At 68.8% G+C, this 57,671-nt stretch carries 49 protein-coding genes (1 of these 49 running past the window's edge); 40 read left to right on the top strand and 9 right to left on the bottom strand.

The genetic code is table 11. The annotated features are described in order from the left end of the window. Positions 1–178: 178 nt before the first annotated feature. Entirely contained in the window at positions 179–1,099 is a 921-nt protein-coding gene (locus KB201_RS17070; RefSeq protein ID WP_058250323.1) for a peptidylprolyl isomerase, read from the bottom strand. Between the two features lie 186 nt (positions 1,100–1,285). Here KB201_RS17070 and KB201_RS17075 point away from each other — a divergent pair, with 186 nt between their 5' ends. Together KB201_RS17075 and hisS are read left to right on the top strand one after the other, a co-directional pair. Then, a complete protein-coding gene (locus tag KB201_RS17075; RefSeq protein ID WP_058250324.1) occupies positions 1,286–2,026 on the top strand; it encodes an MBL fold metallo-hydrolase in 741 nt (246 codons plus the stop codon). Continuing rightward, entirely contained in the window at positions 2,023–3,288 is a 1,266-nt protein-coding gene (gene hisS, locus KB201_RS17080; protein ID WP_058250325.1) for a histidine--tRNA ligase, read from the top strand. Before KB201_RS17075 ends, hisS begins: the two co-directional genes overlap by 4 nt. Positions 3,289–3,399: 111 nt before the next feature. Here the strand turns inward: hisS and KB201_RS17085 are convergent, their stop codons facing one another. Next, entirely contained in the window at positions 3,400–5,079 is a 1,680-nt protein-coding gene (locus KB201_RS17085) for a DUF885 domain-containing protein (protein WP_058250326.1), read from the bottom strand. Continuing rightward, entirely contained in the window at positions 5,076–5,933 is an 858-nt protein-coding gene (locus tag KB201_RS17090) for a neutral zinc metallopeptidase (protein WP_058250327.1), read from the bottom strand. The genes KB201_RS17085 and KB201_RS17090 overlap by 4 nt, the downstream gene beginning before the upstream one ends. A 142-nt stretch (positions 5,934–6,075) precedes the next feature. Between KB201_RS17090 and aspS the strand changes: the two genes are divergently transcribed. The 14 genes from aspS to aroB all read left to right on the top strand — a co-directional run bounded on the left by aspS (position 6,076) and on the right by aroB (position 27,475). Continuing rightward, a complete protein-coding gene (gene aspS, locus KB201_RS17095; protein WP_058250328.1) occupies positions 6,076–7,908 on the top strand; it encodes an aspartate--tRNA ligase in 1,833 nt (610 codons plus the stop codon). A 169-nt stretch (positions 7,909–8,077) separates the two neighbouring features. Then, complete coding sequence (locus KB201_RS17100) at positions 8,078–11,578, top strand: DUF2126 domain-containing protein (RefSeq protein ID WP_211539944.1); 3,501 nt, start codon at positions 8,078–8,080, stop codon at positions 11,576–11,578. Then, positions 11,575–14,307, top strand: coding sequence for a circularly permuted type 2 ATP-grasp protein (locus KB201_RS17105; protein ID WP_058250330.1), 2,733 nt, complete (start codon positions 11,575–11,577; stop codon positions 14,305–14,307). Before KB201_RS17100 ends, KB201_RS17105 begins: the two co-directional genes overlap by 4 nt. After that, positions 14,304–15,209 carry a transglutaminase family protein gene (locus tag KB201_RS17110; protein ID WP_058250331.1) on the top strand — a complete coding sequence of 302 codons (906 nt, stop codon included), beginning with the start codon at positions 14,304–14,306 and terminating at the stop codon, positions 15,207–15,209. Before KB201_RS17105 ends, KB201_RS17110 begins: the two co-directional genes overlap by 4 nt. Positions 15,210–15,356: 147 nt before the next feature. Then, a complete protein-coding gene (locus tag KB201_RS17115; RefSeq protein WP_058250332.1) occupies positions 15,357–16,550 on the top strand; it encodes a hypothetical protein in 1,194 nt (397 codons plus the stop codon). 7 nt (positions 16,551–16,557) lie between these two features. Further along, positions 16,558–17,943, top strand: coding sequence for a replication-associated recombination protein A (locus KB201_RS17120; protein ID WP_058250333.1), 1,386 nt, complete (start codon positions 16,558–16,560; stop codon positions 17,941–17,943). Between the two features lie 138 nt (positions 17,944–18,081). Continuing rightward, the gene (alaS, locus tag KB201_RS17125; protein WP_058250334.1) at positions 18,082–20,757 is read left to right on the top strand and encodes an alanine--tRNA ligase; all 2,676 of its coding nucleotides are present in this window, start codon (positions 18,082–18,084) and stop codon (positions 20,755–20,757) included. Continuing rightward, entirely contained in the window at positions 20,757–21,218 is a 462-nt protein-coding gene (gene ruvX, locus KB201_RS17130) for a Holliday junction resolvase RuvX (protein ID WP_058250335.1), read from the top strand. Before alaS ends, ruvX begins: the two co-directional genes overlap by 1 nt. After that, positions 21,205–23,142 (top strand): endolytic transglycosylase MltG, encoded by a 1,938-nt coding sequence (gene mltG, locus KB201_RS17135; protein ID WP_058250336.1) that lies wholly within the window; start codon positions 21,205–21,207, stop codon positions 23,140–23,142. Before ruvX ends, mltG begins: the two co-directional genes overlap by 14 nt. 14 nt (positions 23,143–23,156) lie before the next feature. Further along, entirely contained in the window at positions 23,157–24,026 is an 870-nt protein-coding gene (locus tag KB201_RS17140; protein WP_211539946.1) for a shikimate dehydrogenase, read from the top strand. Positions 24,027–24,114: 88 nt separating this feature from the next. After that, complete coding sequence (locus KB201_RS17145) at positions 24,115–24,519, top strand: A24 family peptidase (RefSeq protein WP_211539948.1); 405 nt, start codon at positions 24,115–24,117, stop codon at positions 24,517–24,519. A 51-nt stretch (positions 24,520–24,570) separates the two neighbouring features. Further along, a complete protein-coding gene (gene aroC, locus KB201_RS17150) occupies positions 24,571–25,779 on the top strand; it encodes a chorismate synthase (protein WP_211539950.1) in 1,209 nt (402 codons plus the stop codon). Then, positions 25,776–26,333 carry a shikimate kinase gene (locus KB201_RS17155; protein ID WP_058250340.1) on the top strand — a complete coding sequence of 186 codons (558 nt, stop codon included), beginning with the start codon at positions 25,776–25,778 and terminating at the stop codon, positions 26,331–26,333. Before aroC ends, KB201_RS17155 begins: the two co-directional genes overlap by 4 nt. A 17-nt stretch (positions 26,334–26,350) precedes the next feature. Further along, positions 26,351–27,475 carry a 3-dehydroquinate synthase gene (gene aroB / locus KB201_RS17160; protein ID WP_058250560.1) on the top strand — a complete coding sequence of 375 codons (1,125 nt, stop codon included), beginning with the start codon at positions 26,351–26,353 and terminating at the stop codon, positions 27,473–27,475. Positions 27,476–27,583: 108 nt separating this feature from the next. Here the strand turns inward: aroB and KB201_RS17165 are convergent, their stop codons facing one another. Continuing rightward, complete coding sequence (locus KB201_RS17165) at positions 27,584–28,090, bottom strand: B-4DMT family transporter (RefSeq protein ID WP_058250561.1); 507 nt, start codon at positions 28,088–28,090, stop codon at positions 27,584–27,586. A 96-nt stretch (positions 28,091–28,186) separates the two neighbouring features. On the opposite strand from KB201_RS17165, the gene KB201_RS17170 reads away from it, so the two are divergent. The 10 genes from KB201_RS17170 (at position 28,187) to pyrF (ending at position 39,322) form a co-directional block, all read left to right on the top strand. Further along, positions 28,187–29,296 carry an aminopeptidase P family protein gene (locus tag KB201_RS17170; protein WP_211539952.1) on the top strand — a complete coding sequence of 370 codons (1,110 nt, stop codon included), beginning with the start codon at positions 28,187–28,189 and terminating at the stop codon, positions 29,294–29,296. Positions 29,297–29,317: 21 nt separating this feature from the next. Continuing rightward, entirely contained in the window at positions 29,318–29,881 is a 564-nt protein-coding gene (gene efp, locus KB201_RS17175; protein ID WP_058250342.1) for an elongation factor P, read from the top strand. A gap of 3 nt (positions 29,882–29,884) precedes the next feature. Then, a complete protein-coding gene (nusB, locus tag KB201_RS17180; RefSeq protein WP_058250343.1) occupies positions 29,885–30,370 on the top strand; it encodes a transcription antitermination factor NusB in 486 nt (161 codons plus the stop codon). Positions 30,371–30,488: 118 nt separating this feature from the next. Further along, positions 30,489–31,073 (top strand): bifunctional pyr operon transcriptional regulator/uracil phosphoribosyltransferase PyrR, encoded by a 585-nt coding sequence (gene pyrR / locus KB201_RS17185; RefSeq protein WP_068971602.1) that lies wholly within the window; start codon positions 30,489–30,491, stop codon positions 31,071–31,073. Then, the gene (locus KB201_RS17190) at positions 31,073–32,023 is read left to right on the top strand and encodes an aspartate carbamoyltransferase catalytic subunit (protein ID WP_058250562.1); all 951 of its coding nucleotides are present in this window, start codon (positions 31,073–31,075) and stop codon (positions 32,021–32,023) included. The genes pyrR and KB201_RS17190 overlap by 1 nt, the downstream gene beginning before the upstream one ends. A 31-nt stretch (positions 32,024–32,054) precedes the next feature. Next, positions 32,055–33,362, top strand: a complete 1,308-nt coding sequence (locus KB201_RS17195; protein ID WP_058250345.1) for a dihydroorotase — start codon at positions 32,055–32,057, stop codon at positions 33,360–33,362. After that, positions 33,359–33,994 (top strand): hypothetical protein, encoded by a 636-nt coding sequence (locus tag KB201_RS17200; protein ID WP_058250346.1) that lies wholly within the window; start codon positions 33,359–33,361, stop codon positions 33,992–33,994. The genes KB201_RS17195 and KB201_RS17200 overlap by 4 nt, the downstream gene beginning before the upstream one ends. Further along, the gene (gene carA, locus KB201_RS17205; protein WP_211539953.1) at positions 33,991–35,160 is read left to right on the top strand and encodes a glutamine-hydrolyzing carbamoyl-phosphate synthase small subunit; all 1,170 of its coding nucleotides are present in this window, start codon (positions 33,991–33,993) and stop codon (positions 35,158–35,160) included. The genes KB201_RS17200 and carA overlap by 4 nt, the downstream gene beginning before the upstream one ends. Further along, a complete protein-coding gene (carB, locus tag KB201_RS17210) occupies positions 35,160–38,495 on the top strand; it encodes a carbamoyl-phosphate synthase large subunit (protein ID WP_211539954.1) in 3,336 nt (1,111 codons plus the stop codon). The genes carA and carB overlap by 1 nt, the downstream gene beginning before the upstream one ends. After that, positions 38,492–39,322 carry an orotidine-5'-phosphate decarboxylase gene (gene pyrF, locus KB201_RS17215; RefSeq protein ID WP_211539955.1) on the top strand — a complete coding sequence of 277 codons (831 nt, stop codon included), beginning with the start codon at positions 38,492–38,494 and terminating at the stop codon, positions 39,320–39,322. Before carB ends, pyrF begins: the two co-directional genes overlap by 4 nt. An 81-nt stretch (positions 39,323–39,403) precedes the next feature. On the opposite strand, the gene KB201_RS17220 is transcribed toward pyrF, so the two are convergent. Genes KB201_RS17220 through KB201_RS17230 form a run of 3 tightly spaced genes read right to left on the bottom strand, consistent with a single transcriptional unit; the run spans position 39,404 to position 41,501 of the window. Next, on the bottom strand, positions 39,404–39,919 hold the full coding sequence (locus KB201_RS17220; RefSeq protein WP_211539956.1) for a hypothetical protein: 516 nt from the start codon (positions 39,917–39,919) through the stop codon (positions 39,404–39,406). Positions 39,920–39,971: 52 nt separating this feature from the next. Next, positions 39,972–41,189 (bottom strand): hypothetical protein, encoded by a 1,218-nt coding sequence (locus tag KB201_RS17225; protein ID WP_211539957.1) that lies wholly within the window; start codon positions 41,187–41,189, stop codon positions 39,972–39,974. Positions 41,190–41,192: 3 nt separating this feature from the next. Further along, positions 41,193–41,501 (bottom strand): type VII secretion target, encoded by a 309-nt coding sequence (locus KB201_RS17230; protein ID WP_078112361.1) that lies wholly within the window; start codon positions 41,499–41,501, stop codon positions 41,193–41,195. A gap of 552 nt (positions 41,502–42,053) precedes the next feature. Between KB201_RS17230 and mihF the strand changes: the two genes are divergently transcribed. From mihF to KB201_RS17270, 8 genes are all read left to right on the top strand, one after another. Then, positions 42,054–42,368: an integration host factor, actinobacterial type gene (gene mihF / locus KB201_RS17235; protein WP_004021989.1), complete on the top strand. Its 315-nt coding sequence runs from the start codon at positions 42,054–42,056 to the stop codon at positions 42,366–42,368. 40 nt (positions 42,369–42,408) lie between these two features. Then, positions 42,409–43,038, top strand: coding sequence for a guanylate kinase (gmk, locus tag KB201_RS17240; protein WP_211539959.1), 630 nt, complete (start codon positions 42,409–42,411; stop codon positions 43,036–43,038). A gap of 41 nt (positions 43,039–43,079) precedes the next feature. Then, positions 43,080–43,379 (top strand): DNA-directed RNA polymerase subunit omega, encoded by a 300-nt coding sequence (gene rpoZ / locus KB201_RS17245; protein ID WP_004021987.1) that lies wholly within the window; start codon positions 43,080–43,082, stop codon positions 43,377–43,379. A 12-nt stretch (positions 43,380–43,391) separates the two neighbouring features. Further along, positions 43,392–44,663 (top strand): bifunctional phosphopantothenoylcysteine decarboxylase/phosphopantothenate--cysteine ligase CoaBC, encoded by a 1,272-nt coding sequence (gene coaBC / locus KB201_RS17250; RefSeq protein ID WP_211539985.1) that lies wholly within the window; start codon positions 43,392–43,394, stop codon positions 44,661–44,663. An 86-nt stretch (positions 44,664–44,749) separates the two neighbouring features. Continuing rightward, the gene (gene metK, locus KB201_RS17255; RefSeq protein ID WP_065632139.1) at positions 44,750–45,958 is read left to right on the top strand and encodes a methionine adenosyltransferase; all 1,209 of its coding nucleotides are present in this window, start codon (positions 44,750–44,752) and stop codon (positions 45,956–45,958) included. 64 nt (positions 45,959–46,022) lie between these two features. Continuing rightward, entirely contained in the window at positions 46,023–47,987 is a 1,965-nt protein-coding gene (locus KB201_RS17260) for a primosomal protein N' (protein ID WP_078112363.1), read from the top strand. Further along, positions 47,988–48,947 carry a methionyl-tRNA formyltransferase gene (gene fmt, locus KB201_RS17265; RefSeq protein ID WP_211539960.1) on the top strand — a complete coding sequence of 320 codons (960 nt, stop codon included), beginning with the start codon at positions 47,988–47,990 and terminating at the stop codon, positions 48,945–48,947. Continuing rightward, positions 48,944–50,317, top strand: coding sequence for an RsmB/NOP family class I SAM-dependent RNA methyltransferase (locus KB201_RS17270; RefSeq protein ID WP_211539961.1), 1,374 nt, complete (start codon positions 48,944–48,946; stop codon positions 50,315–50,317). Before fmt ends, KB201_RS17270 begins: the two co-directional genes overlap by 4 nt. Positions 50,318–50,324: 7 nt before the next feature. Here the strand turns inward: KB201_RS17270 and KB201_RS17275 are convergent, their stop codons facing one another. Both KB201_RS17275 and KB201_RS17280 read right to left on the bottom strand, forming a co-directional pair. After that, a complete protein-coding gene (locus KB201_RS17275; RefSeq protein WP_211539962.1) occupies positions 50,325–50,801 on the bottom strand; it encodes an SRPBCC domain-containing protein in 477 nt (158 codons plus the stop codon). Next, positions 50,798–51,133, bottom strand: a complete 336-nt coding sequence (locus tag KB201_RS17280; RefSeq protein ID WP_211539963.1) for a helix-turn-helix transcriptional regulator — start codon at positions 51,131–51,133, stop codon at positions 50,798–50,800. Before KB201_RS17280 ends, KB201_RS17275 begins: the two co-directional genes overlap by 4 nt. 190 nt (positions 51,134–51,323) lie before the next feature. Here KB201_RS17280 and KB201_RS17285 point away from each other — a divergent pair, with 190 nt between their 5' ends. The 6 genes from KB201_RS17285 to ribD all read left to right on the top strand — a co-directional run. Next, on the top strand, positions 51,324–52,583 hold the full coding sequence (locus KB201_RS17285) for a DUF222 domain-containing protein (RefSeq protein ID WP_249145919.1): 1,260 nt from the start codon (positions 51,324–51,326) through the stop codon (positions 52,581–52,583). 95 nt (positions 52,584–52,678) lie between these two features. Beyond that, on the top strand, positions 52,679–52,987 hold the full coding sequence (locus KB201_RS17290; RefSeq protein WP_211539965.1) for a hypothetical protein: 309 nt from the start codon (positions 52,679–52,681) through the stop codon (positions 52,985–52,987). Beyond that, a complete protein-coding gene (locus KB201_RS17295; protein WP_211539967.1) occupies positions 52,987–55,488 on the top strand; it encodes a hypothetical protein in 2,502 nt (833 codons plus the stop codon). The genes KB201_RS17290 and KB201_RS17295 overlap by 1 nt, the downstream gene beginning before the upstream one ends. Positions 55,489–55,540: 52 nt before the next feature. After that, positions 55,541–56,275, top strand: coding sequence for a hypothetical protein (locus KB201_RS17300; protein ID WP_249145886.1), 735 nt, complete (start codon positions 55,541–55,543; stop codon positions 56,273–56,275). A gap of 53 nt (positions 56,276–56,328) precedes the next feature. After that, a complete protein-coding gene (gene rpe / locus KB201_RS17305; protein WP_058250359.1) occupies positions 56,329–57,033 on the top strand; it encodes a ribulose-phosphate 3-epimerase in 705 nt (234 codons plus the stop codon). A 4-nt stretch (positions 57,034–57,037) separates the two neighbouring features. Then, on the top strand, positions 57,038–57,671 hold the 5' portion of the coding sequence (gene ribD, locus KB201_RS17310; RefSeq protein WP_211539969.1) for a bifunctional diaminohydroxyphosphoribosylaminopyrimidine deaminase/5-amino-6-(5-phosphoribosylamino)uracil reductase RibD. Its footprint extends 392 nt past the window's final position; 634 of the gene's 1,026 nt are visible here — the first part of the coding sequence; it begins with the start codon at positions 57,038–57,040; its stop codon lies off the right edge, out of view.

The raw sequence follows: 57,671 nt of genomic DNA on the forward strand, positions 1-57,671 counted from the left end.
AAGAAAGAAATCATCCGATGCCTCAAACGCTACGTCGCCCGCGAACTCTACAAAGCCTTCACCACCGACCTCGGAGCACTTGACAATCTATAGGACCATCTCGTCGCTCGCGCTCCTCGCACCTCAGGGATCACGGGTTTCGAGGTTCTTTTGGATTAGGGATCAGAGTTCCCGGCGCCTAGTTGATCGTGGCCGTCTCGATGGTCACCGGGAGCTTCGGCTCACCGTCCCCGGGCTGGCTGCCGATCGGGCCGGGGTTGATGCCGCCGGCGTAGACCTTGTCGAGCACCGCGAGTCCGGGTTCGTCGACCTTGCCGACGATCGAGTAGTCCGGGCCCAACTGGCTGTCGTTGATCACGATGAAGAGCTGGCTGGACCCGGTGTTCGGGTTCTGTCCGCCCTGGCTGCTGTTGGCGATCGCGATGGTGCCGCGCGGGTAGATGACGGGCTGCGAACCGGTCGTCGGATCCGGCTGCCCGACCGTCTGCAGGTCGGTCGGCGGCTCGTCGGGGCTGGTCCAACCGGGCCCGCTCATGCCGGTGCCGGTGGGGTCGCCGCACTGCAGGATCTTCAGCGTCTCGCTGGTGGTCATGCGGTGGCAGGTGGAGTCGTCGTAGAACTTGTTCTCGATCAACGAGGTCACCGCAGCCGTGTTGCACGGCGCGCCATCGCGTTCGAGCGTGATCGGCAGGGTGCCCTGGGAGGTGACGAACGTGGCCTTCTCGGTGCCCGACTTGAGGACGCGCTCGTCGGGCTTGGGCGAGGTGCGCTCGTTCTCCGCGGCCGCCTTCAGCTCGTCGAGTTCGGCTTGGTACTGCGCTCGCTGATCGGCCGGGACGTTGTCGGGCACCTGATCGGGCAGCTGGTCGAAGCGGCTCGGGGAGTCCTCGTAGGCGCAGGTCGTCCAGCGTGCGGCCTCGCGGTCGTCCATGATCTTCTTCACCACGACGGCGGTCACGCCCGCGACCACGGCGACCACGACGGCGGTCGAGACGGAGGCGATGACGATCTTCCGCTTGCGCCGGGCGAGGCGCTCGGTCTCGAGGCGTTCTTCGAGCTTCCGCTTCGCCGCCTCGCGGCGCTCCTCATTGGTGGACACGCGGGTGGATCCTCCTGAAACCTCGGCATGGCTGTGCCGACATCGTCGTGGATGTCACTTACTCGGGGGCAAGTGTGCCAGTTGTACCTGAGAACGGGGTGCGGCGGGTCGCGAGCCATGCCGCCTACGCAACAATGGACACCGACGTGTGTGCGTCGTCCTGTCCGCGCCGACCCGAGGAGCAGCATGCTCATCACCGGATTCCCCGCCGGGATGTTCCAGACGAACTGCTACATCGTCGCCGCCGAGGCGGGATCGGAGGCGGTGATCATCGATCCGGGCCAGGATGCGGCGCCGCGGGTCCGGGAACTGCTCGCCGAACACGACCTCACCCCGGTGGCGGTGCTGCTCACGCACGGTCATCTCGACCACACCTGGAACGCGACGGAACTCTGCGACGAGTACTCGATCCCGGCCTACATCCATCCCGCGGATCGTCCGATGCTCGCCGATCCCGGTCTCGGCATCGGACGGGCGTTGGGCGCGATGATCGGCGACCAGGAGTTCACCGAGCCGGAGAAGGTGGTCGAGTTCGCCGACGGCGAGTCGGTGGAACTCGCCGGGGTCTCCTTCTCGGTCGATCTCGCGCCCGGACACACACAGGGCTCCGTGCTGCTCGGGGTCGACGTCGACGTGCCGGACGAGACCCGGGATCAGGCCGGGCCCGACACGCCGTCGGTGGTCGGGGTCTGCTTCTCCGGTGACGTATTGTTTGCCGGTTCGATCGGCCGGACGGATCTCCCCGGGGGCAACCATCAGCAGTTGCTCGACTCGATAGCGGCGAAACTCCTGCCGCTGCCCGCGGAGACGCTGGTCCTGCCCGGCCACGGACCCCAGACCACCATCGGCCAGGAGAGTGCGAGCAATCCCTTCCTGGCCGGCCTCGAGCACCAGAGCACGCGACCGAAGGGACGACACGGACTGTGAGCGGAGCATTTCAGGCCCCCCGGGGCATCCCGGACTACTTCCCGCCGAACTCGGCGGACTTCCGGAGGGTCCGGGACACGCTCACCGACGCAGCGCGTCGTGCCGGCTACGGCCACATCGAACTGCCGGTGTTCGAGGACACCGCGCTGTTCGCACGCGGGGTCGGGGAGTCGACCGATGTCGTGAGCAAGGAGATGTACACCTTCGCCGACCGCGGCGACCGCTCGGTGACGCTGCGTCCCGAGGGCACCGCGGGCGTGGTGCGCGCGGTGATCCAGCACGGTCTCGACCGCGGCCAGCTGCCGGTGAAGGTCTGCTACGCCGGGCCGTTCTTCCGCTACGAGAAGCCGCAGACCGGCCGGTACCGCCAGCTGCAGCAGGTCGGCGTCGAGGCGATCGGTGTCGACGACCCGGCGCTCGACGCCGAGGTCATCGCGATCGCCGACGAGGGCTATCGCCGACTCGGGCTGACTGGGTTCCGGCTGGAGATCACCTCGCTGGGTGACGACGAGAGCCGGCCGCGCTATCGAGAGGCCTTGCAGGAGTTCCTGTTCGGGCTCGACCTCGACGAGGCCACCCGGATGCGCGCCGAGATCAACCCGCTGCGTGTCCTCGACGACAAGCGGCCGGAGATCAAGGCGGCGACCGCAGGCGCACCGCTGCTCATCGACTATCTGTCCGACGACGCGAAGGCGCACTTCGACCTCGTCCTGGCGCACCTGGACCGGCTGGGTGTCGTCTACGAGATCAACCCGCGTCTGGTGCGCGGCCTGGACTACTACACGAAGACCACGTTCGAATTCGTCCACGACGGTCTCGGTGCGCAGTCGGGCATCGGCGGCGGCGGGCGCTACGACGGTCTGATGCGGCAGCTGGGCGCCAAGCAGGATCTGTCGGGCATCGGGTTCGGGATCGGCGTCGACCGGACGATGCTGGCGCTGGAGGCCGAGGGCGTCGCGGGCACCGAGGCGGCCCGCTGCCAGGTCTTCGGAGTGCCGCTGGGCTCGGCGGCCAAAGCCGAGCTCGTCGGTGTCGCAGGCGCTCTGCGCGCCGCCGGGATCAATGTCGACCTGGCCTACGGCGATCGTGGCCTCAAGGGTGCGATGAAGGCAGCCGACCGTTCGGGGGCGCGGCTGGCGCTGGTGCTCGGGGAGAACGAACTCGCCGAGCGCCGGCTGGAGATCAAGGACCTGAGCAACGGCGAACAGCACCGGGTCGCCCTGGACGACGTGGTCGCCGAGGTCCGTCGCCTCCTGGGCTGAGCCCGCCGCACATTCCGCCGCTGAGAACCGCCCCGCACAGCTCGACCGACGACGATGTGCGGCCGGCGGACCTGTGATGGGCGGTTTTCGGCGCCCGCCCTCGGGGAGATCTCACCCGGAGGGCGGGCCGGCGACCTCGGCCACGAGGACGTCCAGCGAGACACCGCCGAGAGCCAGTGCGCGCGAATGGAAGTCCTTGAGCGTCCAGTCCGGGTGCCGGCGGAGGGCGGCGGTGCGCGTCTGCTCCCACACGCGCTGGCCGAGCGCATACGAGGGCGCCTGGCCGGGCCAGCCCAGATAGCGGTCGAGTTCGAAACGCAACACGGCGTGGTCCATCGCGACCGACGAGGTCAGGAACGTCCAGGCCTTGTCGGCGTCCCAGATCCCGCCGCCGAGGGACTCCGGCGCGGGCAGGCGGCAGTGGACGCCGATGTCGACCACGACCCGCGCGGCCCGCAGCCGCTGCGAGTCGAGCATCCCCATGCGGTCGCCCGGGTCCTCGAGCCAGCCGAGCTCGTCCATCAGGCGTTCGGCGTAGAGCGCCCAGCCCTCGCCGTGTCCGGAGGTGAACGACGCGAGCTTGCGCCAGGCGTTGAGGTCGGGGTCGACGATCGCCGATCCGAGCTGGAGATGATGCCCGGGCACGCCCTCGTGGTAGACCGTCGTCTTCTCCTGCCAGGTGTGGAAGACGGTCTGGTCGTCGGGCACCGCCCACCACATCCGGCCCGGGCGGGACAGATCCTCGCTGGGCTGGGTGTAGTAGATGATGCCGGTCGACGACGGGGCGAGCCGGCACTCCAGCCGGGACAGCCGGGCCGGGAGGTCGAAGTGCGTGCCCGCCAGACCGGCGACCGCCGCGTCGGACGTCGCCTGCATCCAGTCGACGAATTCCGCGCGATCGTGGATCTGGTACTGCGGCTGACGATCCAGCCAGGCGAGCGTCGCCGCGACCCCCTGTCCGGGGAGCAGACCCTCCGCGATCTCCTGCTGCTCGGCGACGATCTGCTGCAACCGGGTCATCGCCCAGGCATAGGCGTCGTCGGGGTCGGCGTCGGCGCCCAGGTAGGCCGGCAGGTGCAGCAGGTAGCGGTCGCGGCCGACCGCGTCGTCGTCGACGGCCTGAGCGAGAACGCCGGTGCGCAGGTAGTGGGCGAAGGTCCCGAACGAGGTCCGCGCCGCGTCGAGCGCGGTGGCGAGGGTGCCGGCGAGCGCCGGGTCGGCCGCGATCGGTGCGGTGTTGCCGGCGATGGCATCGGCCGCGGTGTCGGCCTGCCGGGCGACCGCCGCCACCTGTCGACGGGCCGGCGGCGGACCGTGACGAAGCCGGTGGGCGAGGCCGTCGACGACGTCGGTGAGCGACGCCGGGATCGCGGTGAGGCGGGACAAGAAGGTCTCCCGCTGCTCGCGGGTGTCGGTGGGCATGAGGTCGAAGACGTCGCGCAGCGCCTGCAACGGTGACGCGATGACATTGCAGTCGCCGATGTGCTCGCCCGCGTCGGCGAGTGCGAGCTCGCGACGCAGCGAGGCGCTCATGGTCGCGACGGTGACGCGGTCGATGGCATCGACGACGTCGGCGCCGCCCAGTGCGGAGAGGGTGCCGGCGGCGACCTCGGCGCGTTCGGCGCACCCCTGCGCGGAGAAGTCGGTCAGCCGGTCGTCGTGCCCACCGCGCCCGATCTCGGTGGCGAACAGCGGATCGAGCGCGCACAACCGGTCCAGATGCGCCTCGGCGATCGCATCGACGGCGGTGGGCCTGCGAGGGGCGGTCCCGCCGGGGTCGGTGGCGTTCACAGGTCGTCGGTGGCGAAGGTGTCGCAGCGATCCGGATCGCCCGACTGGTAGCCGACGGTGAACCACCGCGTGCGTTGGGCGGCCGAACCATGAGTCCAGCCCTCGGGATTGGAGCCCGCGCCCTGGATGGTGTCGTCGCCGATGGCCTTCGCGGTCTGGATGACCGTCGCTATCTGCTCCTCGGTGATGGGCGCTAGGAGGGCGTCTGGGCCGTCGTCGGCGTGATGGGCCCACACCCCGGCGAGGCAGTCGGCCTGCAATTCGACCCGCACCGAACCCGATCGCGGTCCCTGCGAACCCATCCGCTGACCCTTGGCGAGGGCGCCGGTGAGGTTCTGCACGTGGTGTCCGTACTCGTGGGCCACGACGTACTCCTGCGCGAGGGGCCCGTCGCTGCCGCCCATGCGACGCAGCTGGGCGAAGAACGTCGGATCGAAGTACGCCGTCGAATCGGCGGGACAGTAGAACGGACCGGTCGCCGAACTCGCCGCGCCGCACCCGGTGTTCACCGCGTCGGAGAAGATGACCGTCTGCGGTGGCTCGTACTCGGGCCACAGATCCGACCACACCGTGTCGACGCTGACGGTGGTCGCCTTGATCCGGCAGATCGTGTTCTCGTTGGCCATCTCATAGGTGCACTCGTCCAGTTGCTGCTGGATCTGCGCGGCGTCCGACGAGGTGCCGGGAGCGGGGCCGCCGGCGCCGAGCAGATCGCCGGGGTTCACCCCGAAGAACAGCGCGACGATCGTGATGAGGAGTCCCGCGCCGCCGCCCAGCGCGATCCGGCCCCCACCGCCTCCACCGCCGCCGGAGACGCTGCCGGTGTCGATCGATCCGCTGCCTTGGAAGGTCACGCGGCCATTCTGGCACGATCGGCACCCGCCCCTCGCTGCCTCGGCGAAGGTATGCGATTGACGGCCGGGGGCGCGGATACGGCACCATGGACACCTGGTCTGCGTTTCCGCCGACCGATTTCGACTCCTGGAAGGATTCTCAGTGCTCCGCACGCATTCCGCAGGTTCGCTGCGCCGCGCCGACGCGTCGCAGACCGTCACCGTCGCCGGGTGGGTCGCACGCCGACGCGACCACGGTGGCGTGGTCTTCATCGACCTGCGCGACGCCACCGGATTGGTCCAGGTGGTCTTCCGCGACGAGTCGGTCGCGCCGGCCGCCCACCGTCTGCGCGCCGAGTACTGCGTCACCGTGACCGGCGTCGTCGAGGTGCGTCCCGAGGGCAGCGAGAACCCCAACCTGAGCTCCGGCGAGATCGAGATCAACGCCGTCGAGCTCGAGGTCCTCAACGAGTCCGCGCCGCTGCCGTTCCAGCTCGACGAGTCGCCGGGCGAGGAGGCGCGCCTGCGTCACCGCTACCTCGACCTGCGGCGTGCGGGGCCCAGCGCGGCGCTCCGCCTGCGGTCCAAGGCGAACGCGGCGGCGCGCGGCGTGCTCGCCGCCCACGACTTCACCGAGATCGAGACGCCCACGCTGACCCGGTCGACGCCGGAAGGGGCACGTGACTTCCTGGTTCCGGCGCGCCTGCAGCCCGGCACCTTCTACGCCTTGCCGCAGAGCCCGCAGCTGTTCAAGCAGCTGCTGATGGTCGCGGGCATGGAGCGGTACTACCAGATCGCGCGCTGCTACCGCGACGAGGACTTCCGCGCCGACCGGCAGCCGGAGTTCACCCAGCTCGACATCGAGATGAGCTTCGTCGACCAGGACGACGTCATCGCCGTCGCCGAGGAGATCCTCGTCGCGCTGTGGAAGCTCATCGGCGTCGACATCACCACCCCGATCCCGCGGATGACCTACGCCGATGCGATGCGCCGATTCGGTTCGGACAAGCCGGATCTGCGCTTCGGTATCGAACTCGTCGAGTGTGCCGACTACTTCAAGGACACCCCGTTCCGCGTGTTCCAGGCACCGTACGTCGGAGCGGTCGTCATGCCCGGCGGTGCGTCGCAGCCGCGCCGCCAGCTCGACGCATGGCAGGAATGGGCGAAGCAGCGCGGGGCACGCGGTCTTGCGTACGTCCTCATCGCCGAAGACGGGACCCTCAGCGGGCCGGTCGCCAAGAACCTCTCCGAGGAGGAGCGCTCCGGTCTGGCCGCCCATGTCGGTGCGGAGCCGGGTGACTGCGTGTTCTTCGGTGCGGGAGAGGTGAAGTCGACCCGCGCCCTGCTCGGTGCCGCGCGCGGTGAGATCGCCTCGAAGCTCGGGCTCATCAAGGACGGGGACTGGGCGTTCACCTGGGTGGTGGACGCGCCGATGTTCGAGCCGGTTGCCGACGCGACGGCGTCCGGCGATGTCGCACTGGGACATTCGGCCTGGACCGCGGTGCACCATGCGTTCACCTCGCCCAAGCCGGAGTCGATCGACGCCTTGGAGTCCGATCCGGGTTCGGCCCTGGCCTACGCCTACGACATCGTGTGCAACGGCAACGAGATCGGCGGCGGATCGATCCGTATCCATCGGCGGGACGTGCAGGAGCGCGTCTTCGAGATCATGGGCATCGGCCACGACGAGGCGCAGGAGAAGTTCGGCTTCCTGCTCGACGCCTTCGCCTACGGCGCTCCGCCGCACGGCGGCATCGCCTTCGGATGGGACCGCATCACCGCACTGCTCGCCGGCGAGTCGTCCATCCGCGAGGTGATCGCGTTCCCCAAGTCGGGTGGCGGCGTCGACCCGCTGACCGACGCCCCCGCGGCGATCACCCCGCAGCAGCGCAAGGAATCGGGGATCGACGCCAAGCCCGCACCGCGGGGCGGCGCCGACCAGAAGGACGCCGAGCAGAAGGGCGCCGACCAGAAGGACGCCGGGAGCACTGCCTGAGCCGAAAAGCGGTGGACCGAAGTGAGTTCGGCCACCGTGTTCCCGGCGCGGTGCTCGTCACCCGGCGCCTGGAGGTCATCTGTGATGAGATCTCCACCATGGCGCACAGCGGTGGGATCGAGTCGGCTGCCGGAATAGTGGTGACGGGCCCGGGCGGGGAGTTCCGCCGGTGACGATCAAGGTTGCCCTCGAGCATCGGACGGTGTACTCGTTCGACCGGCCGACCAAGATCTACCCCCACGTCGTCCGCCTGCGTCCGGCGCCGCACTCGCGCACACCGATCGAGGCGTACTCGCTCACCGTCGACCCCGGTGAGCACTTCCTGAACTGGCAGCAGGACGCGTTCAGCAACTATCTGGCGCGCCTGGTGTTCCCGGAACCCTCGACCACCCTCGGGATCACCGTCAGTCTGGTCGCGGACCTCACCGCGATCAATCCGTTCGACTTCTTCATCGAGGAGTGGGCCGAGTTCTACGGGTTCGACTATCCGGCCGAGCTGCGGCGCGACCTCGAGATCTTCCTCCGGCCGGCCGGGGTCACCGACGGTGAATTCGCCGGTGCGCCGGTGCATCCGGAGATCGCGAGGTTCGCGGCGAAGCACCGGCCGGCCGGCCGCACGCGGGTCATCGACTTCCTGGTGCGCCTCAACGCCGCGGTGCGCGACGCCGTCGGCTACACCGTCCGCCTCGAGGCCGGCGTGCAGTCGCCGGAGTACACGCTCTCCAGTGCCATCGGTTCCTGCCGGGACTCGGCCTGGTTGCTGGTCGCCCTCCTCCGCGAACTCGGGTTCGCGGCACGCTTCGTGTCCGGATACCTCGTCCAGCTGACCTCGGACGTGAAGTCGCTCGACGGTCCGTCGGGTCCCGACGCCGATTTCACCGACCTGCACGCGTGGACCGAGGTGTACCTCCCCGGGGCCGGTTGGGTTGGACTGGATCCGACGTCGGGTCTGTTCGCCGGCGAGGGGCACATCCCCTTGGCGGCCACCCCGCATCCGGTCGGCGCCGCACCGATCACCGGTTCGACCGGCCCGTGCCACGCCACTCTGGATTTCACCAACACGGTCACGCGGTTCCACGAGGACCCACGCGTCACGCTGCCCTACACCGCGGAGCAGTGGGGCCGGGTCACCGATCTCGGCGCGCTGGTCGACGAACGGATGGAACGCAACGACGTACGCCTGACGATGGGCGGCGAGCCGACGTTCGTGTCCATCGACAACCAGACGGACCCGGAGTGGCGCACCGCCGCGGACGGTCCGCACAAACGGTTGCTGGCCGGGCGGCTGGCCGACCGCCTCATGACGGCGTACGCGCCGGGCGGCCTGATGCGGCGCAGCCAGGGCAAGTGGTATCCCGGTGAACCGCTGCCGCGGTGGCAGCTCGAACTGATGTGGCGCGCCGACGGTCTGCCGATCTGGCGGAATCCGGAGTTGCTCGCCGACCCGTGGGCGACGCCGGACGACTGTGCCGCGGCGATCGACCGCGAGACCCACGGCCCGAACCCCGACGACCTCGGCGACCCCGGCCCGGCCCGGGAACTGCTCACCGCCTTCGCGACGCGACTGGGACTTCCGATCGCCCAGGTCGTGCCGGCCTACGAGGACCCGCTGGTCCGGATGCGGGAACTCGCCGCGATGCCGCCCGGTGACCCCGGAACCGACCCCACCCTGCCCGCCGCACGGTCGTTCGCGCAGGCCGAGATCGCCGTCGACGCCGATTCGGCGGACGGCGACGACGACGAGAGCCTTGCTCCGACAACGGATTCCGTCCGACGCAGACGAGCCCTGATCGAGCGGCTCGACGCCGCCGTCACCCAGCCGAGTGCGCACGTGTTGCCGCTGAGCCGCTCGGAGGACCGGACCGCGTGGCAGAGCGCGGTGTGGACGACCCGGCGGGGACGGATCGTGCTGACCCCCGGCACCTCGCCGGCCGGCTTGCGGCTGCCGCTCAACTCGCTGTCGTGGGGTCCGGCCCCGACGCTGTTCGAAGCCGATCCGTCCGCACACCACGACGACCTGCCGACCGACCCGTCGGCGGCGCTGGGGCACACCGTCCGCGAGGTGGACCCCGCGCAGTTCCTGCCCCGGACCGCCCTCGTCGCCGAGGTCCGCGGCGGCGTGCTCCACGTGTTCATGCCGCCGACCTCGACCCTGGAGGAGTATCTCGCGATCGTCGAACTCGTCGAGGACGCCGCCGCCACTGTGTCGACGCCGGTCGTCGTCGAGGGGTACGGACCGCCCGCCGATCCGCGACTCGTCTCGTTGTCGGTGACCCCGGACCCGGGGGTTGTCGAGGTCAACATCCAGCCGACCGGGAGTTTCGCCGAGCAGTCCGAGCTGCTCGAATCGCTCTACGACCATGCCCGACAGGTGCGGCTGGGCACCGAGAGCTTCGACCTCGACGGGAGCCACGGTGGCACGGGCGGCGGCAATCACATCACCCTCGGCGGCGTCACGCCCGCCGACTCGCCGATGCTGCGCCGCCCCGACCTGCTGGTGTCGATGCTGACCTACTGGCAACGGCATCCCGCGCTGTCGTACCTGTTCTCCGGCCGGTTCATCGGCACCACCTCGCAGGCGCCGCGTGTCGACGAGGGTCGGGAGTCCTCGCTCTACGAGCTGGAGATCGCCTTCGCCGAGATCGACCGGCTCGCGGTCAAGAATTCTGGCGACGGTGCCCGGGCCGGCGGACGCTTCGACGGCGCGCCCCCGAACCCCTGGGTCACCGACCGGGCGCTGCGGCATCTGCTCACCGACATCACCGGCAACACGCACCGGGCCGAGTTCTGCATCGACAAGCTCTACAGTCCCGACTCGGTGCGCGGCCGGCTGGGCCTGCTGGAGCTGCGGGCTTTCGAGATGCCGCCCCACCACCGGATGGCTATGGTGCAGTCGCTGCTGGTGCGGAGCCTGGTGTCGTGGTTCTGGGAGAAGCCCTACCGGGCCCGGTTGATCCGCCACGGCGGCGACCTACACGGCAAACACCTGTTGCCGCACTACGTCATCGCCGACATCGCGCTGGTCGCCGAGGAACTCCGCGAGGCCGGCTATCCGTTCGAGACCGCCTGGCTGGACCCGTTCACCGAATTCCGCTTCCCGCGTCTGGGGACCGTGCAGATCCGGGACCAGGAGATCGAGCTGCGCGGTGCCATCGAGCCGTGGAACACGTTGGGGGAGGAGGCAACCGGAACGGGCACGGCCCGGTACGTGGACTCCTCTGTCGAGCGCGTGCAGGTGCGCGTCCTGGGTGGTGAGGACGATCGTTACCTGTTGACCTGCAACGGTTTCCCGATTCCACTGCGCGCCACCGGTCGCACCGGTGAACGCGTCGCCGGTATCCGGTTTCGGGCCTGGCAGCCGCCGAGCTCGCTGCACCCGACGATCACCATCGACACCCCGCTCACCTTCGACCTGATCGACACGGTCAACGGCCGGTCGGTGGGCGGTGCCACGTACCACGTCGTGCATCCCGGAGGACGTGCCTACGATCGGCCGCCGGTCAACGCGGTCGAGGCCGAGTCCCGGCGCAACGGGCGGTTCGAGGCGGCCGGTCACACGACCGGCACCGTCGACGTCGGGCTGCTGCGGGAACGACAGTCCCGGCAGGCCACCGACTTCGGGGTGCCCGGGATCCTCGACCTCCGGCGGGCACGTACAGTTCTTCGGTGACCTCTTCGCCGGGCAACGCTTCCGCGGTGTTCGACCGCTACCGCGCCGAGGGCCACACTCTCTTCGATCCCGACCGTCTGACCCGTCTCGCCGCATCCGCGGACCGGCCGGCCGACTCCTACGACGAGCTCCTGGAAGCCGACGGCGCGATCCGTCCGGCGTGGGCCGACCTGGCCCGCATCTACCAGCTGCGCGGTCCGGACCGCCTCCGCGAGTCCGCGGCCCGGCTGGCCGCAGCCGTCAGCGACGACGGCGTGGTCTACAACGAGTTCGACGGTCAGCACACCGTGACCCGCGACTGGGATGTCGACGCGGTGCCGCTGGTGATCGACGGCGTCGAATGGGCCGAACTCGAAAAGGCCATCACGCAGCGGTCGATGCTGCTCGACCTGCTCCTGCGTGACCTCTACCGCGATCAGAAGACGATCGCCGCCGGTCTCGTGGCGCCCGAGATGGTCTTCGGCCATCCCGGTTACATCCGCAAGGCCGCCCGACTCGAGGTCGCCGGGCCGCACGCGCTGTTCCTGCACGCGGTCGACATCTCGCGCACCGCCGACGGCCGGTTCGTCGCCTACCGGGACCGCACCCAGGCGCCGTCGGGGATCGGTTACTCGATCGTCGGGCGGCGGCTGATGTCGAAGACCTTCCCGCAGCTGTTCCAGGCCTGCGCACCGCGGCCGATGACCACTTTCGCCGGCACGATGCGGCTGGCGCTCACCGAGTACGCGCCGCCCGGGGTCGACGACCCGACGGTGGCGGTCCTCAGCCCCGGCAGCATGTCCGAGACCGCCTTCGACCAGGCCTATCTCGCGTCGGTGCTCGGCTTCCCCCTCGTCGAAGGCGCCGACCTCACCGTTCGCGACGGCGCGGTCTACATGCGCTCGCTAGGTCGCTACAAGCGGGTGGACGTGCTGCTGCGACGGGTCGACGCCGCCTACTCCGACCCGCTGGACCTGCGGACGGACTCCCAGCTCGGCGTCGCCGGGCTGGTCGAGGCGATCTCGCGCGGCACGGTGACGGTCCTCAACACCCTCGGCTCGGGGGTGCTGGAGAACCCGGCGCTGCACACCGTGCTGGAACGTCTCGCGCCCGTCCTGCTCGACGAGGACCTGCGGCTGGGTTCAGTCACCACGTACTGGGCCGGAGATCCGCTGCAGCGCAGCCTGATCCGTGATCGACTGGCCGCCCTGGTCCTGACGAACACGAGTACGGGGGAGGAGTTCATCGGCCCGTTGCTCGCCGCGACCGATCGCGCCGACCTCGCCGCCCGGATCGAGGCCCAGACCTGGCAGTGGGTGGCCCGCGAGCTCGAGGCGTTCTCGGTGGCCCCGACGATCACCCCCGGCAGCGGTTCCGGTGGACCGATCGCGACGCTGCGGGCGGCGCCTGTGTCGGTGCGCGCGTTCAGCGTGGCGCAGGGTCCCGGGTACGCGGTCATGCCGGGCGGCCTCGGGGCCGTTCTCGCCGACGGGGTCGCCGGCGCCGCCCACCACGTCGTGGCCGCCAAGGACGTGTGGGTCACCAGCACCGAGGTGGGCGGGCACGTGTCGCGGCGGTCGGAGACCCGCGGTGAGCCGACCGGGGAGGTCGCGGGTACGTCGGCGGGTCGCCCGGTGACCCGGGAGTACTCCGACGTCGCGGCCGCGGCCAGTCCGCGCGTCCTGGCGGACCTGTTCTGGCTGGGCCGCTACGGGGAGCGGACCGAGCTCGTGACCCGCCTCGCCAAGGTGTCCCGCGAGCGCTATCAGGACTTCCAGTACCGGCCGTGGATGTCGGGCACGCCGGCGGTGCCGCTGCTGTTGCACGCGGTCGCCACGGTGACGGGCACCGCGCGCTACCTGGACACCGCCGGCCTGCTGTTGCCGGGTTCGGACCGGCCGCCGTCACCCGATCAGGTCAACGAGGCGATCGAGAAGATCGCCGACCTGACCGTGTCGCGATCGGTGCCCGGGACCATCGCCTACTCGGTCGACCGGCTGATCAGCACGGTCCGGGCGGTCCGGGACCAGATGTCCACGAGCACCTGGATGGTGCTCGCGCCGGTCGAACGGATCATGGCGAGCACGACCCGGCTGGTCCTCCGGTCGCGCGCGGACGCCGGGGCGGGCGACGCAGCGCTGGACCTCGGACCCGATCTGGCCCGCGCGCACGACGAGATCCTGCACGGCGTCCTCGCGCTGACCGGGCTGCAGGCCGAGTCGATGGTGCACGACCCGGCCTGGATGTTCATGGACGTCGGGCGACGCATCGAACGGGCCGTCACCCTCGCCGACCTCACGCTCGCGATGTTCGCCGACGCGCAGGACACCGACGTCGAGCAGGCGCTGCTGGAGTCCTACCTGGTGGCCAATGAATCGTCGGTCATCTATCGGCGCCGCAACCGCGGGCTGTATCAGGCGGCCAGTGTCGCCGAGCTGCTGCTGTTCGACCCGACCAATCCCCGATCGATGATCTTCTGCCTCGACAAGATGAGCGCCGACCTGTCGTCCGTCCCGGAGACCCTGCGGTCGGCGGGCGCCGAACGGGCCGTGCAGGACATGATCGCCGAGTTGCGCCGCGGCGACCCCGCCGACCTCGTGCGGGTCGACGCCGACCGGAGGCGCCCGGAACTCGTCGAACTGATGACGACCCTGCGCACCGGGGCGCGCGAACTCTCCGATCTGCTGACCCGGACCCGCTTCGCCACCCCGCGCCAGGCGCGACCGATCTGGGCCGGTGGGGAATCGTGAGCACGCGCGTCTACCGTGTGCTGCACCGGACCAGCTACACCTACGACGACGACGTGTCGTCCTCGTACGGGCGCTGCCATCTGACCCCGCGCGACCTGCCCGGCCAGCGCGTGCACTCGACATCGGTCGAGATCGAACCCGAACCCGACGACCGGTCGACGGGGCTCGACGTCTACGGCAACCACGACAGCTATTTCCATGTCCGGACCGCGCACCGCGAGCTGACCGTGACCGCGCGGTCGGTCGTGGAGGTGGATCCCGTGGACCCGGGCGTCCTCCTGAGTCCGGCGGCCCGGGGTCCCTGGGAACAGGCGCGACCGTGCGTGGTCGACGGGCGGGCCAGCGCCCTGGCCGCCGAGTTCGTCCTCGATCTCGACCCGCCCGAGATCACCCCCGCGGTGCGCGACTACGCCGCCGGCATCTTCACCCCCGGTCGGCCGCTGGCGGAGGCGGTCATCGATCTGACGTCGCGGATCTTCACCGACTTCACCTACCGGTCCGGGTCGACGGCCATCACCACCCGGGTCGACACCGTCCTGCAGCGTCGCGAGGGCGTCTGCCAGGACTTCGCCCGGATCGCGATCGCCTGTCTGCGGTCACAGGGTCTCGCCGCGCGGTACGAGTCGGGGTATCTCGCGACCGAGCCGCCGCCCGGCAAGGAAAAGGTCTTCGGTGCCGACGCCAGTCACGCCTGGGCGGCCGTCTGGATGCCCGACGGTCGCTGGCTGTCGTTCGATCCGACCAACGACAAGCTGGTCGACGAACGCCACGTCACACTGGCGTGGGGGCGGGATTACGACGACGTCCCGCCTCTCCGAGGGGTCATCTACACCGATTCCACGAAGAGCCGGATCGACGTGTCGGTCGACGTCCGGCCGACAGATGACCTCACCGCGGACTGAACCGGGCACATCGGACTCGCTTGCTCGGTAAGTCGCTGTGCCACAGTGTTTTCGGCGCACGTTTTCGGGCTATACCGGTAACGACGTGGTACAGATGGACGAACGCGCTGTTGCGACAACGTTGCAACGGGTAGGTTGGTTGGCGACATGACGGTCATTACGGAAAGCCGCATCACCAGCGTGGTGCGGGCGGCAGAGGCGCTGCTGTCACACCGCGCCGGATCAGCAGTGGTTCTCGACGATCCCGAGGACCTCGGCGGCAGCGGACGCACCACGGTCGTGCGGGTCCGCGTCGCCCAGAACCCCCTCAGCCTGGACCGCTCGCTGGTGATCAAGGCCCTTCCCGAACACGAGGACCCACAGGCCTTCCACCGGGAGATCGCGTCGTACAAGTACGCGACCGCACTCCCGAACGAATCGCGCCCGGGGCCGCAACTGATCGCCTCCGACACCGATCTCCGCATCATGGTGCTCTCCGACCTCGGCCACGGCCGGACGATGCTCGAGTACCTGGCCGGCGTCGACCCGGTCGAGACCTCACGTGCTGTCAGTGCCTGGGGCCAGGCACTCGGCCGGATGCACGCGGCGACGGTCGGCGGCGAGGGTGACTTCCTCGCGCTGCTGCGGCGCGGACCATCGGGTATGCAGGGACGCGACATCCTGCGCGACGAGGCGTTACGGTCGATCGACTCGGTGGTGGGGCACGCGGCCGCGCTCGACGTCGAGGTCCCCGAGCAGGTGGTGGAGTCGTTGCGTACCGCGGCGACGCTGTTCGACGAGGGCGATCACCGCGCATTCAGTCCGTCGGATGTCGGGCCCGAGAACATCCTGCTCAACGACGACGGCGTGCAGTTCATGGACTACGAGTGGGGCGGCTTCCGCGACGCCACCCTCGACATCGCCTACGCGCTCGTGACCATCACCGCGCAGCTTCCGCCCCGGACCACTGCTCGGGCCACCGACCTCGAGGTTTCGATGGTCGACGCCTGGCGCTCGGAGGTGCACTCGATCTGGCCGGCGCTCGCCCATGAGCGGGAGATGCAGCGCAAGGTGCTGCTCGCCCGTCAGTTGTGGGTGTGGCTGTCGACGGTGTGGATGCTGCCGAGCGACCCGCTGGCCTCCACCGGCCCGGACGCGGATGTCGAGGCGCCCGACTTCGAGCCGGCCGACGTCACTGCCGCCGGCTTCACGCATGACTGGGCGTTGCACACGAACGACCCCCGTGTGATCGTCAGCCGCTGGACCGACCTCGCCGCCGCCGCGGGACGCGCGGGCGACGAGGAGATCGCGGTGTTCGCGACCGCGATGGGCGTCGCGCTGCAGCGCATCTGGCTGGCCTGACACGCCCGTGGACGGACTGTTCGACCCACCCGACGATCCTCGGGCCGGCTCCGACGGGCATGGCAACGCCGGTGGTCTCACCGCACCGCCGGCCCCGACCGCGCCCCTGGCGGTCCGGATGCGGCCGCAGACCCTCGACGAGATCGTCGGACAGCAGCACCTACTCGGCACCGGTTCGCCGCTGCGCAGACTGATCAGCGGCTCGGGCGCGGCGTCGGTGCTGCTCTACGGGCCGCCTGGAACCGGCAAGACCACCATGGCCTCGCTCATCGCGCGCGCCACCGGCGGCCGCTTCGAGGCCCTGTCCGCGCTGTCGGCGGGGGTCAAGGAGGTGCGCGCAGTCATCGACGTGGCCCGGCGCCGGCTCATCGGTGACGGCAAGAACGGCGGTCAGCAGACGGTCCTGTTCATCGACGAGGTCCATCGGTTCTCGAAGACGCAGCAGGACGCGTTGCTCGACGCCGTGGAGAACCGGATCGTGCTGCTCGTCGCGGCCACGACCGAGAACCCGTCGTTCTCGGTGGTCGCGCCGCTGTTGTCGCGGTCGCTGGTCCTGCAGCTGCGGTCCCTGACCGATGCCGACATCCGAGAGGTGCTGACCCGGGCGGTCGCCGACCCGCGTGGGCTCGACGGCAAGGTCGAGGTGACCGACGCCGCCTACGACCACCTCGTCGCGGTGTCCGGCGGGGACGCGCGCCGGGCGCTGACCGCGCTGGAGGCCAGCGCCGACGCCACCGACCGGATCGACCTCGCCGATGTGGAGACCGCGATCGACCGCGCCGCCGTCCGCTACGACCGGGACGGCGACCAGCACTACGACGTGACGAGTGCGTTCATCAAATCCATCCGGGGTTCCGACGTCGACGCCGCCGTGCACTATCTCGCCCGCATGATCGCGGCGGGGGAGGACCCGCGGTTCATCGCGCGGCGCCTCATGATCCACGCCAGCGAGGACATCGGCATGGCCGACCCGACGGCCCTGCAGACCGCGGTCGCGGCCGCTCAGGTCGTGAACCTCGTCGGGATGCCGGAGGCCAAACTCGCGCTCACACAGGCCACCATCCACCTCGCGACGGCACCGAAGTCGGCGGGCGTGGTGTCGGCGATCGGCGCGGCCCTCGCCGATGTCGGGTCGGGCAAGGCCGGCGCGGTCCCGGCCCATCTGCGTGACAGTCACTATCCGGGGGCCAAGAAGCTCGGTAGCGGTGTCGCATACCGCTATCCGCACGATGATCCCGACGGGGTTGTGCCACAACAGTATCCGCCCGACGACCTGGTCGGCCGCGACTACTATGAGCCGACCGATCACGGCCTGGAGCGCGAAATCGGGCCGCGGGTCGCGAAGTTGCGATCGATCGTGCGTGGCGCGGTGTCGCGGCGCCGGTCGCGCTGACCCTTCGTGCCGGCGTTTGCCCAGTGCAGAGTCCCTGCGCCCCCGGCGACTCGCCGACGGTAGGCTGGGATGTCGCGACAAACAACGGCCGCTACCACCGAACGGCTGGGACCACCAACGGCTAGGACGAAACCCACAGTGCAGACGCATGACATCCGGAAGCGCTTTCTGGACCACTTCATCAAAGCCGGGCACACCGAGGTGCCGAGCGCTTCGCTGCTCCTCGACGACCCCAATCTGTTGTTCGTCAATGCCGGCATGGTCCCGTTCAAGCCGTTCTTCCTGGGTGAGCAGACGCCGCCGTACTCGCGGGCGACCAGCGTGCAGAAGTGCGTCCGCACCCTCGACATCGACGAGGTCGGCATCACCACCCGCCACAACACTTTCTTCCAGATGGCGGGCAATTTCTCCTTCGGCGACTACTTCAAGCGCGAGGCCATCAGCTTCGCCTGGACGCTGCTGACCAACAGCGTCGACGACGGCGGTTTCGGTATCGACCCGCAGAAGCTGTGGCCGACGGTCTATCTCGACGACGACGAGGCCGAGGCCATCTGGCGCGACGAGATCGGCGTGCCGGCCGAGCGCATCCAGCGACGGGGCATGAAGGACAACTACTGGTCGATGGGCGTCCCGGGTCCCTGCGGGCCGTGCTCGGAGATCTTCTACGACCGCGGACCCGAGTACGGCGTCGAGGGCGGGCCGGAGGCCGACGAGGACCGCTACATCGAGATCTGGAATCTCGTCTTCATGCAGAACGTCCGCGGTCCCGGGGGCGGCAAGGACAACTACGAGATCCTGGGACCGCTGCCCAAACAGAACATCGACACCGGTATGGGCGTCGAGCGCGTGGCCTGCATCCTGCAGGGCGTCGACAACGTGTACGAGACCGACCTGTGCAAGCCGATCATCGACCTCGCCGCGGAACTGTCCGGACGTGCATACGCCGCCGGTTCGCATGCCGACGACGTCCGGTTCCGCGTCGTCGCCGACCACGCGCGGACCTCGGCGATGCTGATCGGCGACGGCGTGCTGCCCGGCAATGACGGCCGCGGGTACGTCCTGCGCCGCCTGCTGCGTCGGGTCGTCCGGTCGATGCGGTTGCTCGGCGCCGGTGACAATCAGCCGACCATGGGCACAATCATCGGCAAGGTCATCGACCTGATGTCACCGTCATACCCCGAGCTGGAGACGCAGCGCCGGCACATCGTCGACGTGGCCGTGGGCGAGGAGACCTCCTTCTCCAAGACCCTGGCCGCGGGGTCGAAGCTGTTCGCCGACGCGGCGAGCGCCACCAAGAGTGCGTCGCGTACGACCATCACCGGTTCCGACGCCTTCACGCTGCACGACACCTACGGCTTCCCGATCGACCTCACCCTGGAGATGGCCGCCGAGGCCGGTCTCTCGGTGGATCAGGAGGGCTTCACCGCCCTGATGGCCGAGCAGAAGCAACGCGCCAAGGCTGACGCGACCGCCCGCAAGACCGGGCACGCCGACCTGAGCGTCTACCGGGACTTCCTCGATCGCGGGCCGACCGAGTTCACCGGCTTCGACGAGCTGGTGTCGGAGGCGCGGGTGCTCGGCCTCGTCGCCGACGGCGCACGGCTGCCGGCGGCGTCGGCCGGCCAGGAACTGACGGTCGTCCTCGACCGCACCCCGCTCTACGCCGAATCCGGTGGCCAGATGGCCGACGTCGGCACCATCACGACCGGGTCGGGAGTGCGCATGTCGGTGACCGACGTGCAGAAGGTCGGCAAGTCGGTGTGGCTGCACAAGGTCCGCATCGACGAGGGGGAGATCGAGGAGGGCGACGAGGTCCTCGCAGCGGTCGACACCGCGTGGCGTCACGGCGCCACGCAGGGCCATTCCGGCACCCACATGGTCCACGCCGCGCTGCGCGAGGTCCTCGGCCCCGGCGCGACGCAGGCCGGTTCGCTGAACCGGCCCGGTTACCTGCGCTTCGACTTCAACGCCAGCGGCCCGGTGACCGAGGCCCAGCGACGCGAGATCGAGGAGATCAGCAACGCCGCGGTCGAGGCGAACTATCAGGTCAACACGTTCGAGACGGGTCTGTCCGAGGCCAAGGCGATGGGCGCGATGGCGCTCTTCGGCGAGAACTACGGTGACGTCGTCCGCGTGGTGGAGATCGGCGGGCCGTTCTCCATGGAGCTGTGCGGCGGCACGCACGTGGCGTCGTCATCGCAGATCGGACCCATCACGCTGATCGGGGAGTCCTCGGTCGGGTCGGGTGTCCGGCGCGTCGAGGCCTACGTCGGCATGGACTCGTTCCGGTTCCTGTCGAAGGAGCGTGCGTTGCTGGCCGGCCTGGCGTCGTCGCTCAAGGTCCCGTCGGAAGAGGTGCCCGGCCGGGTCGAGCAGCTCGTCACCAAGCTGCGTGACGCGGAGAAGGAACTCGAGCGGGTACGTGCCGAGGCGGCCCGGGCCGCGGTGTCCGGTCTCCTCGACACGGCGACGACCGTCGGTGCCACCCTCGTCGTCGAGGGACGGGTGCCGGGCCTCGACGCCAACGGGTTGCGCTCGGTGGTGACCGACCTCCGCGGCCGAGTCGCCGACCGCCAGGCGGTGATCGCGCTGTTCTCGCCGAGCGGTGACGGACCGGATGCCAAGGTGCCGTTCGTGATCGCCACCACGGCGGCCGCCCGCGACGCCGGGATCAAGGCCGGTGACCTCGTCAAGGAGGTCGCGCCGTTGGTGGGCGGTCGTGGCGGTGGCAAGCCGGATCTGGCCCAGGGCGCGGGCACCGATCCCGCGGGGATCGACGCGGCACTGACGCGAATCCGCGAGTTCGTCGCCTGATGCCGGATCCGCACACCCGGGCCGATGGTCACCAGCGGACCCGCGGGCGACTCCTCGGGATTGACGTCGGAAGCGTCCGGATCGGCGTCGCCGTGTGCGATCCCGACGGCATCCTCGCCACACCGGTCGAAACGGTGCGTCGAACCCCTTCGCGCACAGACGATATCGACCGCATCGCGGCGCTGGTCACGGAGTACGAGGCCGTCGGCGTGGTCGTGGGGCTACCGAAGACGCTCAAGAACACCGCGGGGGCGGCGGCCGAGACCGCACAGGAATTCGGGGACCGTCTCGCGACCCGGATCGACCCGGTGGCCGTGCATTGGCACGACGAACGTTTCACGACGGTGACCGCACAGCAGGCACTGCACGCCAGCGGCCGGACGGTGAAGTCCTCGCGCGCGGTGATCGACCAGGCCGCGGCGGTCGCTATTCTGCAGGGGTGGTTGGATGCGCGACGGTGAGTCAGGGGAGCCTCCGGTGACCGATGATCGGCGTCGCACCCGGCACCGAGACGGCCAGGGACGCCGTGCCGAGGGCATGGATCCCGAGCGTCTGCGGTACTTCACGCAGTCGGCCGACGGGTCGCCCCACACGCGGCACCGCCGCCGGCGCGCCGGTGGCGAGAATGCCGAACCGGCTCCCCGGCGCCCGGCCCCGCCGAATGTCCCGCCCGCCGAACAGGCGCGGCCGGTATCCGGCACGCCCGGCCCCCGCGCGACGCCGGTTCGCATCCCGCCGGGGCAGCCGCCCACCCCGCCGCCGGTGGCACCACCGCGGCCCGGCCCGCCGCAGCCCGGTCCGCCGCAGCCCGGTCCATCAACGGCTGCCGGGGGTCCGGTCGAAGACGACGTCGACACCGACTTCACCATGGCCCGTCCGGCCGCTCCGGCGCCTCCGGCCCGGGGTCCTCGCCCCGACGAATCTCGTTCTTTCCCGGACGATTACGCCGCGGAGGAGTTCACCGCTGCCGACTACGAGCCGGCGGGTCACGGGGCAGAACGCCATGACGCCGAGCTGTACGACACCGGGCGCTACGACACCGGTGGCCACGACGCCGGGCGTTTCGAGACCGGGCGTTTCGAGACGCCGGGCACCGCACGCCCGATCCGCGACGACGATCGCGTCGCCCGACGAGACCGGCGCTTCGACGAGCACGACGAGCACGACGACTGGTGGCCCGGCGCCGACGACACCGAACCCGACCAGCAACAGCGCCGTACGCCGCGCCGCAAGCGCAGCCGGGGCAAGCGTCGTGCGGTCCTCGCCGTCGCGATCGTCTTCATGCTCGCGCTGATCACCGGGGTCGGCTACTACGGTGTGCGCGCCACCGGCCTGCTCGAGTCGCGCAAGGACTACACCAACGCCGCCGGTTCCGGCGATGTCGTCGTCGACATCCCGGACAACTCCACGCTCGCCGACTTCGGCCGCATCCTCGTCGACGCCGACGTGGTGGGCAGCGTGCGGGCGTTCGTCGACGCCGCCGGTGGACAGCCGATGTCCGGCGGCCTCTACAAGATGCGCACCCAGATCCCGGCCACCACGGCCGTGGAGATGCTGACCGCCGACGGCGCCGTGCACCGCGTCGGGCGGGTGGTGATCCCGCCAGGGCTGCAGCTCGATTCGAAGACCGGTATCGACGGCAAGGTCACCCCGGGCATCTTTCAGCTCATCGAGAACGCCACGTCGTTCTCGTTCAACGGGCAGCAGGAGGGGGTGACGGTTGCCGACCTCGAGAAGGCCGCCGCCGAAACCACCCCGGCCGAGCTCGGTGTGCCCGCGTGGGCCGAACAGAACGTCGCCGAGATGACGGGCGATCACCGCCGGATCGAGGGGCTCATCGCGCCGACCACCTGGGAGCGCATCGAACCCGATCACACCGCCACGCAGATCCTGCGGGAGATGATCTCCAGCAGCGCGACGATGTTCGAACAATGGGGACTGCTCGACCGCAACAACTCCGGACTCGAGCCGTACGACACCCTGATCGCGGCGTCGATCGTCGAGCGCGAGGTCCGGCATGTCGAGGATGCGCCGAAGGTGGCGCGGGTCATCCGTAACCGCCTCGACCGCGACCAGCTGCTGCAGATGGATTCGACGCAGAACTACACGGCCGACATCACGAACATCGATGTCCACGGCGAGGCGTACAAGAACGACAACGAGTGGAACACCTACCGGTACAAGGGGTTGCCGCGCACGCCCATCGCGGCGGTCGGCGTGCCCGCCCTGGAGGCGATGCTCGACCCGGCGCCCGGCGGATGGCTGTACTTCGTCACCGTCGACACCGCCGGGACCACGTTGTTCGCAAACACCTTCGAAGATCACATCCGCAACCGCCAGGTCGCCTGCCGCAACAAGCTGGTGGCCACCGGCTGCAGCCAGTGAGCAGCGGACCCGCCATGAACACCGTGCCCGCCGACGTCCGCTCACCGCACGGTGACCACCGTCGGGCCGCGGTTCTGGGGTCGCCGATCACGCACTCGCGCTCGCCGCGTGTCCATCTGGCCGCCTACCGGGCACTCGGGCTGGTCGACTGGCGGTACGACCGGATCGAGTGCACCGCCGACCGTCTGCCCGAGATCGTCTCGGGAGCCGACGCCGACTTCATCGGGTTCTCGGTCACCATGCCCAACAAACGCGCTGCCCTCGAGTTCGCCACCGAACGCACCGAACGCGCCGAACTGGTCGGGTCGGCGAACACCCTGGTGCGCGTGGCGACCGGTTGGCGCGCGGACTGCACCGACATCGACGGCGTGTCGGGAGCGCTCACCGACCTCGCGGTCGACGCGGACCTCGCCGCCGGGACCTCGCCGGTCGCCGTGGTCGTCGGAGCGGGTGGCACGGCACTTCCGACCATCATGGCGCTCGCCGAGACGGGCATCACCGACGTCACGGTGGTCGCCCGCGACGCCGGCCGGGCCGCGCCCGTCCTCGAACTGTGTGAGCGGTTGGGGATGAACGGAGACGTCGTGCCCTTCGAACCCGCCGAGGCGCTGGCCCGAAGGTGTCGCGAGTCCGCGGTCGTCGTGTCGACGGTGCCGGCCGACGCGGCCGCGGTCCTGACGCCCGCCGTGGCGCGGGCACGCAAGGTCGTGGACGTGATCTACGACCCCTGGCCGACTCCGCTCGCGTCCGCGGTCGTCGCGGCCGGTGGAACCGTGGTCGGTGGTCTGGTCATGCTCGTCAATCAGGCATTCCGACAGGTCGAGCAGTTCACCGGGCTGCCCGCACCCCGCGACGTGATGGTCGCGGCACTCACCGCCCACTGATTCCGGGGGAGCTCCGACTCCGTCCACAGGACGTGCCGGTTGTGGACGGGCGAGCGGTGCCGGTCGATCACCCCGACATGCTCGACCGATGGCCGAGTGCGTGATCCTGATCTGGCTGTCGGTCATCGCGGTGACCGACGCCGACACCCGCCGGATCCCGAACGTGCTCGTCTGGCCCGGTATCTGCGGTGCGGTGGGCGCGTGCGCAGCCCACCCCGGCGCGGCGGTTGCCGCGCTGGTCGCCGCGGCCCCGTACGCGCTCGCCTTCGGGATGCGATGGTGCGGCGGCGGGGACGTCAAGCTCGCCATCGCGTGCGGTGCGCTCACCGTACGGTGGGACGCCGCCCTGCTCGTGGTGGCGCTCGCCTCGGTCATCGCGGTGGGCACGGTGGTCGGCGATCGCGTGGGCCGCCGCGCCCCCGCCGGCCGCGGGTCGCATCCGCACGGACCCGCGCTCGCCGCTGCCACGATCGTCGTCGCCGGTCTGTTGTGACGCGTGCTACGCGTGGTTCGGCGGCGCCGCCGTCGGACCGGGCTCGGCAGCATGGAACAATCGATCACTGTGTTGCGCTGGATAACTGCCGGAGAATCCCACGGTCCCGCCCTGGTCGCCATCGTCGAGGGCATGGTGGCCGGTGTCGAGGTCACCTCGTCCGACATCGCCGGGCAACTGGCACGCCGCCGGCTCGGCTACGGCCGCGGTGCGCGGATGAAGTTCGAGGCCGACCAGGTCACCGTGCTCGGCGGGGTTCGTCACGGCCAGACCATGGGCGGCCCGGTCGCGATCGAGATCGGCAACACCGAGTGGCCCAAGTGGGAGACGGTGATGGCCGCCGACCCGGTGGACGCGGCCGAACTCGAGGGAAGCGCCCGTAACGCACCGCTGACGCGTCCCCGCCCCGGGCACGCGGACTACTCCGGCATGCTCAAGTACGGCTTCGACGACGCCCGTCCGGTGCTGGAGCGCGCGAGCGCCCGCGAGACCGCCGCGCGTGTCGCCGCGGGCACGGTCGCCCGCAACTTCCTCCGCCAGGTACTGGGCGTCGACGTCATCTCCCATGTCATTTCCATCGGCGCGAGCGATCCCTACGTCGGTCCGCCGCCGCGCATCGCCGACCTCGAGGCCATCGACGCCAGTCCGGTCCGGGCGTTCGACGCCGAGGCCGAGAAGTCCATGATCGCCGAAATCGAGGCGGCGAAGAAGGACGGCGACACCCTCGGCGGCGTGGTCGAGATCGTCGCCACGGGGGTGCCCGTGGGCCTCGGCTCGCACGTGAGCGGCGACACCCGCCTGGACGCCAAGCTGGCGGCCGCCCTGATGGGCATCCAGGCGATCAAGGGTGTGGAGGTTGGCGACGGTTTCACCACCGCCCGCCGGCGTGGCAGTGAGGCCCACGACGAGATGGTGCCCGGTGCCGACGGCGTCCTGCGATCGACCAACCGCGCGGGCGGACTCGAGGGCGGCATGACCAACGGCGAGGACCTGCGCGTCCGGATCGCGATGAAGCCGATCTCGACGGTGCCGCGTGCGCTGTCCACGATCGACATGTCGACCGGGGAGACGGCCAGCGCCATCCATCAGCGTTCCGACGTCTGTGCCGTGCCCGCGGCGGGCGTCGTCGCCGAGGCGATGGTCGCGCTCGTCGTGGCCCAGGCCGCTCTCGAGAAGTTCGGCGGCGACTCGGTGACCGAGACCGGCGCGAATCTCGCCGCCTACCGGGCTGCCGTCGACGCGCGTCCGCCCCGGGCATGACCCAGCCCCCGGCACCCCCGACCCCGACGCGTCCGACGACCGGTCGCCGCCCGGCGGCCGTACTGATCGGTTTCATGGGAGCCGGGAAGTCCACCGTCGGTCGCATGCTCGCCGACCGGCTCGGCGTCGACTTCATCGACACCGACATCGAGCTCGTCCGGCGCACCGGCCGCAGTATCCCGGAGATCTTCGAGTCCGACGGTCTCGAGGGATTCCGGACGATCGAGGCCAACGTCGTCACCGATGTCCTGGACAACCACGGCGGGGTGGTGTCGCTCGGCGGCGGCGCGGTGACGACCGCCGGGATCCGCGAGGCGCTGGCCGACCAGCGCGTCGTGTACCTGCGGGTGTCGGCCGAGCGCGGGTACGAGCGCGTGTCGGGTACCGATCGTCCTCTCTTGGCGACAGCCGACCCCGCCGCTCGGTACGCCGAACTGCTCGCCGAGCGGACACCCGTCTACGAGGCGGTCTGCACCTTCGACGTCGACGCCGACCCCGACCCCGACGCGGTGGCCGACGCCGTGGTCGTCCAACTCGCCCGTGAACTGATGTGAGGAAGCCGAGTATCACCGTGAACGAACAGGCAGCGAACGAACCCATCGCCATTCGGGTCAACGCCGGCGCACCGTACGACGTGACCATCGGCCGGGGACTCCTCGGTGAGGTGGCCGCGGCCGCGCAGGGCGCCGACCGCATCGCGATCCTGTATCAGCCGCCGCTGGCCAAGACCGCCGAACAGATCCGAGAGTATCTGGCGGACAAGGGGTTCGACGCCCATCGCGTCGAGATCCCCGACGCCGAGGCCGGCAAGGACCTCTCGGTCGCGTCGTTCTGCTGGGAGGTGTTCGGCCGGATCGGCCTCAAACGCAACGACAAGGTCATCAGCCTCGGCGGGGGAGCCGCCACCGACCTCGCCGGGTTCGTCGCGGCGACCTGGATGCGCGGCATCGGGGTCATCCACATCCCGACGACCCTGCTGGCGATGGTCGACGCCGCTGTGGGCGGCAAGACCGGCATCAACACCGAGGCGGGCAAGAACCTCGTCGGCTCGTTCCACGAACCCGACGCCGTCCTGATCGACACCGGCACGCTCGAGACCGTCCCGCGCAACGAGATCGTCGCCGGACTCGCCGAGGTCATCAAGACCGGGTTCATCGCCGATCCGACGATCCTCGACATCATCGAGGCCGACCCCGAAGCCGCACTCGACCCGACGTCGCCGGTACTGCCCGATCTCATCCGGCGCTCGGTGCAGGTCAAGGCCGACGTGGTGTCGGCCGACCTCAAGGAGTCATCGCTGCGCGAGATCCTCAACTACGGGCACACTCTCGGCCACGCGATCGAGCGCCGCGAGCGTTACCGCTGGCGTCACGGCGCGGCGGTGTCGGTGGGCCTGGTGTTCGCTGCCGAACTCTCCCGCCTGGCCGGCCGCCTCGACGACGCCACGGCCGACCGGCACAAGGCGATCCTGGATCTCGTGGGGTTGCCGACGACCTATGACCCGGATGCGTTCGCCGATCTCCTGCAGGGGATGGCGGGGGACAAGAAGAACCGTTCCGGCGTACTGCGTTTCGTCGTGCTCGACGGACTCGCCAAGCCGGGCCGGCTCGAAGGTCCCGACCCCGGATTGATCGCCGCTGCCTACTCGGCAGTGGCCGGTGGCTCAGCGGAGAAGAGTACGTCGGTGCTGCTCTAGTCCAGCGCTACACAAACCCACCCCTTTTCCGCAAACCCAGCCCGTCCGAGCGTGGTGGGTTTGTGGAAAAGGGGTGGATTTGCGGGTAGAGGGCCGGTCAAGACAACGTCAGCGGATCTCCCGAGTCGGGGCATCTGTGTCGGCGTGACGATTTTCGTGCACCGACCAGTCGTCGTCGGCTGCGCCCTTGTTCTGGTCGCGCCGGACGAGGAACCGGCCGATCGCCGCGCCGACGAAGGCCGGGACGAAGACGAGCAGTGCGGTGAACGACGCCCCGGCGATGAGCTCGATGAACAGGCTGGCCTGCCCGATGCCGGCCAGGACGACCGTGCCGAGGATCCAGGAGATCAACCCGGCGAGAACGCCGGCGAGGACACCGGCCTGCAGCCAGCGCACGGTCAGATCCTCGTAGTCATCGGGATCCGGGTTGGCGCGGGCGTCGCGGATGCCGTCGTAACCACCCCACACCAGGGCGATGAGCACGACGACCGCGATCGCGATGGTGCGCCAGATCGTCGAGTTCAGCGGCGCCTGCACCACGGCGAATCCCAGCAAGACGCGGGCGAGGACGTGAACTGCGGTCATCGTCAGACCGCGCACCAACCACGAAGACATGCGCGTCATCTTACTCACGGGTCTGGTGACCGCGGACACACCTGGTCGAAGTGGTCGGGTTCGCGCCGTTCGAGACCCCGCCGTAGCGTGGCGGGGGTGCCGATCAACCATGACACCGCAGGCCGCCGCGCCCGGCTGCGTGCCGAACTGCGTACCGCGGACGACCCGGTCTCGTTCCTCGTCGTCTCCGACCTCGTCAACGTCCGCTACCTGACCGGGTTCACCGGCTCCAATGCCGCCGTGCTGATCGACGTCGACGATCCGGCCGGCGACCGGATCGCCACCGACGGCCGGTATCTCACCCAGGTCGCCGAACAGGTGCCCGACGTCGAGCCGATCATCGAACGCTCGGCGGCGCGCGCCCTCGTCGACCACGCCCGGGCCGCCGGGGCGGGTCGCGTCGGCTTCGAGGCCGACACCGAGACCGTGACCGGGCACCGAGCGCTGTCCGCGGCTGTCGGGGACTCCGGGATCGAGCTCGTCAGCACGACCGGTGTCGTGCAGAACCTGCGCGCGGTCAAGGAACCGGGGGAGATCGAGCTGCTCCGGGCGGCGTGCGCGATCGGGGATGCGGCCCTGGCGCAGATCATCGCCGACGGCGTCCTGCGGGCCGGGACGACCGAGCGGCAGGTCGCGCGGGCGCTCGAGTGGGAGATGTATCGCCTCGGGGCCGACGGGATCGCGTTCGAGACGATCGTGGCCGCCGGCGCGCACTCGGCGATCCCGCATCACCGGCCCACCCACACGGCTCTGGCGGACGGCGATCTGGTCAAGATCGACTTCGGCTCGGTGGTCGGCGGGTATCACTCCGACATGACCAGGACCTTCATCCTGAGGCGCGCGGCGTCGTGGCAGCGGGACCTCTACGAACTCGTCGCCACCGCACAGGCCGCCGGCTGCCGGGCCCTGACGCCCGGCGCCGACCTGCGGGCGGTCGACGCCGCGGCCCGCGATGTGATCGCCGACGCCGGCCACGGCGATAACTACGTGCACGGTCTCGGTCACGGAGTGGGACTGGAGATCCACGAAGCGCCGGGAATCGGCAAACTCGCGGCGGGTACACTGCCATGCGGTGCTGCGGTCACCGTGGAGCCCGGTGTCTACCTACCCGGATGGGGTGGGGTCCGGATCGAGGACACATTGGTGGTCACCGACGGCGACCCCGACCTGCTGACCGCCACCGACAAGACATTCACCGTCATCTGACTGCAAGGGAACGAAAACCACATGGCATCCACCGCCGACTTCAAGAACGGCCTCGTGCTGCGCATGGACGACCAGCTCTGGCAGATCATGGAGTTCCAGCACGTCAAGCCGGGCAAGGGCCCCGCGTTCGTGCGCACCAAGATCAAGAACGTGCTGAGCGGCAAGACGGTCGACAAGACCTTCAACGCGGGCGTCAAGGTCGAGACCGCGACCGTCGACCGTCGCGACATGACCTTCCTCTACAACGACGGCACCGACTACGTGTTCATGGACGCGCAGGACTACGAGCAGTTCTCCCTGCCGCCGGCCACCGTCGGCGACGGCGCCCGCTTCCTGCTGGAGAACATGACCGTGCAGGTCTCGCTGAACGAGGGCAACCCGTTGTTCGTCGAACTGCCGGTCACGGTGGAGCTGATCGTCGCCCAGACCGATCCCGGACTCCAGGGCGACCGTTCCACCGGCGGCACCAAGCCCGCCACGCTCGAGACCGGCGCCGAGATCCAGGTTCCGCTGTTCATCAACACCGGTGACAAGCTCAAGGTCGATTCGCGCGACGGCAGCTATCTCGGCCGCGTCAACTCCTGACCTGTGAAACAACCCGGAACCCGACACAAGGCGCGGCGGCGCGCGGTGGACCTGCTCTTCGAGGCCGAGGCCAAGAAGGTCAGTCCCGCGCAGCTCGTCGCCGAACGTCGTGAGTACGTCCGCTCGGACGAGAGCGTCGGCTCGATCCACGACTACACCGCGACCGTGATCCAGGGGCTCGCCGAGGACCAGGGTCAGGTCGACGCGGTCATCTCGTCGTACCTGCGCGACTGGACCCTCGAACGCCTCCCGGCTGTCGACCGCGCCATCATGCGACTGGCGACGTGGGAGCTGTTCAATTCCCTCGACGTCGACACGATCGTGGTCGTCGACGAGGCGGTCGAACTGGCCAAAGAACTCTCGACGGACGACTCGCCGGCCTTCGTGAACGGCGTGCTGGCCAAGATCGCCGAGCTCGCGCCGCAGGTCCGCGCAGCCGCTTCCGCCGAACCCGGTGGGGCCGCACCCGGACGGCCGGAGCCCAACTGATCCGCACCGGGTGTGGCGTACGTCGCGGGAATTCGTCGGCGTCGCCGCCCGGTGTAGAGTGTCGCGAGACAGACATCCTTTAACGATCCGTCCTGCGAGGCGGAGAAGGAGGTCGGCCTTGGCCAGCCCCGCTCCCAGGGTGCTGCTCGATGCCGCTGACGTGTCGCGCACGATTGCCCGTGTCGCACACCAGGTCATCGAGAAGACTGCTCTGGACTCGCCCGACGCACCTCGCGTCGTCCTCATCGGAATCCCCACTCGCGGAACATCTCTCGCCACCCGCCTGGGTGCCAAGATCGGCGAATTCGCGGGCGTCGACGTGCCGGTGGGATATCTCGACATCACGCTCTACCGCGATGATCTGCGCGGCAAGCCACACCGCCCGCTCGAGCGGACGATGGTGCCGGCCGGTGGCGTCGACAGCGCCATCGTGATCCTCGTCGACGATGTCCTCTACTCCGGACGGACGGTCCGTGCCGCGCTCGATGCACTGCGCGATCTCGGTCGTCCTGCGGCCGTGCAACTCGCGGTCCTCGTCGACCGTGGCCATCGCGAACTCCCGTTGCGCGCAGACTATGTCGGCAAGAACATCCCGACGGCCCGCGACGAACAGGTCTCGGTCCATCTCGTCGAACACGACGGCATCGACGAGGTCGTCCTCGCCTCGGCGTCGAGTTCGGTTGCCGCGGAGAGTGATTCATGATGCGGCATCTGTTGTCGACGCAAGACCTCAGCCGTGACGATGCCACCGCCCTCCTCGACGACGCCGAGCGTTTCGAGCAGGCCCTGACCGGGCGTGAGGTGCGCAAACTGCCGACGCTGCGCGGTCGGACGGTGATGACCGTGTTCTACGAGAACTCCACCCGCACCCGGGTCTCCTTCGAAGTCGCGGGCAAGTGGATGAGTGCCGACGTCATCAACGTCAGTGCTTCGAGTTCCTCTGCGGGCAAAGGGGAGTCGTTGCGCGACACGGCCAAGACCCTGCACGCGGCGGGCGCCGACGCGCTGATCGTCCGGCATCCGGCGTCGGGCGCGCCGGCCCAGATCGCCGACTGGACGACCACGCCCGACGGTGACGGTCCCGCGGTCATCAACGCCGGCGACGGAACGCACGAGCATCCCACGCAGGCGCTCCTCGACGCGCTGACCCTGCGACAGCGGCTCGGTTCGCTCGAGGGCAGGCGGATCGCGATCGTCGGCGACATCATCCACTCCCGCGTCGCGCGGTCGAACGCCCACCTGCTCTCGACGCTCGGCGCCGAGGTCGTCCTGGTGGCGCCCCCGACGCTGCTGCCGGTCGGGGTGGACCAGTGGCCGGTGAGCGTCTCGGGAAGTCTCGACGCCGAGCTGCCGGCCGTCGACGCCGTCATGATGCTCCGCGTCCAGGCCGAACGTATGAACGGCGGGTTCTTCCCGAGTGCCCGCGAGTACTCGGTCCGCTTCGGGCTCAACGATCGTCGGATGGCGTTGCTGGCCGACGATGCCGTGGTCCTGCATCCCGGACCGATGTTGCGCGGCATGGAGATCGGCTACTCGGTGGCCGATTCACCGAAGGCGACCGTGCTGGAACAGGTCCGCAACGGCGTGCACGTGCGGATGGCGGTCCTGTTCCGGCTGCTCGTCGGCTCCGATTCCGCGGGAGCGCACCTGTGACCGCCCACGACATCGTGTCAGGAGATGTGAAGTGACCGCCCGCACCGGATCCGTTCTTCTCCGCGCAGTTCGTCCATACGGCGAGGGTGACCCGATCGACGTCCTCGTAGTCGACGGCATCATCAGCGAGATCGGACACCAGGTCACCGCACCCGAGGACACCGACGTCCTCGACGGCAAAGGTGGCGTGCTTCTGCCCGGCTTCGTCGACCTCCACACCCACCTGCGGGAGCCGGGCCGCGAGGACACCGAGACGATCCGCTCGGGTTCGGCGGCCGCGGCGCTCGGCGGTTACACCGCGGTCTTCGCGATGGCCAACACCAGCCCGGTGGCCGACAACTCGACCGTCACCGACAACGTGTGGCGGTCCGGGCGCGAGGTCGGACTCGTCGACGTGTACCCGGTCGGCGCCGTGACCGTGGGTCTGGCCGGCAAGCAGCTCGCCGAGATGGGCATGATGGCCGCCGGTGCCGCCGGCGTGCGGATGTTCAGCGACGACGGGAAGTGCGTCGACGATCCGCTCCTGATGCGCCGCGCGCTCGAGTACGCGACCGGGCTCGGCGTCCTCATCGCCCAGCACGCCGAGGAGCCGCGGCTGACCGTCGGTGCCGTCGCCAACGAGGGGCCCACGGCCTCGCGCCTCGGGCTGGCGGGCTGGCCGCGTGCGGCCGAGGAGTCGATCGTCATCCGCGACGCCCTGCTCGCGCGCGACGCGGGTGCACGCATCCACATCTGTCACGCCTCGACCGAGGGCACCGTCGAACTACTGCGCTGGGCCAAGGACCAGGGGATCGCGATCACCGCCGAGGTGACCCCGCATCACCTGCTGCTCGACGACTCGCGGCTGGAGACGTACGACCCGGTCAACAAGGTGAATCCGCCGCTGCGCGAGGTCCGCGACAAAGACGCGTTGCGACAGGCGCTGGCCGAGGGGATCGTCGACTGTGTGGCCACCGACCACGCCCCGCACGCCGCGCAGGAGAAGTGCTGCGAGTTCGCCCAGGCCAAGCCCGGCATGCTCGGCCTGCAGACCGCACTGCCGATCATCGTCGAGACCCTCGTCAAGCCCGGCCTGCTCGACTGGCGCGGCGTCGCGCGTGTGATGAGCGAGCGGCCCGCGCAGATCGTCGAACTGACTGATCAGGGCCGTCCGATCGAGGTCGGCGAGCCGGCGAACCTGGCCGTCGTCGACCCGGACACGTCCTGGGTGGTGCACGGTCCCGAGCTGGCGAGCCTGTCGGCCAACACCCCGTTCGAGTCGATGACCATGCCCGCCACCGTCACCGCGACGGTGCTGCGCGGCGTGGTGACGGCCCACGACGGGCAGGTGACCCCATGACCGCGAGACCCAGGCGTGGACTGGTACCGGCGATCCTCGCGGTGCTGGTGGTCGCCTCGGTGATCGCGTCGCTGCTCGGATACGGCAAGATCGTCTTCAACGCCTGGTTCATCGGCGTGGTCGCACTGCTCGCCCTCGGGGTGGCGTCGGTGTTCTACCTGCTGGCGACCGGGAATCGGAAGAAGACCGCGGCGCAGGCCGACGTGATCGGCACGCTTCCGACGATCCCCACCGAGCCGGGCGCGGTACTCAGAGGTCCAGATACCGGCCTCTACCTCGGCAGCACCATCGCGCCGAGCTGGCAGAACCGGGTGACCGTCGGTGACATCGGCGACCGGGCGTCCTCGGTGCTGACCGAATTCGAGACGGGCATCCTCATCGCGCGTCAGGGAGCCAGTGACCTATGGATTCCCCGGGAATCGATCACCGCGGTCCGGACCGAACGCGGCATCGCGGGCAAGGTGATGACCGCCGACGGCGTTCTCGCCATCCGCTGGGTCCTGCCCAGCGGCACCGAGATCGACTCCGGGGTGCGCGCCGACGACAAAACGATCTACCCCGGCTGGGTGAGCGCCTTCGCCGGGACGCATGACAGTGGACACGGGCCACAGGGACAAGGGGCACAGGAATGAACACAGCGGTCTTGGTGCTGGAGAACGGCCAGGTGTTCACCGGCCGGAGCTTCGGCGCAGTCGGCGAGACCCTTGGCGAGGCGGTGTTCTGCACCGCGATGACCGGCTATCAGGAAACCCTGACCGATCCGAGCTACCACCGGCAGATCGTGGTCGCCACGGCGCCGCAGATCGGCAACACCGGTTGGAACACCGAGGACGGCGAGAGCACGGGCAGCGCCGGGAGCACCGGCGTCGACGGTGACTCGGGCAAGATCTGGGTCGCGGGGTATGCGGTTCGCAACCCCACCCGACGCGTCTCCAACTGGCGCGCGACGACCTCCCTCGAAGAGGAGCTGGACCGTCAGGGCATCGTCGGGATCGGCGGTATCGACACCCGCACCGTGGTGCGCATCCTCCGCGACCACGGGTCGATGAAGGCCGGGATCTTCTCCGGTCCGGCGCTCGCCGACACCGACGAACTCGTCGCCCGCGTGCGCAATCAACCGGACATGAAGGGCGCCCGGCTGGCCGACGAGGTCACCACCGACAGCGGTTACGTGGTCGAACCCCTCGACCAGCACCGGTTCACGGTGGCCGCCATCGACCTGGGCATCAAGACCAACACGCCGCGGATGTTCGCCGAACGCGGCGTCCGCACCCACGTGCTGCCCGCGACCGTCGCGCTCGACGCCATCGCCGACCTCAAACCCGACGGGGTGTTCCTCTCGAACGGTCCCGGCGACCCGGCTACGGCCGACGACATCGTCGAACTCACCCGCGGGGTGCTCGGCCAGGACATCCCGCTGTTCGGCATCTGCTTCGGAAACCAGATCCTGGGCCGCGCGCTCGGCCGGTCGACCTACAAGATGACGTTCGGTCACCGGGGCATCAACATCCCGGTCGTCGACCACGCCACCGGCAAGGTCTCGATCACCTCGCAGAACCACGGCTTCGCGCTCCAGGGCGAGGCGGGCGAGGAGTTCGACTCCGACTTCGGCCGCGCCCGGGTCAGCCATGTCTGCGCCAACGACGGCACCGTTGAGGGCGTCGAGCTGCTCTCCGGTCGCGCCTACTCGGTGCAGTACCACCCCGAGGCGGCCGCCGGTCCCCACGACGCCGCCTACCTGTTCGACAAGTTCGTCACCCTGCTCGAAGGGGACAAGTCCCAAGGAGCGAGTGCCTGATGCCGCGCCGCGAAGACATCAACCACGTCCTGGTCATCGGGTCCGGGCCGATCGTGATCGGTCAGGCGTGTGAGTTCGACTACTCCGGCACCCAGGCCTGCCGGGTCCTCAAGGCCGAGGGCCTGCGGGTCAGCCTGGTCAACTCGAACCCGGCCACGATCATGACCGATCCGGAGTTCGCCGACGCCACCTACATCGAGCCGATCACGGCCGAGTACGTGGAGAAGGTCATCGAGGCCGAGCGCGACGCCGGGCATCCCATCGACGCCGTGCTGGCCACCCTCGGCGGTCAGACCGCGTTGAACACCGCTGTTGCACTGCACGATCGCGGCTCACTGGAGAAGTACGGCATCGAGCTGATCGGCGCCGACTTCGACGCCATCCAGCGCGGCGAGGACCGGCAGATGTTCAAGGACATCGTCGAGAAGGTCGGCGGGGAGAGCGCCCGGTCCCGCGTCTGCCACACGATGGACGAGGTGCGGGACACCGTCGCCGAACTCGGGTTCCCGGTCGTCGTCCGGCCGTCGTTCACCATGGGCGGTCTCGGCTCGGGAATGGCTTACGACGACGAGGACCTCGACCGGATCGCGGGCGGCGGTCTCGCCGCCTCCCCGACCGCGAACGTCCTCATCGAGGAGTCGATCCTCGGGTGGAAGGAGTACGAGCTCGAGCTCATGCGCGACAACCGCGACAATGTGGTGGTCGTCTGCTCGATCGAGAACCTCGACCCGGTCGGCGTCCACACCGGTGACTCGGTGACCGTCGCCCCGGCGATGACGCTCACCGACCGCGAGTACCAGATCATGCGCGACCTCTCCATCGACATCCTGCGCGAGGTCGGCGTCGACACCGGCGGCTGCAACATCCAGTTCGCCCAGGACCCGCGCGACGGCAGGCTCGTCGTCATCGAGATGAACCCGCGGGTCTCGCGGTCGTCGGCGCTGGCGTCGAAGGCCACGGGTTTCCCGATCGCGAAGATCGCCGCGAAGCTGGCCATCGGCTACAGCCTCGACGAGATCGTCAACGACATCACCAAGGAGACCCCGGCCTGTTTCGAGCCTACGCTCGACTATGTCGTGGTCAAGGCTCCGCGGTTCGCGTTCGAGAAGTTCCCGGGCGCCGACGACACCCTCACCACCACGATGAAGTCGGTGGGTGAGGCCATGAGCCTCGGCCGCAGCTTCGCCGAGGCACTCGGAAAGGTCATGCGGTCGCTGGAGACGAAGGCCGGCGGCTTCTGGGCCGAGCCCAACCGCCCTGACCCGGCGACCGTCGACCTGCCCGCACTGCTCGAGGACATCAAGACCCCGCGCGACGGCCGGTTGTACAAGCTGATGCTCGCCTTCGAGGCCGGCGCGACGATCGAGGACCTCTACGAGGCCACTGCGATCGATCCCTGGTTCCTCGCCGAGATCGGCGGGATCGCCGCGCTCGGAGCGGAGATCCGCGACGCCGACACACTGGACGAGCCGTTGCTGCGCGAGGCCAAGTCCACCGGCTTCTCCGACCGTCAGATCGCCGCTCTGCGTTCGGATTTCGCCGACGAGGCAGCCGTTCGCGCCCACCGGATCGGGCTGGGCGTACGGCCGGTCTACAAGACCGTCGACACCTGCGCGGCCGAGTTCGAGGCGAAGACGCCGTACCACTACTCGAGCTATGAACTCGACCCCGGGGCGACCAGTGAGATCGCGCCCCAGACGGAGCGCCCCAAGGTCCTGATCCTCGGTTCGGGCCCCAACCGCATCGGTCAGGGCATCGAGTTCGACTACTCGTGCGTGCACGCCGCATTGACCCTGTCGGACGCCGGATACGAGACCGTCATGGTCAACTGCAACCCGGAGACGGTGTCCACCGACTACGACACCGCCGACCGTCTCTACTTCGAGCCGCTGACGTTCGAGGACGTCCTCGAGGTCTACCACGCCGAATCGGAGTCGGGCACCGTCGAAGGTGTCATCGTCCAGCTCGGCGGCCAGACGCCGCTCGGTCTCGCGCACCGTCTGGAGGAGGCCGGGGTGCCGATCGTCGGCACCAGCCCGGCGGCCATCGACCTCGCGGAGGATCGCGGCGAGTTCGGCAAGGTGCTGACCGCCGCCGGGCTCCCGGCCCCCGCGTTCGGCACCGCGACGAGCTTCGACGAGGCCCGCGACACCGCTGCCCGGATCGGGTACCCGGTGCTCGTCCGGCCGTCGTACGTCCTCGGTGGACGCGGCATGGAGATCGTCTACGACGAGAAGTCCCTGGAGGATTACATCTCTCGCGCGACCGAGCTGACCCCGGATCATCCGGTACTGGTCGACCGGTTCCTCGAAGACGCGGTGGAGATCGACGTCGACGCCCTCTGCGACGGCGACGAGGTCTACATCGGCGGCGTGATGGAACACATCGAAGAGGCCGGAATCCACTCCGGTGACTCGGCGTGCGCGTTGCCGCCGGTCACTCTCGGCCGCGCCGACCTCGAGATGGTGCGGACCTCGACCGAGGCGCTGGCCAGGGGCATCGGCGTCAAGGGTCTGCTCAACGTCCAGTACGCGCTCAAGGACGACATCCTCTACGTGCTCGAGGCCAATCCGCGTGCGAGCCGGACGGTGCCGTTCGTCTCCAAGGCCACCGCCGTGCCCCTGGCCAAGGCGTGTGCGCGCGTCATGCTCGGCGCGTCGATCGCCGATCTGCGGGAGCAGGGCATCCTGCCCGCCGCCGGCGACGGCGGAGAGGCTCCGGCGACGGCGCCGATCTCGGTGAAGGAAGCGGTGCTGCCGTTCAACCGGTTCCGTCGCCATGACGGCAGCGGGGTCGACAACCTGCTGAGCCCCGAGATGAAGTCGACCGGTGAGGTCATGGGCATCGACGCCGACTTCGGTCGCGCATTCGCCAAGTCGCAGACCGCCGCGTACGGCTCGCTCCCGACCAGCGGCAAGATCTTCGTGTCGGTGGCCAACAAGGACAAGCGGGCGCTGATCTTCCCGGTGAAGCACCTCGCCGACCTGGGGTTCGACATCCTGGCCACCGAGGGGACCGCGGACGTGTTGCGCCGCAACGGGATCAAGTGCGAGACGGTGCGCAAGCACTTCGAGGCCGCCGAGGGGCAGCGCACGATCGTCGACATCATCCGCGCCGGCGAGGTGACGATGGTGATCAACACCCCGTACGGCAACTCGGGGCCCCGCGTCGACGGCTACGAGATCCGGAGCGCCGCGGTGTCGGTGAACATCCCGTGTATCACCACGGTGCAGGGTGCCTCGGCCGCTGTGCAGGGCATCGAGGCCGCGATGACCGGCGACATCGGGGTGCGGTCGCTGCAGGACCGGCACGCCGACCTGGCCGGCCGCTCGTGACGGACGAGTCCGGGTTCGGCGGCCGCTACACGAGGGCGGTCGCCGAGCGCGGGCGTCTGTGCGCCGGGATCGATCCCCACGCCGCGTTGCTCGCGGAGTGGGGCCTGTCGGTGGACATCGACGGACTGTCGGCGTTCGCCGACATCTGCGTCGAGGCGCTGGGTCCGGTGGCCGCCGTCATCAAACCTCAGGTCGCGTTCTTCGAGCCGTTCGGTTCCGCGGGGTTCACGGTACTGGAACGCGTCATCGCGGGCTGCCGCGAGGCGGGCGCCCTCGTCATCGCCGACGCCAAGCGCGGTGACATCGGTTCGACGATGGCCGCCTACGCGCAGGCCTGGTTGTCCGAGTCGTCGCCGCTGTGCGCCGACTCGGTCACCGCGTCTCCCTACCTGGGTTACGAATCCCTGCGCCCTGCACTGGATCTCGCGCGGTCCGGCGAGCGCGGCGTCTTCGTGCTGGCGCGGACGTCGAACCCGGAGGGCGGCGAGCTCCAGCGGGCGCAGGTGGGGGAGCGGACGGTCGCGCAATCGATCGTCGACGCCGCGGCCGCCGAGAACACGGACGGGTCCGCGACCGTCGGTCTGGTCGTCGGGGCGACACGTGAGCACGGGCTCGATCTCGCCGGCCTCCGCGGCCCGATCCTGGCCCCCGGGCTGGGTGCCCAGGGTGCGACGGCCGCCGACCTGCCGATCGTGTTCGACGGGGCCGACCCGGCCTGGGTGCTGCCCGCCAGTTCCCGCGGGGTGCTCCGAGCCGGGCCCGATCCCATCGCCCTGCGCGACGCTTTCGTCCGCACCCGGGACGAGGTCGAGGCCGCGCTGGGCTGAGGTGCGGTCAGGAGTCGCGGGTTCGGGAGACAACCGGCGGTCGCCAGGGCGCAGCCCGCTCCGGCGACTGCCACGACTCGCTCACGACGTTCCGCTGTTCGTTCGCCGAAGAACCGGTGGTGTCACCGTTTGGTCGGGGGACAGCCGCTCGTCGCGCCCCAGAACAGGGTTGCCGTCGGTTTCGATCACCGCGTCGTATCCCCAGCGGATCGTCTGAACGGGGTCCGGTCCGTGGAAGAAGATGTACCAGCCGTCGGAACCGCCACGATCGGGGTCGCTGCTGACGAACCCGGCGAAGCAGATACCGCTGGTTCCGGCGTAGACGTTCACGTCCTCGCTCTGGTTGTGGTCTCCGATTTTGAGAAGTCGGTCCCAACCGTCATGCCGCCAGCCGGCGCTGTGCGCGATGTCGTTGAGGGTCGGTGAGGTGTTCGTCGCGGCAGCGAATCCCTCTGCGGCCCCGATGAATGCCTCAGAAGAGCCCAATGGCTCTGCAGTGCTGTCGAGGTCGAAATGTCGCGTGCATTCGACCTGGGGGTCGTCGCCGACGCGCGGTATCGCGAGACAACCGGTCGTCGCAGCGCAGAGGGATGCCATCGCAAGTGTCAGCAAACAGCGCCAGGGGCGGTGGAGTCTTGAGTTCTTCATCTCAGCGTCCGGGCATCTGAAGCGGTATGTCTGTCTTTAATGCGATACCCGTGCGGTGCTTCTCGACGTTGTCGCTCCACTCGATCTTTCCGTTCGTGTCGAGGACCAGGGTGCGGCCGTCGGCCATCGCTCGGTCCACGAGGTCTGCGAGTTCCTCCGGAGTCGCGTCTGTGTTCTCCGAGGCGATTCGTCGTCCTAGCTCGTTGTTGTAGAGATCCATCGCTTCGCGGTGGGCCGGATTGCCTCCCAGACCCTCATGAGCGGTGGCAAATCGCTCGGTCCAGTCCTTGCCGAACCGATCAGTCATCAGAGCATTCCAGTACGTATGTCGGAAGGCGTCACCGTGTCCGTCGGCTTGCGATCTCTTGGAGTCTCCGGCATTGGGATGTCTTTGCTGTGAAACGGTATCCGCCTTCGACTGGATCTGGAAGAAGTCGTAGACGGCTCGCCAACCCGTCACCGGTACCGCCCCCATCTCGGCGAGCATGGTGACTTCCTCGGGCGTCATGAGGGTGGGCTTGAACGTGGGATCGAACCTGCGGATCGTGTCGAGCAGGTCGCCCGAGGGCCACAGTCGCGCTCCGCCCTTGGAGGCGTCGACCTGATACTCGCGCAGGATCTCGGCGAGCCGGGGATCGGAGTGGTGACCCGCCGCTCCTGCTTTCACGGAGTCGGGGAGTTTCTCGAGTATCCGTCGCAGCCCTTCGGACCCGACCTTGTCGATCTCCTCGATGCGCCGCAGGGAACCGCGGATCTCCTTGGTGAGGTAGCTCTCCAGTGACTCCTTCTGCACGATCTTGACCTGGTAGGCCAACTTCCAGGTCTTCAGCCATTCGAGGTTCGACTTCGTCGAGTAGACCTCCCCGTCACCGGCGACGGCGAGTTCGAACTCCGAGCCGAGTGCCTCGGCCTTCTTCGACCTCACGTTGGCGATCTCGCCTTCCATCGACGCCAAGAGGGAATCGAACTTCCCGGCCAGCGACTCGATCACGGTGGCACTGCGATCGGCAGCGTCCGCGTGCGCGTTCGACGACTCCCGGGCGTCCCGTCCGCCGTCACTGCGCCAGTACTCCAGTGAGCCGTCGAAGGTCGTGGCAGCTGCTCTGGCCGTACCCCTCAAGTCGGCGGATTTCGACGTCAACCGGTCACTGACCGTCCTCGCGCTGCCGAAGTCCCACGCCAGCACCTTCTCGACGGTGTACGCGAATCCATCCGACACCGCTCAGCCTCCCGGCGTCGCCGGTACGGCGGCAGTGGACTCGATCCCGGCTGCGCCATGGCGGTCGGAGTTCTCATAGGACTCAGCGGCCCGCGTGCACAGGTCGGCATAACCCAGGTACCTGTCGGCATGGTGGTCTATCACCTTGTTCAGAGCTTTCGCCGCATCCCTGAGGTTCGCGGCGAGCTCGTTGCCCCCGGCACCACTGGAGGCGTCGACCCCGCCGTCGAGCGGCGCGAGCCTGCATACCGTTCCGTCGACCGCACGCATCTTCTCGCCCAGTTCGCGCACCCGCGCCGGAACCACCTTCATCAACCGCCCCCGATCAGCTACTTCCCCGAAAGTCAGATCATGCTAGCCGCGTGCACCGACGACGGCGGGCAGCTGTCCCCAGGGACGTCGGTAGGCCGCCCGCGACACGCGCGGTGCCTCGGTCCAATCCCAGAATTTCCGGTCACATCACTGGTGTCACACGCGTCTCAGTCGAGGGACGTCCGGGCGGGAGGTCGTTCGCTTTGCTATCGACCAGGTTGTCGCCTGATGTAGCGCTGACCTGCGAAAATTCCGAGAAATACGTAGTCAGCGTGATGGGGGAGGCACTGAATCGGTGCTGTGCTCCCGTGAACGCACACGAGGCCCTACAACATGAGAAAACGCCCCCAAAACGGGGGGTCGCACTCGCAAATGCCTGCTCACGTGGGTACGGTCGCATTCGCCGCCAACATTTTGATGGCGTCGGCCGGGTGCAGACCCGGCTGACAGGCCGGCGATGGCGATCCAGCCGCGGTCGCACGGCAACAGAGCCTCGGACGCCCCCGGGCGAACGATGCAGTCCCACTCGAGAACGAAAGACGGAGGAACCCCGTGGCCCTTCCCCAGTTGACCGATGAGCAGCGCGCCGCTGCGTTGGAGAAGGCAGCTGCCGCTCGTCGCGTCCGCGCGGAGCTCAAGGAGCGCCTCAAGCGCGGTGGCACCGATCTCCAGCAGGTGCTCAAGGATGCCGAGAACGACGAGATCCTGGGCAAGATGAAGGTCTCGGCCCTGCTCGAGGCCCTGCCCAAGGTCGGCAAGGTCAAGGCGCAGGAGATCATGACCGAGCTCGAGATCGCCCCGACCCGCCGCCTGCGCGGTCTCGGCGACCGTCAGCGCAAGGCTCTGCTCGAGAAGTTCAGCTCCTGAGCGTGAGCAACCGAACCGGATACGGCAGCGGAACGAACCCGTGGACGTGGCGGTGAACCACCGCCCGGACCACGAGGGAACCGGACGCACGAGGGGTCGACTGATCGTTTTGGTCGGCCCCTCGGCCGTCGGCAAGTCCACCGTGGTCGCGAAGGTCTGCGCCGCGGTGCCCGATGTCTACTTCAGCGTCTCGGCGACGACCCGGGACCCACGGCCCGGCGAGGTCGACGGCCGCGATTACCACTTCGTGTCCGCGGGCGACTTCGACAAGATGATCGCCGCCGACGAACTCCTGGAATGGGCCGAGATCCACGGCGGGCTGCAGCGTTCGGGCACCCCCATCGCCCCCGTGCTCGCCGCGCTGGAAGCCGGTAAACCGGTTCTGGTCGAGGTCGACCTGGTCGGTGCGCGCAACGTGGTGGCCCGGCTCCCCGAGGCGATCACCGTCTTTCTCGCGCCGCCCAGCTGGGACGAACTTGTCTCCCGCCTGACCGGGCGGGCCACCGAGACGCCCGAGGCGATCGAGCGCCGACTGGCCACCGCGCGCACCGAGATGGCCGCGCAGGACGAGTTCGACCACGTCATCGTGAACAGCGAAGTCGACCGCGCCGTCGATGAGTTGGTATCCTTGCTGGTCGGACCTGAACAGCCGGCCGCATCCGCGACCTGACCGGCCCTTTCCGACACCCAGACCTCGACGCAGGAGTTCGTGTGAGCACCCCGACCAATTTCGACATCACCGAGATCGCCGACGCACCGGCCTACGACACGCCGCTGGGGATCACCAATCCGCCGATCGATGATCTCCTCGACCGCGCGTCGTCGAAGTACGCACTCGTCATCTACGCAGCGAAGCGCGCGCGCCAGATCAACGACTACTACAACCAGCTCGGCGACGGCATCCTCGAGTACGTCGGCCCGCTGGTCGAGCCCGGCCTCCAGGAGAAGCCGCTGTCGATCGCGATGCGCGAGATCCACTCCGACCTGCTCGAGCACACCGAGGGCGAATAGTCGTCGTCGGTGATGACCAACCCGACCGGAACACGGCGCCGCGTCCTGATCGGCGTCGGCGGAGGGATCGCGGCCTACAAGGTCTGCTCGGTGATCCGGCATTTCACCGAGTCCGGCCACGACGTCCGCGTCGTGCCGACCCTGGCGGCGCTGGAGTTCGTCGGCAAGGCGACCTTCGAGGCGCTGAGCGGTAACCCCGTCTCCACGACCGTGTTCGACGACGTCGACGAGGTCGCGCATGTTCGGCTCGGGCAGGGTGCCGACCTCGTGGTCATCGCCCCGGCCACCGCCGATCTCATGGCCCGTGCCGCCCAGGGACGCGCCGATGATCTGCTGACCGCGTCGCTGCTGACCGTTCGATGTCCCGTGCTCTTCGTCCCGGCGATGCACACCGAGATGTGGGAGCACCCCGCCACCCAGGCCAATGTGGCGACGCTACGGTCCCATGGCTCGGTCGTCATGACCCCGGCGTCGGGCCGTCTGACGGGTACCGACTCCGGCCGCGGCCGCCTACCCGACCCGCAGGAGATCGCCCTTGTCGGCGAACTGCTCCTCGACCGGCCCGACGCGCTGCCGTACGACCTCACCGGTGTCCGCGTGCTGATCAGCGCCGGCGGTACCCGGGAGCCGCTCGACCCGGTCCGTTATCTCGGCAACCACAGCTCCGGCAAGCAGGGCTTCGCACTGGCCCGAGCCGCAGCCCAACGCGGGGCGAGCGTCACCGTCGTCGCCGGGTCCACTGCCGACCCGGGAGACCCGGCCGGGGTCACCATCGTGCGGATCTCGACCGCCGAGCAACTCGCCGACGAGATGACCAAGCGCGCCGCCGACGCCGACGTCGTGATCATGGCGGCCGCGGTCGCCGACTTCCGACCGGTCGCGGTCGCCGAGTCGAAGATCAAGAAGGGCGACGAGGGGCCGGCGCCGATCCAGCTCACCACCAATCCCGACATCCTGCGCGGACTCGTCACCGCACGCGACGAGGGCCGTATTCCCGCTGACACCGTGATCGTCGGGTTCGCCGCCGAGACCGGCGACGAGACCGGCGGTGTCCTCGACCACGGCCGCGCCAAGCTCGCCCGCAAGGGCTGCGACCTCCTCGTCGTCAACGCCGTCGGCGACGGCAAGGCCTTCGGGACCGAGGACAACACCGGCTGGTTGCTCGCCGCCAACGGCGACGAGACCGCCTTGCCCTTCGGGTCGAAAACACTCATGTCGAGTCGGATACTTGACGAAGTGCGGCAACTGGTGCCTGATGGTCGAGGAGCTCGACCGACCGATTAGGTTGGAAACATCCCCGGCCAGTCGGACTGGCCGACACCGCCAGCGGCGCGGCGACCATCGACGCGCGTAGATCTCGAGAGGATCTGATGACCACCTCGTCACGCCTGTTCACGAGCGAATCCGTCACCGAGGGACACCCCGACAAGATCTGTGACGCGATCAGCGACTCGATTCTCGACGCCATCCTCACCGACGATCCGAAGGCGCGTGTCGCGGTCGAGACCCTCGTGACCACCGGACAGGTGCACGTCGCCGGCGAGGTCACGACCACCGCCTACGCCGACATCCCCAAGATCGTTCGCGACAAGGTCCTGGAGATCGGGTACGACTCGTCGACCAAGGGCTTCGACGGCGCATCGTGCGGCGTGAACGTCGCCATCGGTGCGCAGTCCCCGGACATCGCGGGTGGCGTCTTCAACTCGCACGAGAGCCGCAGCGGCATCTCGGAGGACGAGATCGACAGCCAGGGTGCCGGCGATCAGGGCCTCATGTTCGGCTACGCCACCAACGAGACCCCGGAACTCATGCCGGTTCCCATCGCGCTGGCTCACCGCCTGTCGCGGCGGCTCACCGAGGTGCGCAAGAACGGCACGCTCCCGTACCTGCGCCCCGACGGCAAGACGCAGGTCACCATCGAATACGACGGCGACACCCCGGTCCGCCTCGACACCGTGGTCCTGTCGACGCAGCATGCCGCCGACATCGACCTCGACAATCTCCTCGCGCCGGACATCAAGAAGCAGGTCGTCGACGCGGTGCTTGCCGAGATCGATCTGCCGACCCTCGACACCACCGACTACCGTCTGCTGGTCAACCCGACCGGCAAGTTCGTCCTCGGCGGTCCGATGGGTGACGCCGGCCTGACCGGCCGCAAGATCATCGTCGACACCTACGGCGGCATGGCCCGTCACGGCGGCGGCGCGTTCTCCGGCAAGGACCCGTCGAAGGTCGACCGCAGCGCGGCCTACGCGATGCGCTGGGTGGCCAAGAACGCCGTGGCCGCGGGACTGGCGAACCGCATCGAGGTCCAGGTCGCCTACGCGATCGGCAAGGCCGCACCGGTCGGCCTGTTCGTCGAGACGTTCGGCACCGAGAAGGTCGATCCGGCTGTCATCGAGCGGGTCATCACCGAGAACTTCGACCTGCGTCCGCTCGCGATCATCCGCGACCTCGACCTGTTGCGCCCGATCTACGCACCGACCGCCGCGTACGGCCACTTCGGTCGTACCGACGTCGACCTGCCGTGGGAGCGGACCGACCGCGCGGAGAAGCTGCGGGCCGCCGCGGGTCTGTAGACCTTCTGCGGAAGTACTCTCACTGACACCCAAAGGAGCACGGGTCCCGGCCGCCGAGCTGCCGGTGGCCCGTGTTCTTCCTGTTCTGGGGCTCGCTCACCTCGACCGTCCCTTCGATTACCTGATCGACGTCGACCAGGACGAGGACGCGCAGCCCGGTGTTCGTGTGCGCGTGCGATTCTCGGGTCGGCTCGTCGACGGCTACCTCCTCGACCGCATCGAGAAGAGCGATCATCCCGGCAAGCTGGGCTGGCTCGACCGGGTCGTGTCCGCCGAGCCGGTACTGACCCGGCAGCTGGCGACGCTGTGCCGCGCGGTGGCCGATCGGTATGCGGGCACGATGGGCGACGTCGTGCGCCTGGCCATACCGCCGCGGCATGCGCGCACCGAGAAGGAGACGACGCCCGACCCGGTTGCTGTCGTCGCATCACCCGAACTCGCCGACTGGCATCGGTATGCCCTGGCCGACTCCTACGTGGAGAACCTGGCCGACGGCCATCCGCGGGCCGTCTGGCAGGCCCTACCGGGGGAGGACTGGCCGCGCCGTCTCGCCGAACTCGCGGCGGCGACACTCGCAGTGGGACGCGGGTGCATCCTCGTCGTGCCCGATCAGCGGGATCTCGATCGGGTGTGGGCCGAGTGTGAGCCATTGATCGGCGACCGTGGGGTCGCGCTGTCCGCCGGACTCGGACCCACCGCGCGCTACCGTCGTTGGCTGGCCGTGCGCCGCGGTGCCGCGCAGCTGGTGATCGGTACCCGAAGCGCGGTGTTCGCGCCGGTCAAGGACCTCGGCCTGGTCGTCGTGTGGGATGACGGCGACGACAGCATGGCCGACCCGCGGGCGCCCTACCCGCATCCCCGCGAGGTGGCGGTGCTGCGGTCGCACCACGAGCGGTGCGGCCTGCTGCTCGGCGGGTTCGCCCGGACCGCCGAGGCGCAGGCGCTGGTGGTCTCGGGCTGGGCCCACGACCTCGTCGCCGACCGCACGACGGTCCGCACCCGCAGCCCCCGTGTCCAGGCCATCTCCGACGACGACCGGCAGATCGCCCGCGACCCCATGGCCCGGTCGGCGCGCATCCCCGAAGTCGCGTTCGACGCGGCGCGGTCGGCGTTCGCCGCCGATCGTCCGGTGATCTTCAGCGTCCCGCGCCGGGGTTACGTGCCGTCGCTCGCATGCACCCGCTGCCGCGAACACGCGCGGTGCCGGGCCTGTCACGGACCGCTGCAGCTCGATGCCGACCAACGGTTGAGCTGCCGATGGTGCGGACGGCCCGAACGGTCCTTCCGTTGCCCGGAGTGCGGCAACACCTCGGTGCGCGCGACGGTGACCGGTGCGCGCCGGACCGCCGAGGAGCTGGGGCGTGCTTTCGCCGGCGTGCCGGTGCTGACCAGCGGCGGCAACACGATCCTCGACGAGATCGAACCCGGCGCACGGCTCGTCGTCGCGACGCCTGGCGCGGAGCCGGTGGCCCCGGGCGGGTACGGCGCCGCGATCGTCGTCGACACCTGGGCCCAGCTCGACCGGGCCGACCTGCGTGCCGAGGAGCATGCGGTCCGGCGGTGGATGGCGCTCGCCGCGATGGTGACCCCGCACGGTGACGGTGGGCGAGTGGTCATCGTCGCCGACTCGGCGCTCGCACCCGTGCAGGCCCTGATCCGTTGGGACCCGGTGGGTTTCGCGTCGATCCAGTTGCAGGAACGCGTGGAACTCGGATTCCCCCCGGCGGTGACGATGGCGTCGGTCGACGGGCCGACCGGGGTGATCACCGACTTCGTCGAGCACCTCGAGTTACCCTCCGATGCCGATGTTCTCGGCCCGGTGCCGTTGCCGCCCGGCGTCCGCCCCCCGGCCGGCAGTGCCGAGTGGGAGGCCGCCGCGGACGACGAGATGGATCGCATCCTGGTGCGGTTGCCGCGCAAGCACGGACGGCTCCTCGCCGAGGCGCTCGTCGCGGGACAGGTGCGCCGCAACACACATCGACAGACCGGGCCGATCCGGGTGCAGATCGACCCGCCTACGATCGGATGAATGCGCATCGTTTTCGCCGGTACCCCCGAGGTCGCCGTGCCGTCGTTGCAGGCCCTCATCGACTCGCCCTCGCATGAGGTGGTCGGGGTCATCACCCGGCCCGACGCCGTGTCAGGCCGCGGCCGCAAGGTGATGCGGTCACCCGTCGGGCAACTCGCCGACGAGCATGCGCTCGAGGTGATCACCCCGCGCCGGTTGTCGGAGCCGGAGGTCGACGACGTGCTCCGGCGCTGGGCTCCCGACTGCGGTGCCGTCGTGGCCTACGGCGGGCTCGTACCGCCCGGACTGCTGGACCTGCCGCGCCACGGTTGGATCAATCTGCACTTCTCGGTGCTGCCCGCCTGGCGCGGTGCCGCTCCGGTCCAGGCCGCGATCGCCGCCGGCGACGAGGTGACCGGGGCCAGCACGTTCCGGCTCGAGAAGGGTCTTGACACCGGTCCGGTCTTCGGGGTGCTGACCGAGACCATCCGACCCACCGACACCAGCGGTGATCTACTCGGGCGTCTCGCCGATGCCGGGTCGGGACTGTTGCTGTCCACGCTCGACGGCCTCGAGGCCGGCGAACTCGCCCCCGAACCGCAGCCCACCACGGGGGTGAGCCACGCGCCTAAGGTCGAGGTCGAAGACGCGCGGATCCGCTGGGAACTGCCGGCACACATCATCGATCGCCTGATTCGCGCCTACACGCCCGCACCCGGACCGTGGACGAGCCTCGACGACGCGCGGATCAAGGTCGGGCCGGTGTCGGTCGCGTCGACCGACGCTCCCGGTCTGCCCGATGCGGTGCGGGACGGCGGCCTGGCGCCCGGTGCACTCGCCGTCACGAAGAAGGCGGTGTTCGTTGGAACCGGTTCGCAGCCGGTGAAACTCGGCACCGTACAGCCGCCGGGGAAGAAGCCCATGCCCGCCGCCGACTGGGCTCGTGGCGCGCGCCTGACCGACGGGACGGTCCTGGGATGAGCGGCAAGTTCCGGCAGAAGGACCTCGATCCCGCGCGCGTGGCCGCCCGCGACACGCTCCGCGCGGTGCGCGAACGCGACGCGTATGCCAACCTCGTCCTGCCGAAGATGCTGCGCGACAGGAAGATCGAGGGACGAGACGCTGCCTTCGCCACCGAGCTGGCCTACGGGGCCGCGCGGGCCCAGGGTCTACTCGACGCGGTGATCTCCTCCGCCGCGAAACGGCCGGTCGCCGACATCGACGGCACGGTTCTCGACGTCCTGCGCCTGGGCACCTATCAGTTGTTGCGGACCAGGGTCGGTGCGCACGCGGCGGTGTCCACGTCGGTCGACCTGGTGCGCGCCGAAAACGGGATGGGACCATCCGGTTTCGTGAATGCGGTGCTGCGCAAAGTGTCGCAGAAGGACGAGGACATGTGGGTGGAGGAGCTCGCCCCCTCGCCCGCGGCCGATCTCGTCGGCTACCTCGCCTTCCAGTACGCGCATCCGCGGTGGATCGCGGAGGTGTTCCGAGATGCGCTCGGAGGCTCGGCGGGACAACTGCAGGCGGCGCTGGCCGCCGATGACGAGCGACCGCCGGTCCACCTCGTGGCGCGTCCCGGGCTCATCACCGCCGAAGAACTCGCTCTCACCAGCGAGGGCGAGGTCGGCGACTACTCCCCGTACTGCGTGTACCTCCCGGGCGGCGATCCCGGCGACGTCGCCGCGATCCGTGAGGGGTACGCGGGTGTCCAGGACGAGGGCAGTCAGCTGATCGCCCGTGCGGTGACCGTGGCCGAGGTCGCCGACGACGGTGGGCGGTGGCTCGACATGTGCGCCGGCCCCGGCGGGAAGGCCGCATTGATCGGTTCGCTCGCCGAGATCGACGGTGCCCGACTCGATGCGGTCGAGGTGTCCGAGCATCGCGCCGGCCTGATCCGCAAGGTCGTCTCCGACCTCCCGGTCAGCATCCATGTCGCCGACGCCCGGTCGAGTGGGCTCGACCCCGGTTGCGACCGCATCCTGCTCGACGCTCCGTGCTCGGGCCTGGGCTCGCTTCGCCGACGACCCGAATCCCGCTGGCGCCGGACCAATGCCGACGTCGACGAACTCGTCGTCCTGCAGAAGGAGCTCCTCGCCGAAGCGCTGCGTCTCGTGAAACCCGGTGGCATCGTGGTCTATTCGACATGTTCGCCGCACCCGGCCGAGACGACGGCGGTGGTGGCCGACGTCCTGGCGTCGACGGACGGTGTGCGCCAACTCGACGCCCGCCCGTTGGTGACGGTGGGCAAGCTCGGCCCGGACCTGTTGGGCGACGGACCCCACGTTCAACTCTGGCCGCATGTCCACGGCACCGACGCCATGTTCCTGGCGGCGTTGACGCGGGACTAGTTCCGGGTCAGGACGTTCTGCTTTGCACGAGGGTGGCGAGCGCAGCGGTGACCGAACCCCAGCCGTCGTAGAACCCGAGCTCCTCATGGCGGTCACGATCGGACGGACTCCGATGGCGCACGACGACGCTGTACTCGGTTCCGTCTGCGTGCTCGGCCAGAGAGATCTCGGCGGTCATGGGGACCGGAGCCGGCTCGGCAGGGCGCCACGAACTGTCGACGGCATTCGTGAACACCAGGCGCTCGTGGAGATCGACGACGAGGAAGACGGCATCCATGTGTGGGACGAAAGTGGTTCCGTCGTCGCTCATCCGGGTCACGAGCCCACCGCCCGGTTCGGGTTCGAGGCGGTCGACGCGGGTGACGGTCGGAGCCGGCGTCCACCACTTGGCGAATTTCTCCGGCTGGGTCCACGCCTCCCAGATGCGCTGTCGCGGAGCACCGATCACCCGGTGCAGGGTCAGGTCGAGTTCTGGGTCGATCATGGTGTCTCCTCGGTGTCGGTCACGAAGTCTTCGAGACGGTCGGTGCGTTCGGTCCACACGGTGCGCTGATGTTCGAGCCACGTCGACAGACGGCGCATACGGCGCCTGTCGAGGGTGCACATCCGCGTGCGTCCGACCTTCTTGGTCAAGACGAGCCCGCTGTCCTCGAGCACGCGGAGATGCTTCATGAACGACGGCAGGGTGATGGGGAAGGGGTCGGCGAGTTCGCCGACGCTGGCCGGCCCACGCCCCAGGCGTTCGACGACGGCGCGGCGCGTCGGATCCGACAGAGCGCCGAAGATCTCGTCGAGTGCGACCGAACTGTGTGCCATAAGGCTAAGTGTTGCAGGTCCCATCGCTTAACTCAACGGCTAAGTGAAAATCTGGCGTCGGCCTTGTGGAAAGTACATCGCCAAGTGCTGCTTTTGAGATACTATCGAATGTATGTACGAGGACTCTTCGGGCGCAACTGGCCTCTTGGCTACCGAGCATCTACGGTCCATCGTGGGTGGGCTGTCGGCAATGCCGGTGGGTCTCGAGGAGGCGGAGTCGGTGGATCGGCTCACTCTTCTCGAGGAGATCAAGTCGGCATGCACGGCGGCCCAGGTGCGTGAGACCGCGAATCTCGACGCGTTGCGCGCAGCCGACGAAGCCGCACGGAACGTACCGGAGCGCCGGCGCGGTCGCGGACTCGCCGCCGAGATCGGTCTGGCGCGCAAGGTCTCGCCCCGAAAGGGAAGCCAGTGCCTCGGATTCGCCCGCGCCCTGGCGCACGAGATGCCCCATACGATGGCGGCACTGACTTCCGGTGTGCTCACCGAGTGGCGGGCCACGATCCTGGTACGCGAAACCGCTTATCTGACACGTGAAGCGCGTGAGGAGATCGACCGCCGGATCTGCGCCGATCCCGCAGCGCTGGTGGGGGTGTCCGACCGCGAGATCGAGGCATCGGCCAAGCGCCACGCGTACGAGCTGAATTCCGAAGCGGTGGTGGCACGTAAATCGAAGGCCGAGAAGGACCGCCGCGTCAGCGTGCGACCCGCGCCGGATCTGATGACGCAACTGTCGGTGCTGCTGCCGATGGCGGACGGGATCGCGGTGTACGCCGCGTTGAAGAAGCACGCCGACTCAGTGGTCGGACAGGACGACCGAAATCATGCACAGGTCATGACCGACACCCTGGTCGAACGTGTCACCGGACGCGCTGTCGCAGAGCCGACACCGATCGCGCTCAATGTCGTTCTGTCCGACCGGTCCTTGTTCGGCCTAGACGATTCGGCCGCCGACGTCCACGGATACGGACCGATCCCGGCGACGGTCGCGCGGCTGCTGGTGGCCGATTCGGTGTCGCCCGAGGGGGAGACCGCCTCGACGATGCGGAAGTTGTACGCGAGACCGTCCGATGGCGCGCTGGTGGCGATGGAGTCACGGGCACGAGCTTTCCCAACCGCTCTCGCCCAGTTCATCCGGATGCGTGACCAACGGTGCCGGACTCCCTACTGCGGTGCACCGATCGTCGAGATCGACCACGCCACACCGCATCGGCGCCACGGCCCGACGAGCGCGGTCAACGCTGATGGAACCTGCGTCCTGCACAACCGCGCCAAGGAGGCCCGCGGTTGGTTCTACGACGTGAAGATGGTGGACGGCGTCCGTGTCATCGACGTGATCACCCCGACCGCGCGACGACACCGCAGTGTCGCTCCACCCGCTATCGGGCATCAACCGCCAGGACGCAGCGGCGTCGAAACCAGCCTGATCCAGATACTCGCGGCGTCGTGATTGTGGATGGCGAACGCGCAGTCCGGTGATGCTGTACTAGGTTGTTCGTCGTGGCGGTCCGCCACGTCGTTGTCGGTGCAAACTCGGGGGTTTGTATGGCTGAGCGGTTCGGTGTCGAGGAGCTGGGTGTCATCACCGGCGTGGGCGATGCGCTCGCTCGATGCTCGTCGGAGACACGGGCTCTGTGGACCGGAAAGTCCGCCTTCGACGATGCGTCGGGGGCGATGCCGGCATCGGCCATCGGTGCGGCGTGCGCCGGGAAAGACGACACCGTCCGCTCACTGCTGGGCCGCGCGGCGGCGAGGATGGACCAGGTGTCGCAGACCTGCTACCAGGCCGCCGGCGACGTCGCTTATACCGAGGAGTCCCTGGCCAGCGGCTTCCGTGCCATCAGCGAGTTTTGATGTCGCGTCCGTCGCGTTCCGTCGTCAACGGCTGGGACCTGATGTCTTTGGATGCGGTCGCGACTGCGCTCGACGCGGCCGTGGATGACCTGAGGGATCTCACCCAGAGGATGGCCGAAGCGCCGATGAAAGCGGGTGACTCCAAAGGGTGGGTGGGGGACTCCCAACGCGGTTGCGAGACTCGCACCGACTCCGATCGGACCGAGATCAACAAACTGGGGTCCGACCTCACCCGCGCCGCCACTGTCCTGCGGGATACGTCATCTGCAATCAGTCCGAATCGCACCACCGCGCTGATCCGAGCGCTCGGACTGGAACGGGACGAGTTCAGCGTCGGCGACGATTGGACGGTACGAGACACCCGAGACTATGCGGCCGAGCTCACGGGCGTGGAGGCGGGAAGTGCGACCGAGCGCTCGATTCTCGACGCTCAGGCCGCCCGGGCGGAGGAGGCCAAGACGGCGACCCTCTTGTTGCAATCCCTGGCCGATCAGATGGGCGAGGACGATCGCAACGGGGCGAGAGTTCTCGCGGCAGCCTTTGGCGATGCCGAAGGTAATGCGCCACTCGCGTCGAGCTACTCGCCGGGCCAGGCGAGCATCGATGTCCAGGCCATCATGAGTGGTAGTGCCACGAAGGAGCAGCGGGATCGGTTCTTCCGAGCCACCAGCCTGACCGCGGAACAGCGGGCCGCGTTGGCCCGAGGGGACTTCGCGGAGATTTCGAAGGAGCAGTTCGATTACCTGAAAGCGATCTACACACCGAGTTGGGGTGGTGGACCCGAAGGACAGCCGCTATCTCTTGATGCCCTGAAGTCGTTCGGCGACAGATACATCGGCGCAGAGCGAGAGAACCTGAAACGAGGTCTCGGCGACGGCGTCTATCTGTTGGGGAACCCGAACTTGCGGACCAGACAGACCGATTCGAATTCGATCGCCGAGGTCTTGGGAACAAATTCGCCAGTCGTGGCAGGAGGATTGAACCAACTCCCGGCGCCGATACGGGACCTTCTGAGCGGTCCGGCAGCGTCGAAGGCGAGCATCTCCAACGATCCGTCTGGCGTAGACGGTAGCCGGATGATCGAGGTCACCCGGCTCGGCTCTGTTGACGACTTCAACGACCTCATGGACGTCTTGGAACACCGGTCAGAGGACTCGGGTCTCGCCTCGTACGGGTTGCAATCTGTTCAGCTGGGCAGCGATGTCGACAGGGCTCTCATCGCGCGCGCCGGTGAAATCGCGGCGGGCGACGAGAATGAGCGTCTCGTCTCGAAGCAGGACGGCACCATAGCCGACTCGTCCGTGGAATCCCTGTTGAACCGAATGCTCGGAGTTGCAGGGTCGGACCATATCGCTGTCCACGACGCGGTAATGTCGGCAACCGGCAATCCGTCTGACAACTCGATGCCGAAGACGTTCGACCTCGACGGCAACGACCGATCATTCAAGGACACGGAAGCGCTCAAACACCTCCTGACCTTCGACTGGACAGACGGCGCGGGTAAGCATGCTGACGGGATCAACAAGCTGTTCGACTGGATGCCGGGTGCTGCCTACGCCCCTGAAGGCAGCTCCCCGGAGGCAGTGCTCGAAAGCGAACGAGCCGGCAACATCTCGACGGCGCTCGCGCAGTACTTCGGCGACAACAAAGATGCGCTGATCGACATCGGAGATCGGAAGATGGCCTTGGGTGAACTCAACCCTGAGCTCACTCGCTCGCTGGCCTCGGCGATCGGCTCACATACTGCTGTCCTGGCAGGCGCAGATCCAGAGCTGTTTCATACGCACGGTGTATCGAAAATTGACGAAAGCGACTTGAAGTCGACCTTCGAAGTACTGAATTCGGATGCCGCCGCTGGGAGAATCGTCAACTCCTTGACCGCCTTGCAGGTCGATGTGATGCAACAGGAGTTCGGAAAGAACCCGCACGACTACGGGCTCGGTGAAGTCACCGGACGCCTCGAAGGAGCAATGATCGGCGGATTGGACGCGCACATCGAGGAAACAAAAATCGACGGCAGGCACCTGGCCGCCCACGACGCGGCGGTCGCCGGCGCCATGTTCGACAGCGCCAAAGCGCTTCTCACGGCCGTCCCGGGTCTAGATCCAGCTGTCAAAGTGCTCATCGACACCGCGGCGCCACAGGTGAAGCTGGATCTGTCCGGGTTACCGACCGATCCGGACACGATCAAGACCGACCCAGAGATCCAGCAGCTACGCAACGACATGTTCGACGACGGGATCAATCCCAACGCGAAGTACGTGCAGATCCTCACGGGATACTTCGAGACCCACCCGGAACTCGCCGATGACCCTGGCTTTCGGGATCTGTTCATGGGGAACAAAGACGCTGATTTCGCCGAGATGAAGCGCACCGGTGTGATGGCGAACGTCACTGACGAGAGCGAAGCTGCTTCGTTCATCCAACAAAAGATGAAAGTCGACATCAGTCTTTTCGCTGATCGCCACAACGAAAACTTGGAAGATGCTTACAAGCGTTAGAGGCGGCGTCGGACGATCGCCGGAGTGGCTCCCGGCTGTCACCGTCGCGGCGATGCTTGTTGCGGCACTGCTTGTTGCTGGTTGTGGTGTGACACCGTCGCCTTCCGAGCAACCAACGAGCAGTTCGTCGGCCCGCCATGGAAAAGGTCTACCGCCTGACTTGGATATGTCGTTCCGCTGGATTCCGACGAATGTGCTGAACCTCGCCAGTGCCGACGGGACATTTGTTCGCGCGTACACCGAGTCATTCGAACTTGCCTTTGAAGGGCAGTCGATGGAATGGGGATATCCCGGTTTTGCGGCGGCATCGCCACCAGACACCGATGAGCGAATTCGTCTGGTGGCGAGCAACAGTCAGACAAGTAGAGTAGTCAATACGCTCTTTCTATCTCCCCTTAGGCGCGAGGACACAGCTAACCGAACTCGGTTGACGATATGCCGTAGCGAGCTACTGTCGATCGAACAACGATCGGATGCTGGCGTTGAGTGGCGCAACATCGGAAAACGTTGGTCATTCCCGATCACGATCGATTTTGTGCGCTCTGGACGGCAGATGCCACCCGTAGATCAGCACGGCGCTCAGGTCACACCATCCACCACAATGTTCGGCAGCTGGAAAGTGTCATACTTTGACCGCTTGGGGGTCGGTTCAGAGAACCGCGCCGATATCGTCGCGTGCAACGCATTACCCCCGAACCCCGAGCTTCCGAGAGTCGGGGTCGAGACAGGACCCGAGCCGTGGCCGGTATTGCCGCCGTCTCCGGGCTGGCCGGCAAACGGTCTCTGAGACTCCGGCACGCTTTCGTCCGTAGCGGAAGCCGCGCCCTACACTTGTCGACCATGTGCACCGCCGGTACCGCGCCCATGATCGCCCCGTCCATCCTCTCCGCGGACTTCGCGAACCTCGCGGCCGAGGCCGCTGCGGTGGCGCAGCCGGGGGAGACCCGCGCCGACTGGTTGCACGTCGACGTGATGGACGCGCACTTCGTGCCGAACCTGACCCTGGGGCTCCCGATCGTCGAGAGCCTGTTGAAGGCCACCGACATCCCGCTCGACTGCCATCTGATGATCGAGAACCCGGAGCGGTGGGCACCGCCATACGCCGAGGCCGGAGCACACAACGTCACCTTCCATGCCGAGGCCACCGAGAACCCGATCGGCGTCGCCCGTGACATCCGCGCCGCCGGGGCCAAGGCCGGGCTGTCGATCAAACCAGGTACGGCGCTCGAGCCGTACCTGGAGATCCTGCGCGACTTCGACACCTTGCTGATCATGAGCGTCGAACCGGGCTTCGGCGGTCAGAAGTTCATCCCCGAGGTCCTCGACAAGGCCCGCGCCATCCGGAAGTTCATCGACGCCGAAGACCTGCGGCTCCTCGTCGAGATCGACGGCGGCATCAACGCCGACACCATCGAGGAGGCCGCCGAGGCCGGCATCGACTGCTTCGTCGCCGGATCTGCTGTCTACGGCGCGGACGATCCCGGACAGGCCGTCGCCGCACTCCGCGAGTCGGCCGCCGCCGCACGGGCACAGACCCAGGCCTGACCCGGTGGACATCGCCGCCGCCATGGAACGCGCCATCAGCGCGTCCCGGGAGGCGATGGGGATCAGCTCACCGAACCCGCCCGTCGGCGCGATCATCCTCGCCGCCGACGGCACCGTCGCCGGCATCGGCGCGACCCAACCCCCCGGCGGGCCGCACGCCGAGGTCATGGCGCTCCGAGCCGCGGGCGAGGCCGCGCGAGGCGGCACCGCGATCGTCACCCTCGAACCGTGCAACCACACCGGCCGCACCGGCCCGTGCGCGCAGGCACTCATCGAGGCCGGGATCGCCGAAGTCCAGTTCGCGGTGAGCGACCCGAATCCCGTCGCCGCCGGCGGTGCCGAGACGCTTCGGGCCGCGGGGGTCCGGGTGACCGGGGGAGTATCCGCCGGCGCCGTCGAGGACGGGCCGCTGCGGCCATGGCTCACCCGCCAGCGTCTCGGTCGTCCGCATGTCACCGCGAAGATCGCGTCGGGAATCGACGGCCGGATCGCGGCGCCCGACGGCACCAGTCAGTGGATCACCGGTGCCCAGGCCCGCGAACACGCGCACTCACAGCGTGCCCGGATCGACGCCATGGTGATCGGCACCGGCACCGCGCTGGCCGACAACCCCACTCTCACCGCGCGCACCGCCGACG

This window comes from Gordonia sp. SCSIO 19800 (genome assembly GCF_018132775.1).
Classification (GTDB): Bacteria; Actinomycetota; Actinomycetes; order Mycobacteriales; family Mycobacteriaceae; genus Gordonia; species Gordonia hongkongensis.

What these genes read in the sequence shown, in the direction of transcription:
- KB201_RS17075 (WP_058250324.1), top strand. Translation starts at nt 1,286, where the DNA reads ATGCTCATCACCGGATTCCCCGCCGGGATGTTCCAGACGAACTGCTAC.
- KB201_RS17115 (WP_058250332.1), top strand. Translation starts at nt 15,357, where the DNA reads ATGACGGTCATTACGGAAAGCCGCATCACCAGCGTGGTGCGGGCGGCA.
- ruvX (WP_058250335.1), top strand. Translation starts at nt 20,757, where the DNA reads ATGCCGGATCCGCACACCCGGGCCGATGGTCACCAGCGGACCCGCGGG.
- mltG (WP_058250336.1), top strand. Translation starts at nt 21,205, where the DNA reads ATGCGCGACGGTGAGTCAGGGGAGCCTCCGGTGACCGATGATCGGCGT.
- KB201_RS17140 (WP_211539946.1), top strand. Translation starts at nt 23,157, where the DNA reads ATGAACACCGTGCCCGCCGACGTCCGCTCACCGCACGGTGACCACCGT.
- KB201_RS17145 (WP_211539948.1), top strand. Translation starts at nt 24,115, where the DNA reads ATGGCCGAGTGCGTGATCCTGATCTGGCTGTCGGTCATCGCGGTGACC.
- aroC (WP_211539950.1), top strand. Translation starts at nt 24,571, where the DNA reads ATGGAACAATCGATCACTGTGTTGCGCTGGATAACTGCCGGAGAATCC.
- KB201_RS17155 (WP_058250340.1), top strand. Translation starts at nt 25,776, where the DNA reads ATGACCCAGCCCCCGGCACCCCCGACCCCGACGCGTCCGACGACCGGT.
- KB201_RS17165 (WP_058250561.1), bottom strand. Translation starts at nt 28,090, where the DNA reads ATGTCTTCGTGGTTGGTGCGCGGTCTGACGATGACCGCAGTTCACGTC.
- efp (WP_058250342.1), top strand. Translation starts at nt 29,318, where the DNA reads ATGGCATCCACCGCCGACTTCAAGAACGGCCTCGTGCTGCGCATGGAC.
- KB201_RS17190 (WP_058250562.1), top strand. Translation starts at nt 31,073, where the DNA reads ATGCGGCATCTGTTGTCGACGCAAGACCTCAGCCGTGACGATGCCACC.
- KB201_RS17200 (WP_058250346.1), top strand. Translation starts at nt 33,359, where the DNA reads ATGACCGCGAGACCCAGGCGTGGACTGGTACCGGCGATCCTCGCGGTG.
- carA (WP_211539953.1), top strand. Translation starts at nt 33,991, where the DNA reads ATGAACACAGCGGTCTTGGTGCTGGAGAACGGCCAGGTGTTCACCGGC.
- carB (WP_211539954.1), top strand. Translation starts at nt 35,160, where the DNA reads ATGCCGCGCCGCGAAGACATCAACCACGTCCTGGTCATCGGGTCCGGG.
- KB201_RS17220 (WP_211539956.1), bottom strand. Translation starts at nt 39,919, where the DNA reads ATGGCATCCCTCTGCGCTGCGACGACCGGTTGTCTCGCGATACCGCGC.
- KB201_RS17230 (WP_078112361.1), bottom strand. Translation starts at nt 41,501, where the DNA reads ATGAAGGTGGTTCCGGCGCGGGTGCGCGAACTGGGCGAGAAGATGCGT.
- coaBC (WP_211539985.1), top strand. Translation starts at nt 43,392, where the DNA reads ATGACCAACCCGACCGGAACACGGCGCCGCGTCCTGATCGGCGTCGGC.
- metK (WP_065632139.1), top strand. Translation starts at nt 44,750, where the DNA reads ATGACCACCTCGTCACGCCTGTTCACGAGCGAATCCGTCACCGAGGGA.
- fmt (WP_211539960.1), top strand. Translation starts at nt 47,988, where the DNA reads ATGCGCATCGTTTTCGCCGGTACCCCCGAGGTCGCCGTGCCGTCGTTG.
- KB201_RS17270 (WP_211539961.1), top strand. Translation starts at nt 48,944, where the DNA reads ATGAGCGGCAAGTTCCGGCAGAAGGACCTCGATCCCGCGCGCGTGGCC.
- KB201_RS17275 (WP_211539962.1), bottom strand. Translation starts at nt 50,801, where the DNA reads ATGATCGACCCAGAACTCGACCTGACCCTGCACCGGGTGATCGGTGCT.
- KB201_RS17280 (WP_211539963.1), bottom strand. Translation starts at nt 51,133, where the DNA reads ATGGCACACAGTTCGGTCGCACTCGACGAGATCTTCGGCGCTCTGTCG.
- KB201_RS17285 (WP_249145919.1), top strand. Translation starts at nt 51,324, where the DNA reads ATGCCGGTGGGTCTCGAGGAGGCGGAGTCGGTGGATCGGCTCACTCTT.
- KB201_RS17290 (WP_211539965.1), top strand. Translation starts at nt 52,679, where the DNA reads ATGGCTGAGCGGTTCGGTGTCGAGGAGCTGGGTGTCATCACCGGCGTG.
- KB201_RS17295 (WP_211539967.1), top strand. Translation starts at nt 52,987, where the DNA reads ATGTCGCGTCCGTCGCGTTCCGTCGTCAACGGCTGGGACCTGATGTCT.
- KB201_RS17300 (WP_249145886.1), top strand. Translation starts at nt 55,541, where the DNA reads ATGCTTGTTGCGGCACTGCTTGTTGCTGGTTGTGGTGTGACACCGTCG.
- rpe (WP_058250359.1), top strand. Translation starts at nt 56,329, where the DNA reads ATGTGCACCGCCGGTACCGCGCCCATGATCGCCCCGTCCATCCTCTCC.